This window comes from Phyllobacterium sp. 22229 (assembly GCF_052056495.1).
GTDB lineage: Bacteria > Pseudomonadota > Alphaproteobacteria > Rhizobiales > Rhizobiaceae > Phyllobacterium > Phyllobacterium myrsinacearum.
Genome location: NZ_JBQEPA010000003.1, coordinates 1 through 52,846, shown reverse-complemented (window position 1 = coordinate 52,846; position 52,846 = coordinate 1). Strand labels below are relative to the sequence as shown.

Genomic DNA, 52,846 nt, shown 5'->3' with positions numbered 1-52,846 from the left:
CCACTTTCATTGCGTTTCTCCCGTTCGGGCACGAACCCGGCAGTCTGGAATTTCCAGAGCTAGGCGCCGAGCGCTTCCGGCTTTTTGATCTCGATTTCGACAAAGGCAATCGCATGCGGGGAGCCGTTCATGACATCGTGTTTGATGCCCGACGGGCGCTGGTAGGACTGGCCTGCCGTCAGTGGCACGTCGGTGACGTCGGTTCCGTTGTGAATGCGCAGGATTCCATCCACCAGCATGACAACGAAATAGGGCCATCCGTGCTCATGCCAGCCGGTGACCGCGCCCGGCTGAAAATCCCAGCGGGTAATGCGCACGGCATCATCGTCTTGCTGAACGGTCGGTATGGCAGGCAGATCGCACTGGAAGGCCAATTGTCGTGTTCCCGGTTGCAGTGATGTCTCCGGTTGCCGATCCAATCCTGTCCGCAGCAGGAAAGCAAGTGGCTTCGGCCCGGTGTCAGAGCCCGCGGCTGCAGGTCGCCGCCGCGCGGCCCTGCTGCCATTGCTCGCGCACGGCCGCTGCCGCGTTCAGCGCGGCGAACAGGCACAGGGCCGCGCACAGCAGCGCGACGGCCAGACGAAACGGCTTTTGCGGGGGACTGGCATGCAGCGCAAGGCCGGTGCCGTAAATCAGCAGGGCCGGCACCGCATAGAAAAGCACCTGAAGCGGCCCGTCGCAATCCACGCCGTCGATGCCTTGCGCCTTGTATTCATTGACCGGGAGCCCGCCCGCCAGAATCGCCAGTGGCAATGCCGCGATGAGCAAGAGATACCCCAGCCATTTCAGACGCATGCTTGCCATGAACACGGTGATCTCAGGGAGCGCGAAGGGGATCCTGCAGGGAATGGGGCGGTATCTGCCCGGGACCGGCTTGTTTTTTCGAGAACAGCGCAAGAGCTCCCAGCAGGGCAAACATAAGAACAAGCACGCCGATCACAAGGCATTTGTGTCTCATCAGGCATCTCCATTGTGACGTCGATGTGACTGTGAAACAGTTTTTTGGCAGCAATCGGGTCGCAGGTCAAATTCCGGGTCTGCGGCGTGGGCCGGATGCCTGGTTCGGGCAAGAAAAAACCCGGCAGGACGACCGTGCCGGGTTTTGCTTCGGGTGGGAATCAGCGGCAGACGCGCACTTTTCTGACAATGATTCGGCCATGGACGCGATGCCGTTCCGTGCGCACGAAGCAGTGGCGATTCCACCGGCGATGGTGGCGTCTGTAGCCTGGCCGATAGTCGACATTCTGGATCAGGCTGCCCGTGGTTCCGGCAGGGCTGGCGGTCTGGGCCAGCGGGACGGAGAGCGGGGCTGCTTCGGACGGCGCATTGAACGCCATCAGGGATGTCAGGGCGATCGCTGTAGCAAGTATCAGGCTTTTCATTTTGAACCTCTGAGCTATTGACGCTAACAACAATACACCCGGGTTGCGCCGTGTTCCCATATTACAAAAATTTTAGGTTGGGCGGTGCGGGAAGACACGGTTGCAACCCTATGGCGAATCGTTGGCTTGCCATCCGGGCAGAGCCTGCTGCTCCTCCTCCGTCAGATCAATCGCAAAGGTGCCAATGGTCCTGTTGCCCTTGGCAAAGGCGAGGACCGACAGCAGGCTTGTCACCAGGGCCGGGTCTTCGGCTTTCGGATAGATGTGCAATGCAAGCGTGGCCATATCGACCCACGCCCGTTCATAGGCGTCCATCAGCCATTCCGGGATCGGCGGATTGCGGTCATTGTTGAGGCGGGCGGCTTCAATGGCGGCAACGAGGGCAAAGGCGTTCCAGTCCTTGAGCTTGAGCTGCCAGGCAATCCGCACGATTTCCGGGACGGCGGCATAGGCGGCGGTGTCCACATCGCCCCGGTGGTGCAGGTTTTCCCACAGCTCGTGCCAGGCAAGGGTAAAATCACCCTGCTCAAGCGCCTGCAGCGCATCCGCCGGGTTGTAGAGGTCGCGATAGCCGCTGAGAAGCGTGTACCAGCGCTCATCGGTCCAGGCCAACAAACTCATGACTGCCCCCTGCATGTTCTCACCCGGCCAATCAACCGCGTTGTCACGGGGAAAGCAAGAACGTCTGCTAATCCTGATAAATATAGGATGCGCACATATCGCTGTTGCTGGACGGCGCCTTGCCGCCGGTAAACACGGCCACTTCCGTCAGCCCTTCCCCAGCACCCCAGGTGGCGACATAGGAAACATCGCCGGAACCGCACAGCTTGTTGCCGTTTTCCAGTTCGGGATCCGCAGGGGTTTCGACCTTGTAGACCGATGCGTTGACACTCTTTCCGTCGACAATGAAGTGGTCGCCGAGCAATGACGAAAAAGCCAGAGCCTCGCCATTGGCAAAGGTGATGCTGAAATCATCCATCGTGATGTCGCCTGTGATGCTCTGGGCGGTGTTGCTGTAGGCCGTGTACGTGTCTCCCTCGGCCCATGCTTGGCCGCCCTGGGCGGCGAGAACGAGAAAAGTGGCGGGCACGAGACAACGTAAGGTGTATTTCAAGCGCAGCCCTCCGGTCGAACCTGTTGGGATGGGCGGCGATACTGCCGCACCCGTTCTGGACGATTTTGCAACAATCGTCTTGGCATTGATCTAATAGGCTTTTTCCGGCATCGCGCAAGCTCGAACGGCTGTCGTCGAGCGCTTTAAAATTCCCTTTCGCGTCTTACTGCCCCGGGGCAGGTGGCGCCCGAAGGCACAACGAAAACCGCCATTTGCCGGGTTATCGCTTCGGCAAACGGCTGAAATCGTCAAAGCTGCCCGGTCACGCGCAACCGGCCAGGCAGCGGCTGTCAGCGGCGGATGGCCCGCCCGACACCGACCAGAATGCAGGCACCGATGAATCCGGCGATGAGATAGCCGATCCAGCCGGTCAGAACGATGCCGAACACCGATAGAATGGCATTGGCAAGAACCGCGCCGACGATACCCAGAATGATATTCATGATGATGCCGGTATCGCTCTTCATGAACATCTCGGCCAGCCAGCCGGCCAAGCCGCCGATAATGATGGCTGCAATCCAGCCCACGCCTGCAGTTCCCATATCAATACCCTCCGTTGTGAACATTCACGATCATTCAAACGGCCTCATCCGCCGTTTGTTCCGCGCGGCACGATCTATTTCCATTGTTTGGCCGGACGCCAGCCGTCTTCGTCATCCCGTTCACGCAGCCAGCGCCTGATTTCGCGGCAGCTGCGCGGGCGGCCGTCGCTGACCCTGCCATCGGTGCAGGGATCGTAGCGCTCCCGGCGTTCCCGGTAGCGTTCCCGGTAGCGGTCGCGGCGCTCGAGCATGCGCATGATTTCGCGGCAACTGCGCGGTTTGCCGTCGCTGTAGCGGCCATCCGTGCAGGGGTCGGTGTCATACTGGACGAAGTGGGTCAGTGGCTGAGCGGTACCGCGCAACGGGTTGATGGCTGGCGGTTCAGCCGCCATGGCCGGGGCCATGCTTGCCAGCAGGGCGGCCAAGAGCAGGATATGGCAGAGGCGTCGCATGGTGGTTCTCCAGAACCGATGCGATGGAATGTGGGGAGAAGCACCGGTCCGCAACAGCAATCGGCGCGTACCATTGCCATAGCATTGCAAGATTGTCGCGGAGGCGACTTATTTGCCCGGTTTGCGGCGGGCGGTCCACCCGCACGCCGTTGCGCCTGGAAATGCGGTCAGGGCACCAGATAATGCTGGTCCCATTCGTTCTTGGGGATTTTTTCGCCGATCCGGTATTTGAAGGCGACGATTTCCATATTGTCGTCATTCGTCGTGCATTTGAATGCCAGGTGATACCATTCGCCCCGGCTGCGAAAGGCGGCGCCGCGCGATTTGATCGCATGCGGGTCGACTTTCGGGTCGGCAAAGGCATAGGCCAGCACCTTGTCGGGATTGTAGCCGTTCTGGTCCTTGCGGATGCGCTCCATCGCTTCGACATCGCAGCGCTGTTCCAGCCGGGTCTGCGGATCGAGTTTTTCAAGGCCGGCTTCCATTCTCGTGTCCATAGCAACCGCCGATTGCAGGGACAGGGCAAGAATGGCGAACAGCAGCATTGGCTTTTTCATGGATGGGATCAGCCTTCTCTATCTGCCGTGGGCCAGCCCTTGGCAGCGATGTTGAGGAATCAGGCCGTGCAGCCTGTTTGTCGAATCGCGGGGAGAGGAAATTTGCCCAAAGTGGCGGGAAAGTCAAAACGGGATGGTTCAAGACCGTTGCTGCAACCGGCACACGGGTTGGGTATGGGCGTTTTGCACGGTATCATTGCGCAGTCTGACCAAGGGGAGACACATCAGATGAGCGATGACGAGCAGGCAATACGCACAGTGGTGGATACCTGGCTTGCCGCCAGCCAGGCAGGAGATACCGCGACGGTTCTCAGCCTGATGACGGACGATGTGGTGTTTACGGTTCCCGGCCGGGAACCGTTCGGCAAGGAGATGTTTGCCGCGGCGTCCGAGGGCCTGAAAGAGATGCGCATGGAAGGCACGAGTGAAATTGTCGAGCTTCAGATCCTCGGGCAATGGGCCTTCATCCGCAACCATATCCGCATTGCCATCACGCCTGCGGGTGGAACGGTGCAGCGGCGTTCAGGATACACGCTGACATTGCTGCGCAAGGAAGCGGATGGCAAATGGCGGTTGGCGCGCGATGCCAACATGGTGACGCAAGAGAGCTGACGGCGGTTATGCCCGCCGTGCCGTCACGATCCACGTGCCCGTGCCGATGAAGACGCCGTCCGGTGTGGCATAGGCGGCAAGCTCGCGCCGGATGGCTTCCCAGGCGGCCTCCGCCCTGTCTGGAAACTGCCTGATATGTTCACCGACAAAGCCGATCTTGAGAATGCTCAGCACTTCGTCGATATCGCCGCCGCCGGTCCTCAGATCCAGCGGAGTGGCCTCGATGTCCGAAAAGCCGGCCGCAGTCAGGACCGAGTGAATACGCTCCGGCCTTGCCAGTGAAAATGCACCCGGGCCCTGGCCGGGCAGGTCGGGAGCGGGAAGGTGCCCGCTTGCGACCCGGATCGGCATTTCGAACCATTCCACCTCGCGCCGGTCGCGCCAGCAGGCGAAGGCGAGCCGCCCGCCCGGTTTCAGCGTCTTGGCCAGATTGCTGAAGGCCGCGGCCGGATCGTCAAAGAACATCACGCCGAAGCGCGAGAACAGGCCGTCAAACCGGGCCGGGCCGAAGTCATGCGTCTGCGCGTTGGCCTCGATGAAATGCACATTGCCGAGGCGTTCGGCAGCCGCCTCCGCGCGGCCCGCGGCCAGCATTGACGGGGAGAGGTCGGCACCCCTAACGCTGCCATCCGGCCCCGCGGCACGGGCCAGCGCCAGCGATGTGCGGCCGCAACCGCAGCCGACGTCAAGGAAGGTCTCGCCCTGCCGCGGTGCCAGCGCCTTGATCGCCGCGTCGCCGATCGGGCCGAGCATCCGTTCCAGTGCATCCTGCAGGACGATCCAGTTGTGCGACCGGCTGTCGTCCCAAACGCCGGGGGTTCCTGTCTCCTGCTGGCTCTTATGGGAATCTGACATGGGAATCCTTGCTGTTGCCCGATCATTCATCCGCGCCGAGATCGAGATCGGCAAGTTCCTTTTCGCCAGCGCTGCGGGCTTCCTGTTCGGTCCTGTACGGGCCGATCTGCGGGCCTGCGTCACCGTCGATCACCAGAACATAATACCAGCTTGTATCATTCTTCTGACTGACGGCGACATGGCAGATCTGTTCGTTGCTCATGGGGATTCTCCCGCCTCGGGCGCATTGATCTCGTAAGCCACATGGCGGCGCAGCGGATGCCCTTCGGGCAAACCGGGATGATCGAATTCACCCATCTTGTGCATGCCGAGCCGCTGCATCAGGCCCCAGGAGGCGGTATTGGCTGGTGTTGTGAAGCTGACAATGCGGTCAAGCCGCAACGTCTGGAAGCCGTAGGCGAGCACGGCCTCAGCGGCTTCCCGGGCCAATCCCTTGCCCTGCCACGGCGTGGAAAGCCGCCAGCCGATTTCAACCGCTGGTGTAAAGAATGCCGTCCAAGGAATATGGACAAGCCCGCACATGCCGATCAGCGCCCCGCTCCGGCGGTCTTCCAGCGCCCAGAAGCCCCAGCCGTTTTCGGCAAAATGGGCATCGATGCGGTCAAGCATGGCGTCGGAACCCGTGCGCGTCAGCGGGGTCAGATAGCGCTGGACGGCGGGCTCGCTGTTGAGTGCAAAGAACGGCGCGCGATCTTCCGCCCGCCATTGGCGCAGGTAAAGCCGGGGAGTGTCGGGTTGCATGGCGCAATTATGGGAGTGAAGTCATGAGCCGTCAAGGCAAGGGGAACGCCCGCAGGTTTCGGGTGGCGCGGGGCGGGCGTGAAAGCCATGGATGGCCGCGCTGGCGTGTCTGTCACGCCAGCCCTGTTGAAATCCGAGAGGCGATACAATGAACAGTCTGAATGGAAAAACCGCCATTGTCACCGGCGCAAGCTCCGGCATCGGCTACGAAACGGCCAAGCTCTTCGCGCGGGAAGGCGCCCGCGTGGTCGTGGCTGCCCGGCGCGGGAACGAACTGGACAAATTGGTGGCGGAGATTGCCGGCGAGGGCGGCGAGGCCGTGGCGCTCGCGGGCAGCGTCGGCGATGCCGCCTATGCCAAAGCGCTGGTGGAGCTGGCTGAAGAAAAATTCGGCGGATTGGACATTGCCTTCAACAATGCCGGGATCAATGGCGAGATGGGGCCGACGCCGGATGTTTCGCTCGGCGGCTGGCAGGAGACGATCGATATCAATCTGACATCGGCGTTTCTGGCGGCAAAATATCAATTGCCCGCGATGCAAAGGCGGGGCGGCGGATCGCTGATCTTCACGTCGACCTTTGTCGGTCACACCGCTGGCATGCCCGGCACTGCCGCCTACGCCGCCAGCAAGGCGGGGCTCATCGGCCTGATGCAGACACTGGCGGTGGAATTCGGGCCGCAAGGCATCCGTGTCAATGCGCTGTTGCCCGGCGGCACCGATACGACCATGGCGGAAGCCTGGATCGACACGCCGGAAAAGCGCGCCTTTGTCGAGGGAATGCATGCGCTCAAGCGGCTGGCAAAACCGGCGGAAATCGCCCGTTCCGTGCTTTATCTCGCCTCCGATGCCTCCAGCTTTACCACGGGCACGGCTATGCTGGTGGATGGCGGCGTATCGATCAACCGGACGTGAGGCTGGCCGGGCAGGCGCCGCGCGGCTTGCCGGCGCCTGCATGGCTCACGGACATTTCTGGGTACATTTACCTATTCCATTGACACCCCATCTCGTTCAATAAATGTAAGCATGCTGATGGTGAGTGTGCGATCTGTTGAAACTGGTCCCCCAAAGACGAAGGTGCGCAGACCGCATATGGAACGACTGTTGGCAGAGGCTCGGTGCTCTCCATGGTAGTGACATGCAATGGCCGGTGTCGAGCCTCACAACCTCTCCGTTTGTCTTCCCTTGCCGGGCCGCACCCCGGTGATGGGAGGCGGCCCGTTCTCATTGTATTCAGGACGCGATGGCTTCGGCGGTCTTGTCACCGATCGCCCGTTCCCGTTCCGCAATCATGTTCCGCGCCTTGTCCACGGCAGGGCCGACATAGGCGATGGGATAACAGGCCTTGGCTTCCCGGACCCGGGGCGAAACGAACTGCAGCACGCCCGGCTCAAGAAACGCATTCTTGTTGCCAAGGTCGAGATAGCTCTCGGCCATCGCTCCCTCCGCCCAGAGCACGTCGTGCTTTTCCAATTCGATATGAAAGTAATCGATCGGCGCCTGGGAAAATTTCTGCGTCACGGTGGTATCATTGATCAGGAGTTTGGCCGGGATCAGGACACCGCCGATGAACATGCAGTGGTCCGGTGACACCAGGAGATCCCGGTGCGGCACGTTTTCCGAAATCGCCCCGGCGCAGAAGCGGATGGGCAGGTCGTTGCGCGGCTTGTCGAGGGTTTTCGGATCGATCGTCCGCTTGCCGACCCAGGTGATTTCCGCAACCTCCTTGACGAGGCTGATCACCAGGTCACCGACTTTCAGCTTCTCGACGGGTACCTCGCCTTCCGGAGTTGCGATCATCGTGCCGCGGACGAAGCATGGTGTGATGAAGGTGAGCGTATCGTCTGTATTGTTGAAGGTGTAGGTGGCACCGGCCGGAATGACATAGGTGGCCAGTGTCCCCAGTCCGAGCAGTCCGCCATGGAACGTGACGATGTTTCCGGACTGCGAAACACTGCTGGCCCCGTTTACGGTGACGCGATCACCCGCGCTTGCATTGATGATGGTGGGCGTCGGACTGAGCAGGGACAGCCCGATTCCCGGCGGGGTGTAGACGAAATGGCCTGATCCGGTCGAACCGGCAAAATCCACGGTTGTCGTCTGCAGAACATCGATGCCGATGAGTGCCGAATTGAGATTCAGCGTGCTGCCGGCACCGATGATATAGTGGAACGTCGAGCCCGCGCCGACGGCCGCCAGCTGTGCTTCGACGGTGAGCGTGGCGCCATTGATGACATTGAATGTGGTGTTGGAAAGACCGCTGACACCGGCAAAGGACGTCACGTCAGCATTGACGCCATCAACAATCAGCGTCGCGCTCGACACCAGCCCGAGGGCAACCGTATCACCGGTGTGGAAATTGCTGGAATTGATGGTTGTCGTGGTGTTGTTGATAAGGTTCAGATTGATCAAAGCCATGGAAAACCCTTCTTGAATGCATGACATCCCTAGGATTTCCGGTCGGCCGATTGGGTTGTTCAAAGTATCGGACGCACGTCCAGCAAGAATAACCGTTACCGTTATCTACCGTTTGCAAAGACCGCCTCCCTGCTAACGAAGCCGACGGATACTTTTACCTCTTGATGTAAAACCCATCCCGGCATTCAGCATCGGCTACATTGCGGCTTCATTACTACAAATTGTCTTGGCGTCTTATTGCTCGGACAGGTTGTGACCGCCTTGGCCGGTTAACGTCATTCCATGCAAGAAATCGGCACGGGTGCGAAAGGCAGGCACCTTCGCTCTGGCCGCCGCATCGCATTTACGGGTCGTTAAGCATGCAGGCTTATTCTTGCAGTCTTGGAGGGCGTATATTCCATGTTGGATGTGAAGGCTGATCCGATGATAAGCGACAATGACAACGACAGCATCTGGACGGATTTCGTATGCCGCACCTGTGCCCTGGCAATCTTCATGATTGGCGTTGCGATACCCGTTGCATTCAAGCTGTTCCTGTAGCCGGTCGTTTCATTGCCGATTTGTAATTTGACCCGCGGCACGCCGGGGATCACCATGGCGGCGCTGGTTTGTCGTGGGGCCAGCATGGGGCTCGATGGCTGCCAGTCCTTCGAAATTAGCTGTTGTCGAGCCTCCTCCCATCTCCTGGATATATGGAAGCCGCAGTATGGCGGGCACCCCGTGCCGTTAAGGTTACTCACAATAGAGCTATTCTAAAAACAACCGGAAACACGCATAACGAGCATCGCTCATAAATTGTCATGAGACGCTGTGAGGATAGTATGGCTGTGCGTGCTAAAATTACTTACGTCGATCCGCAAAACTACACGAACAAGATATTTGTCCGGGCGCAGGGGCGCAGTGAAATGGCGCACGCCCATCTTCAGGCCACCATCCGGCGCTTGCGCCGGCGGATGCGGATGAAGATGCTGGTTATCAACAGGTAGCCACCGCATCGAGTGCCGCCCGCAGGCGCGCCGTGGCAGGTTCCGCTTCACCGGATGTCAGCGCCGAAAAACCCAGGAGCAGCCCCTGGCGCGGCGCCGCTGAGATATGCATGGGCGAAACCGGCATCACCTTGATCCCTCGATCGGCACAGGCTGATGCAACCGCCTGATCTGCCTGCCACGTTCCGGTGCTGCGACCGACGAGATGAATGCCCTGATGCGGGACCGTGACCGTCAGATGATCGGCAACCTGCTCCTGCAGCAGGGCTACCAGCAGGTCGCGCGATTTGCGGTAACTCTCCCGCAGCCGCCGCAGATGGCTGGAAAAATAGCCCTCCGCCAGGAAATCAGCCAGAACACTCTGCTGGAACGGGGGCGGGAAGCGGTCCAGGAACGGGCGTATGGCTGCAAAAGCCGGCACGAGGTCATGCGGCACAACCGCATAGCCGACACGGAAACTCGGAAGAAGCGCCTTGCTGAACGTGCCGAGGTAAATGACGCGTTCGTTTTCATCCAGCCCCTGGAGCGAGGCCAGGGGCCGGCCATCATACCGGAATTCGCTGTCGTAATCGTCCTCGATGATCCAGCTGTGATTGTCGCGCGCCCAGTTGAGCAAGGCGAGGCGGCGCGGCAATGACATGGCTGCACCTGCCGGGTATTGATGCGACGGCGTCACGTAGACTGCGCGCACCTGGCCGGATATCGGGGGCAGCAGCGCTGTCTGCAGGCCGTTTTCGTCGACGTCTATACCGGCAAGTTCAGCACCGTGCAGCGCAAACGCGTGACGCGCGCCGGGATAGCACGGGTCTTCCATCAGAACCCGGTCACCCGGCGTGACCAGGGTCCGAGCCACCAGATCGATGGCCTGCTGCGTGCCCGAGGTGATGAAGATCTGGCTGGCGTCGCAGCGGACGCTGCGCGAAGCCGTCAGATAGGCCACGATGGCTTCACGCAGTTCTTCCTGGCCCTGAACATGGCGGTAGTGGTCACGGCTGAAATTCAGATGACGGGCCGCAAGCCTGCGCAGCAGCGCGCTCGTCCGGTCGTCGTGCACCACGCGGCCGGTGACGAACGGCATCTGCGCGCTGGTATCGAAGCTGACTGCCCGGGCGAGGGCACTGCGGGCGGCGGTGGAGACGGCGCGCTCCGCCGGTTCCTCGGTGTGCGGTGCTTTCGGCTTCTGCTGCTGCGCCGGAATGCTGGCCGCAACGAACGTGCCCGCACCGTGCACGCCGCGGGCATACCCCTCGGTGATGAGGATGTCATAGGCTTCTGCAATCACGCCGCGTGAAAGCCCCCATTCCATGCTGGCAAGGCGCGTTGACGGCAGGCGCGATGCGGGGCGGATCTGACCGGTCAGAATTGCCCTGCGCAGCGACAGGTACAACTGGCGCACTACGGGGGAGGCCGCGTCCCTGTCAATGAACGGCTGGAACGAATGCACGGGGCTTTCACGGCGGCGCATTTTGCGGGGATCGGCCATTTTCTCTCCCAAGTGGTCCACGCGGGCAGCGTGAAGTGGACCTGTATTTTATACAGGATTGCAGATTTTATGAAGCCACTTATTCCTCCTCCTGCGAGTCAAGACCATGCGCTTCACCACTGCGATTTTTCTGTTCCTGGGCACCTTGCTGACCTCCGCCGGTTACGGCGCCACGTTCCTGCTCAACGATTATTTCCACACGCTCGGCGGCAATGAGGTCGATACGGGCCTGGCGCTGGCGGCGGCCATGGCCGGCACGTTCGTTGGCGTGCCGCTTGTCGGCTGGTTTTCAGGCCGGGCCGGTGCGGCAAATCTGGCGGCCTGCGGCGCCTTGAGCGTGGCAGCGGGTTTTGGTCTCCTAGCGATGCTGACGTCCATCACGCCATTGACCGCGGTGGGCGGGTTTCTCATCGGCCTGGGCTGGGGGACTTTCTATCTCGCCGCGCCCATGGCGGTCATTGAAAGAACCGATGATGCGGATCGCGCACTCTGGTTCACCCGGTTCGGCGCGTTCCAGATGGCCGGTATCGGCGGCAGTCCGATTCTGGCGGATTTTGCCATAAGCACGCTGCATTTTTCGACAGTCACGACATTCCTCGTTGTCGGCGGCATCGCCCTTGCCGCCGCAGTCCTGCTGGCCGCATTCCAGCAGGCGGCTGTGGCATTGCACCCGGCCAGCGGTTCGCGCCGGTGGCTGCGCGATTTTCCAGCCATCAGCCGCACGGCGGCGATCTATCCCATTATAATGGTGGCCCTTGGCGCCTGCGTCTTCTCCGGCATCCTGACATTTCAGACGGCGCTGGTTGCCGGTACCGCGGCACGGGCAAGCACGTTCTTTGCCATTTATGCGGTTACGGTTGTCCTTTCACGCTGGCTGCTTGCACCGCTGGTCAACCGGGCACCCAGGGAAACCAGCGCGCAAATCCTCCTGTTCATCATGGTTCTTGGCATCCTTGCCATGTTTGCCGTCCCGGCGAGTGCTGTGTTTCACATGCTGGCCGCAGTTCTGCTCGGGATCGGCTACGGGCTTGTCTACTCGATCATTCAGACGCAGGCCGTCAATGACTCGCCTGTCGAACATCGCCCTGCCGCACTGACCTGGTTCGTCCTGTCCTATTTTGTCGGGGTATTCGGCTTCCCGGCGGTCGGCGGCTGGGTGCTGGTCCATGCGGGTAAGAGCGGGCTTTTGCTGCTGATCCTGGCGTGCGGCCTGGCAGAGCTGGCGATTGCCGTGTGGACGGCAAAACGTGCCTACCGGTCCAACCAGGCTTCCATGCCCCGCGCCGCGGCGCGGCCGGTGGCAAAGCAGGCGGTCAGGAGGTAACCGCCGGTCGGGGCCTCCCAGTCCAGCATCTCCCCGGCGGCGAAAACGCCCGGCAGCGCCTTCAGCATGTATCCGTCATCAATGGCGTCCAGGCGAATACCGCCCGCCGAGGAAATGGCTTCGGCAATGGGGCGCGGGCGCAAGACCGTCAGCGGCAGGGATTTGATCTGCCGCGCCAGCTTTTCCGGATCGGCGAGAGCTGCGGGCGGTGCGAATGCGCGCAGCAGGGCGATTTTGACGCCGTCAATGCCCGCGCCCTTGCGCAGGCGATTGGCGAAGCTGGCCTTGCCGTCCTGCCGCGCCAGGTCCCTTGCCAGTCTTTCCACACTCCGGCCCGGCGCAAGGTCGAGCATGAGGGCAGCCCTGCCTTGGCTTTCGAGCCGGTCGCGCAGACTGGCCGCATGGGTATAGACCAGACTGCCTTCGATCCCGTTCCGGGTGATGACGAACTCGCCGGGAAATGTACCCGCGCCTGACGTCGCCGTGACCGATTTCACCGGCTGACCGGCAAAGCGCTCCTTGAACCCATCGTCCCACGCGACGTCAAAACCGCAATTGGCCGGACGAAAAGCAGCGATGTCCACGCCTTTCCCGCTCAGCCATGCCGTCCATCCGCCGTCGGAGCCCAGCCGGGGCCAGCTTGCACCGCCGAGCGCCAGCAAGGCAGCATCGCAGTCGATGATCTTGGGGCCGTCTGGCGTGTCGAAGACAAAGCCGTTTTCGGCAAAGCCCGCCCAGCGGTGCCGGGTCAGAATACGCACACCGCGTGCCTCCAGCCGCCGCAGCCAGGCCCGCAGCAGCGGCGAGGCTTTCATGGTCGTCGGGAAAACCCGGCCCGATGATCCGGTGAATGTTTCCGTGCCAAGATCTGCCGCCCAGCGCTGCACATCCGCCGGCGTGAACGCATCCAGCGCCGGGCGCAGCCGTGCCGTTGCGGTGCCGTAACGGGTGACAAAGCGGTCATAGTCTTCCGAATGGGTGATGTTGAGGCCAGATTTTCCCGCCAGCAGGAATTTTCGGCTGACGGTCGGCATGGCGTCATAGACGGTCACGGCATGCCCGGTGCCGGACAGCGCGTCCGCCGCCATGAGGCCTGCGGGGCCGCCGCCGATAATCGCTATTGTCTTACCCTGCATGTGTCTATCCGGCACCCGAAACGCTGCGCCCACTCATGGCCTGCGCGCGCCGCAAGTGCAAGGCCATCCGCTCCGGGAACCCGGCTCTGTCGCGCCATTGTAATAAAACAGTTGCAAGTCACGTTAACACTTTCACGCATATGGGCTTTACGGCTTCCATAAAAAATCGCTACAAGGGTGCGTCGTGCGCTATGCGCGGCACTCGATACATCTGCCCTACGGAGGTTCATTATGGCCACAGGCACAGTTAAATGGTTCAATTCTACAAAGGGCTTCGGCTTCATTCAGCCTGAAGATGGCGGCGCAGATGTATTCGTACATATCTCTGCAGTTGAGCGCGCAGGTCTGCGTGATCTCAACGACGGCCAGAAAATCAATTACGAACTGGTGCGCGACAAGAAGTCGGGCAAGATGTCGGCTGATCAGCTGAGCGCTGCTTAAGGCATCGCCAGCGGGAGCCCGTGACGGCACTCCGCAATGACAGACCAGAATGAAACAGGCCGGACGAAAGTCCGGCCTGTTTTCGTTTAGAGCGCCGGAAAAGAGCCGGCAAACCAAGAAAAACAACCGCACTCTGGCGCTTTTGGCCATGTTGAGGCATCCTGTCAGGCGAGACTTTGATCGTAGCAGGGGAGGACGCGAATGCGCTGCTTTACGGTACTTGGACCCTCGCAGACCGGAAAATCCACGCTCGTGGAAAAACTCGGCGCGCTGGAGGGCGCGCCAAAAAAGTCGGTCTCGCCCTACGGGCTCAATCTGACGGAATTCACCTTCGGCAAAGAAACATGGTGCGCGCTGGACACGCCGGGCGGCAATGAAGCCGTGGCCCATGCGCAAGATGCATTGATGGCAAGCGATGCCTGTATCCTGTGCGTATCGCCCGTGCCGGAAGAGGCGGTGCTCGCCGCCCCGTACCTCAGGGTCATAGAGGCGTCGGCAACACCCTGCATCGTCTTTGTCAACCGCATCGATGAACCGCGAGGGCGGATACGCGATGTCATTGCCTCGCTGCAGGGCTATTGCAGCCATTCCCTTGTCCTACGGCAGATTCCGATCCGCGAAGGCGACAAGATCGTCGGGACATGCGACCTGATTTCGGAACGGGCCTGGCGCTATCGCGAAGGCCAGACATCGGCTCTGATCGCCATACCGGAAAGCGAGCGTGAACGGGAACACGAGGCGCGCGCCGAACTGCTTGAACATCTCTCAGAATTCGACGACTGGCTGCTGGAAGAGCTGATCGAAGACCGCGAGCCGCCCAGTGACGCCGTCTTCGCCATCTCGTCGCGCGTGTTGCGGGAAAACAAGATCATTCCGGTCCTGCTGGGCGCCGCCAGCCACAGCAACGGCATGCTGCGGCTGATGAAAGCCCTGCGCCATGAAGCGCCGCCCGTCGATGCCCTGCGCAAGCGTCTTGCCGCGTCCAACAGCACGCCGGAAAACGCGCTGGCAGCCGTCGGCTTTCATGCCTATCACCGCCAGAACATCGGCAAGACAGTGCTGGTGCGCGCGCTGAAGGAGGGTCTCAAGCAGGGTGCGCTTCTGGGCGGCGGGCGTCTTGGCCCGGTGCAGGACCCCGGAACCGGGCGCCCCACGGCGTCGGGAACCGCAGCGCCGGGCGATGTGTTCAGCACCGTCAAGTCGGATCACCTGCCAGTGCCGTCGCTGCTGACGGTGGATGCAGCCATGGCGGCGCCGGAGTGGACGACACCGCCCACGCCCATGCTGGAGCGCATCCTCGTGCCCGAAAGCGAGCGGGACGAAACAAAGCTTTCCGAAACCCTGGCGAAACTGGTGGAAACGGATCGCGGGCTCAGGGTGGCGCAGGAAGAGGGCACCGGTGCCCAGCTTGTCAGCGTGCAGGGGCCGGTGCATCTGCGCGACCTGTGCAAAACCCTGGCGGAGGTCTTCCACGTCAATGTCACCGACCGCATGCCAAGTCCGGTCTACCGGGAGACGATCTCCAAACCCGCCGATGTTCACTACCGCCACCGCAAGCAGACCGGCGGTGCGGGGCAGTTCGCCGACGTGAAACTGAGCGTGCATCCCAACGGGCGCGGCGAGGGCTTTTCCTTCGGCGAAACGGTAAAAGGTGGAGCAGTGCCGCGCAATTACATCCCCGCGGTGGAAGCGGGCTCGCGCGAGGCCATGGAACGGGGGCCCTTGGGCCTTCCCGTCATCGATGTCGGCGTGATGCTGACCGATGGCCAGCACCATTCGGTCGACAGTTCGGAATTTGCCTTCCGCGCGGCGGCAAAAATGGGTGTCCGGCAGGCGTTGTCGGAAGCCTCGGCCGTGCTCATGCAGCCGGTCTTCCGCATCGAGATTCACATACCGTCGGTCTACTCGGGCAATCTCGTGCCCATTGTATCCGCCTTCAAGGGGCAGGTTCTGGGCTTTGACCGGGACGACAACAGCAAGGGCTGGGATGTTTTTCGGGCGATGATCCCCGGCAGTTCGCTGGACGAGCTGGGGCGGGCCTTGCGCTCGGCCACGCAGGGCATCGGCAGCTTTTCCAAGACCTTTGATCATTTCGAGGAGCTTTACGGCAAGGAGGCCGACGCCATCGTCACCGCGCAGGCTGCGCACGCCCATTGAGCGGGCGCCGGGCCGTCCCGATGGGACAGCCCGGTACCCCTTTCAGGATGGGGTGCCGCTGACGGAAGCGAAGAACGCTTCCGGGCTTTCCACTTCGACGAGACGCCGTTTCTCGATCAGCCAGAACCGGTTGCCGACAGCCCGAACAAAGCTGCGGTCATGCGAGACCAGCAGGCAGCTGGCCTCATGCGCCATCAGTTCGGACTCCAGCGCTTCCTGCCCGTCAATATCCAGATGGTTGGTCGGTTCATCCAGCAGGAAGAAGTTCGGATTGGCCAGCCGCAGCACCAGCATGCCCAGCCGCGCCTTCTGCCCGCCCGACAGCACGCTGTTGGGCTTGTTCTGGATATCGATGCCAAGTCCGGCCCCGGCCAGAAGGGTGCGCGTGCGCTGGTCGCCGATATCGAACCGCCGGCTGATCGTGTCGAACGGCGTGTCACGGTCCGGCAGGTCGGCCAGCGCCTGGTCGCCATAGCCAAGCACCAGCGAGGGTGTCGCCTTGACGGTGTCCGGCGATGCCAGCGGATCGGTGATGGCACGCCGGATCATGCCGACGAGACGCGACTTGCCCGTGCCGTTGGCACCCAGAAGCACGATGCGGTCGCCCTGGCATATCCATTTCCTGCCGGTTTTGAACAGCGGCGTACCATCCGGCGTCTCGACGGACGCATCATCGAGCGTCACCAGCACCTTGGCGTGCGTGCCGCTGTTGGCAAGGCGGATCGCCCCGGCCGACCGTTCCTGATGGGCAGGCCGCGCGGCGTCCTCCAGCTTTTCCGCCCGCTGTTTCAACTGCTTCGTTTTCACAACCAGGAGGTCGCTGCCGGAATTAATGCCGATATTGTTGAGCTTGGCCGCCTGCTGGCGCAGCTGTTGCGCCACCTTCATATCCCGCTCGTAACGCCGCGCTTCCGCCGCGTCGATCTCGTCCAGCGCCACCCGGGCCCGCGTGTAGGGCAGGGCGAAGGCATGCGAATTCTCCGGCCGCAGGAACAGGGTTCTGTTGGTCGTCGCGTCAAGAAAAGCCCGGTCGTGGCTGCAGATCACCACCGGCACGTCCCGGGGAAGATTGTTCAGCCAGTCTTCCAGCTGCGCGATCTTGGCAAGGTCGAGATGGTTGGTCGGCTCGTCCAGCAGCAGCACGTCGGGGTCGGTCACCCAGACACGGGCAATCAGCGCAAGCCGCTGCCAGCCGCCGCTGAGCTGGCCGACGGTGCGCTCGCGCAAGACATCCGGTACATCGAGCGAGGCGAGCACGACATCGACGCGCCAGCTTTCGGTCTCCTGCTGTTCGGCGGACAAGGCCTGCAGGACCATGTCGTAGAAGGTGGTACCCAGAAGAGCATCCGGTATGGCCTGCTCGACATAGCCGATGCGCAGGCCGCGCGTGCGGGTGATGTCACCGGTGGTGGAATCGAGCGTTCCCGCGAGACAGCGCAACAGGGTGGACTTGCCGCGGCCGTTGGCGGCAACGATGCCGAGGCGGTCGCCCGCGCCCACGACAAAACTCAGCTTGGTGAAAAGTGGGGCTCCAAGGGTAATGCCAAGGTTTCTTACATTGATCAGTGCCATTTTATTCTCTGGTCTGCCGGGCCATGTGCTGCGACGCAGTTCTCTGCTGCTGTCGTCCGGTGCACGTAACGGTGGGATAACCGCGTTGGCTCGGTGGGTTGTGAAGAGACGCAAGGCCGCTCAAAAAGCGAGCAGACGCTGCGTGACCACGAAGGGCAGACCTGGAATGGGTATGGAAGATGTTTCCGGTCAGCCCTGCAAACGTATCTGCAGGGCGTTGACGGGGCCACGCTGGCGATGATGCCGGAAGAACGTATTCATGCGCAGCCCTCCTTTCCTGAATTGAGCTGCGTGCTCAATAACACCAGCCGCAATAAATGTCTATTGCCTTGGCATAAAACATTAGCGCGTGGCGATGCGCGATGATGATGGCAGGTGTTCCACCACGACGAGACGTGAGACTTCGCCGCGCTGGAACGCCTTGAGGAAGCGGCGATAATCCTTGAAAACCACGCATCCGTTCGAATCGCCGCGCGGTCCCAACATGTAGGTATGGGCGAGCAGGCCGTTGCGGCCGAAGGCATTGCGGCCGTCGACCGGTGTCAGGCGGATGGCTGCGACACCGTGGAAAAGCTGTTCGCGCATGGTCAGATTATAGGTGTGCGGCGGTGTCGGCCCGCGGTTCGATTCGCGCGTGTAGCGGGGATTGTCCAGCATGTGGCCCATGCCCGAATGCGCTTCAAGCCGCTCGCCATTGGGCAGATAAACCGTGCGCGCCGAGATATCATAGACAGCGACGCCATTGCGCGAGCCGCCGAATAGCGATCCGAACAGGCTTTTCGATTTGGGCATGGCTTCGACGGCCGCATCATCCGGGCGGATGGAAGCCATCTTCACGTCAGGCCGCTGTTTTGCCGGAGCGGTAGGGGCTGGCGGAAAGGTTCCGGCAGCCACCTTCGGCCGTTTCGAAGGCAGGGGAACATCAACTGTGTCCTGCGCATCATCGGAAGAAGCCGCGTCGTCCGGTGCCACGCTGGCGGTCTTTCTGTCCGGTGCATCTTCCGGCACGGGTACGGCGACTTCCAGGTCCGGCGCGAGCGGCCCCATCATCGGGTTGCTTTCGGTTGCCGAGGGCGCGTAGCTGGCGAGGATCGGTATTTCCGGTTCGTGGCGGCGCTTGTCCACGAGATCGGGCTGGGCGTTGAACGGATTGTCCGAGGCCGTGGCCAGGGCGGCGCCCGCAGCGGCGATCTCCAGTTTTTCCCGGTCGGGGGCAATGGCAGGCAGCGGTATGGAACCAACCGGCTTGCTGTCGAGCGTGGACCGGCCGTTTGCCGCCAGCGCCAGGGCGCTGTTGGCCATTGCGGCGCGGATTGCGTTCTGCACCTCGGCGTCGACCGGGCCGGACGGCGTATTGAGAAGCGCGGTGACGTCGGATTCGGACAATGGCGCCGTGTCGAGCATCACGAGAGCGGAGGCGGGTTCTGCGAAGGCTTCGTCATGGCTGACGACGACGCGGTCCGCCGTATCGGCATTTTTTGCCTCCGCCAGTGCGCCGTGGGGAATGCGGTGCCGCAATTCGGGATTGAGCGCCGCCAGTGCGGCGCTGTTCGGCCTGCGGACCTTCAGGGTGCCGGGATCGACAAGCGCAATCGTGTCGAGCGCGTGGGAGCCGTGGTGCAGCACCGCCGGGCTTGCGGCGAAGGAAGCCACCATTTTTTGCGTCGTGCTGATGGTCGCCAGAACCCATACAGTGGCGGCTATGCCGACGCCGATGGCCAGCGCGCTGACAAGCCCGCCGCGCGGTTTGCCCACGCGAAAGGCTGAAGGGTTAAAGGAACCAGCCTGCCTGAATGTATCGGTCGCGAACGCCATCGTACTCTTTTTCCAAACGCTTACTCAAACCTGCGACTTGCCCCGAAGGGGTTCGCCACGGCCAATACCAACCATCAGGCACGGAACACGCGTGTCTGGCGTCAATTGCCGACTGCCTGGGAGCATGAAGAATCTTGGTTACTAATTTCTTTATGTATCGGGGTCTTGTTGATCACGAATTGCCACAGTGCCGAAAAGAACATTGTTGATAATGCGCGTTCGGAACCATATCCGCGCGCTGCCCGCATCGATCGCGTCTTGCGCAAATGATGGCGGAGCCTATTAATGAAACCCTCGGGTTTCATCTTTCCTCAAAAGTTAATTTCGAGAGGACATATCCATGGAAAAAGGTTCAAAAAGGGCCATATTGTGGCTACTTGCGATTCCCTACATCGGACTTCTCTGGGTTCCCTTCTATAATTCCCGCGAACCGGAACTGCTCGGCTTCCCCTTTTTCTACTGGTATCAGCTGGCTTTCGTGCCGTTGACCGCCCTTGTCACCTGGATTGTCTACCGGAGTGTACGCTATGACGACTAATCTTGATCCGGTTGCCGTTTCGGTTTTTGTCTTCTTTTTCGCCCTTGTCACGGTGCTCGGGTTCGTTGCTTCCCGCTGGCGCGCGCCCAAGACCATGGCGCACATCGACGAGTGGGGGCTGGGCGGGCGCAATTTCGGCACATGGATCACCTGGTTTCTCGTCGGCGGCGATTTCTACACCGCCTATACGGTGATCGCGGTTCCGGCGCTGGTCTATGCGGTCGGCGCCTACGGTTTCTTCGCGCTGCCCTACACGATCATCGTCTATCCCTTCGTCTTCATGGTCATGCCGCTCCTGTGGAAACGGGCCAAGGACAATGGCTATGTGACTGCCGGTGACGTGGTTTTCGGGCAGTACGGCTCGCGCGGGCTGGAGCTTGCGGTGGCACTCACCGGCGTCATCGCGACGATGCCCTATATCGCCCTGCAGCTGGTCGGCATGGCCGCCGTGCTGCAGGCTCTGGGCTTGACCGGCGAGCTGCCGCTCGCGGTCGCCTTCGTCATCCTCGCGCTTTACACCTATTCGGCAGGTCTGCGCGCGCCCGCGCTCATCGCTTTCGTCAAGGACATCATGATCTACATCGCTGTCATTGCCGCGGTGGCGCTCATCCCGGCGAAACTCGGCGGTTATGCCAACGTATTCGCATCGGCGGATGCGGCCTTCAAAGCCAAGGGCTCGGGCAGTCTGCTGCTCGGCGGCAATCAGTATGTGGCCTATGCAACCCTCGCGCTCGGCTCGGCGCTGGCGGCCTTCATGTATCCGCATACGCTGACCGGCATCTTTGCCTCCAACAGCGGCAACACCATCCGCAAGAACGCGGTGATGCTGCCGGCCTATACGCTGCTTCTCGGCCTGCTTGCTCTCCTGGGCTATATGGGCCACGCCGCCCATCTCAATGTCTCCAGCCCGAACCAGGTGGTTCCGGCGCTGTTCCAGACCCTGTTCCCCAGCTGGTTTGCCGGCTTTGCCTTCGCCGCCATCGCCATCGGCGCGCTGGTTCCCGCCGCGGTCATGAGCATCGGCGCGTCCAACCTCTTCACCCGCAATTTCTGGAAGGCCTATGTCAATCCGCAGGTGACGGATGCGGGGGAGGCGAAGGTCGCCAAGGTGACGTCGCTGATCATCAAGATCGGTGCGCTGCTGGTCATTGCCTTCCTGCCGACGCAGTTTGCGTTGGACCTGCAGCTGCTCGGCGGCATCTGGATCCTGCAGACCCTTCCGGCGCTGGTGTTCGGGCTCTATTCAAACTGGTTCCGCGCACCGGGCCTGCTGGCCGGATGGCTCGTCGGCTTTGGCGGCGGCACCTATCTGGTGTGGATCAATGGCTTGAAACCGCTGCAGGCCATCAGCCTCGGCGGCGCGCCATTCACGGTCTATATCGGGCTGCTGGCGCTGGCCGCCAATATTGCCGTGGCGGTGCTGGTCAATCTCGTCACGGTTCCGGCGAGAAAGCCGGCGTGAGCCATGCGCTCACGGAATTGCCAAATAAAACGCGCGCCGAAAGGCGCGCGTTTGACATGCTGTTGTGATCGGCTGAGCCGCCCGTTTCAGACGAACTGGCTGAGGCCCGGGATCGAGTTGACAACCTCGTCAACCACGTCACTGCCTGCCTTTTCACGGGCAAAGGCAATGGTTTCCTTGGAAATGCCGGAGATTTCGCTCATGCCGAGGCCAGCGCCCATCAGCTTGGAGCCGAGGCCCATGACGCCGGGCATCAGACCGGACAGGAAGCCGCCGCCGGAATTGGCATCGGCAATGGCCGCATCCGCGCCGGGGATGCTGCTGATCAGGTCGGTTGCCTTGGCCGGACCTTCCTTCTGCAGGAAAGCAAGGATGAGGCCGACGGCCTTCTTTGCGGTTTCCGGATCGGTGCCGACATTGGCGGTAATGCGCGCGATAAGTTCGTCCATGAGCCTAATCTCCCGTCTGTCATGAATTACGTTTACGTAATATGCGGATATCATCGGCCTTGCAAGCCACTGCGTCAATCTGGATCAGCCGGCATGACATTCCTTGCGCGGCGAAATGCAGTTGTGGCACGCGAAGATGACACAAAAACGTCAGCAATTTCAGCGCCGCCCTGCAATCTTATGCATGAGTCCCGGCTGCAAGGCATTGTCCCCCGGGCATCCGGCCTTTATATCGGATGGCAGAAACACCACAGTGAAGAGGATCACCCCCCATGGCCGCTGACGACAGTATCTTCCTTGGTGCGAGCCGCAAACCGGATGACAGCTATCAGCAGGCCGAAGCGCTGCTGCTGAAATATGGCAACCGCCACGGGCTCATCACCGGCGCGACAGGGACGGGCAAGACCGTCTCGCTGCAGGTCCTGGCGGAAGGTTTTTCGCGCGCGGGCGTTCCGGTCTTCTGTGCCGACATCAAAGGCGATCTGTCGGGTATCGGCGCGAAGGGCGAGGAAAAGGATTTTCTCGTCAAGCGGGCGGCGGAGGTCAGGCTCGACCCCTATGCGCTTGAGGCGTCGCCGGTCATTTTCTGGGATATTTTCGGCGAACAGGGCCATCCGATCCGCGCCACCATTTCCGAAATGGGGCCGCTGCTGCTCTCGCGCCTGATGAATCTCACCGAGGCGCAGGAAGGCGTGATGAACATTGCCTTCAAGATTGCCGACGAAGAGGGGCTGCTGCTGCTCGACATGAAGGACCTGCAGGCTCTGCTGGTCAATATCGCCGAGCGTGCCGAGGAAATTTCCGCGCGCTACGGCAATGTCACCAAGCCGTCCGTTGGCGCCATCCAGCGTTCCCTCCTGGTGCTTGAGCAGCAGGGCGGCACGAAATTCTTTGGCGAGCCGGCCCTGCGCATCGCCGATATCATGCGCACGAGCACCAATGGCCGTGGCGTGGTCAGCGTGCTGGCCGCCGACAAGCTGATGATGAATCCGCGGCTTTATTCCACCTTCCTGCTCTGGCTATTGTCGGAGCTGTTCGAGGAACTGCCCGAAATCGGCGATCCGGAAAAGCCGCGCCTCGTCTTCTTCTTCGACGAAGCGCATCTTCTGTTCAATGAGGCGCCGAAAGCCCTGCTCAACCGGGTGGAGCAGGTGGTGCGCCTCATCCGTTCCAAAGGTGTCGGGGTCTATTTCATCTCGCAGAATCCGCTTGATGTGCCGGAAACCGTGCTGGCGCAGCTCGGCAACCGCGTCCAGCATGCGCTGCGCGCCTATACGCCGCGCGAGCAGAATGCGGTAAAGACGGCGGCCGATACCTTCCGCCCCAATCCGGATTTCAACACCTTCGCCGCGATCACCAACCTGTCCACCGGCGAAGCGCTGGTGTCGACCCTGGCGGAAAAAGGTGTGCCGTCCGTCGTGCAGCGCACGCTGATCCGCCCGCCGGCGGGGCGCATCGGCCCGTTGACCGTGGACGAGCGGCAGAAGCTGATCAACGCCAGCCCGGTCGCCGGCCAGTATGACCAGATGATCGATCGCGAATCCGCCTATGAGGTGCTGCAGAAAAAGGCCGCACAGGGACAGGCCGAGGCCGGTGCCGCGAAGGAAGAGGAAGCCGACAGCACCAGCGGCTGGCGCCTGCCGGATATTCTGGGCGGCGGCAGCAGCACGCCGGGCCCGCGCGGCGGTCAGCCCCGTGCCCGCCAGACGGTGGCGGAAGCGGCGATGAAATCGGTGGTCCGTTCAGTAGGCAGCTCGCTCGGCCGCGCGCTGGTGCGCGGCATTCTGGGAAGCCTGAGCAAGCGCTAGAGCGGGAGCATGCAGACAAGGCGGCGTGTGATGAACACCACAGGCAAACCTTTGACGCCGCCGGGCCGCATGCGGCGACTGATCGCCGCCTTTCTCGCTGCCGTGCTGGCCATGGCCGGAACCGCCTTTGCCAAGGACAGCGAAGCGGTGATCGGCGGCGTGCCGGTCCATGTCTGGGAACCGGACCAGCGGACAATTGCCCGCCAGCCGGTCATTTTCTTCTCGCACGGGTTCCACGGCTGTTCGACCCAATCCAAATTCCTGATGCGTGCTTTCGCCAAGGCGGGCTACATCGTCTTTGCCCCCAATCATCACGACGCGACCTGCAACAATGGCGACCAGAGTATTCTCGACAAGCCGCAGGTCTCCTTGCGCAAACCGCTGCGCTGGACGGAGGCGACGTTCAGGAACCGCGCCGAGGATTTCAGGAAGGTGATGACAGCCCTGAAGGGCGACCGGCAATGGAACAGCCGGATCAACTGGAATGAAATGGGGCTCGCGGGCCATTCCCTCGGCGGCTATACCGTGCTGGGCATGAGCGGCGCCTGGCCCGGCTGGCGTATCGATGGCGTCAAGGCAACGCTTGCCCTGTCCCCCTATGTCGGCCCCTATCTGCACCGGGTTTCGCTGCGGCATCTCGAAGCCCCGGTCATGTACCAGGGCGGGACGCGTGATATTTTTGTGACCCCGAAGGTGCGCCGGCCCGGCGGTGGCTACGACCTGTCGAGGGGCCCGAAATATTACGTGGAATTCCTGGGCGCGGGTCATCTGACCTGGACCGACCTCGGCCTGTTCACCCGCACGCGCATCAGCGAAGCCAGTGTCGCCTTCATGGACCGCTATGTCAGGGGCAAGACAGGCGATGCACCGCTCAGCAGCCTTGCCGGGCGGTTCGGCGTGTCGGATTTTCGCTATGAACCCCGGTGATTCGGCGATCGGAAGACGGGTTCTGCGGTCTCACGAATTGTTTATCGCCCGGTGAACGGTGAAGGCATGGCGCGGGCCGCGTTTCTGTTGCGGGAGGGCAACAGTTCGCTGCCCGCCTTGTTTGTGCCATATTGCCAACGGTCCGCTGCCACATTTTATGTGCGTTTAGAGCTGGTAAACCCGATCCATGCTATCTCACAACCCATCTCCCACCGCTAAATTGGTTCAATGATGCAAAACACGATTTCCCGCCGCGGTTTCCTGACTGCATTGACCGCAACAGCGGCCGCCGGCCTCGCCGGTTGCGCCGCAATCCCGGATATGCCGGTTATCAAGGTCGACGATAACGGCCAGCCGCTTGCACCGCAGGCGGATGTCGATTCGGCTTTCGGCTCCTACGAAGCCATGTATGCGGCGCGCGAGGATGACGGCTATCAGCTGCCCGCGATTCCGATCAAGAGGATGAACAAGCGCTATCTGCGTCAGATCGTGCAGGATCCGACCGGCGAACAGCCCGGCACCATCGTCGTCGATACCCAGAACAAGTTCCTCTATCTGGTGCGCGAAGGCGGTCAGGCGATCCGCTACGGTGTCGGCATCGGCCGCGAAGGCTTTGCCTGGTCCGGCCGCGCGGTCATCCAGTGGAAGCGCCACTGGCCGACCTGGACTCCGCCGGATGAGATGGTTGCCCGCCAGCCGGAGCTGGTGCAGTACAGCGCCCGCAATGGCGGCATGCAGCCCGGCCTGACCAATCCGCTCGGCGCCCGCGCCCTCTATATCTTCCAGAACGGCCAGGACACGCTCTACCGTCTGCATGGCTCACCGGAATGGTGGTCCATCGGCAAGGCGGTTTCGTCGGGCTGCGTGCGCCTGATCAACCAGGACATTATCGATCTCTATGATCGCGTGCCGAACAAGACGCCGATCCTGGTGATGTAATCCATCGCCTTTATCCGCATGGGAAGGCCGGCAACCATGGGGTTGCCGGCCTTTTCTATGCGTCCAAAGAAAAGCAGACCCGGCAAGGGGTCCGCCAAGGAGCCGTATCCTGAGGGGAGCGGGGGGAAATGATACGGTGCGTTTTCTCACAACATTTGAAGTCCGGAACTGACAAACGGCCCAATGCTGCCGTGTCATAGTGGACCGGCGATATTCCGATGTGCAATTCATCAAAAGTATGAGAAGCCTTGGTTTGATGCGGAAAAGGACCGGTTGCGCGGTCCCTTTGTCGCAATTTGCCTTCCGCAGCGTCTGAACCATTGACCTTGCGGTCGAATAATCCTTCGATAGGCGACCTATTCTCAGCGACGGAATCACTCTCATGGCAGTCAATACAGCAGCGCAATCAACCACCTGGACCTATGTCGACGGTGACTGGCACGAGGGCAACGTGCCCCTGATCGGGCCGCGCAGCCACGCCATGTGGCTTGGCTCGACGGTTTTTGACGGCGGCCGCTGGTTCGAAGGGGTCTCGCCCGATCTTGACCGCCATTGCGCCCGGGTGAATGCTTCCGCCGCCGCGCTTGGTCTCCAGCCGACCATGAGCGCGGAAAACATCGCCGGGCTTGCCCGCGACGGGTTGAAAAAATTCGATGGCCGGATCGCCGTCTATATCCGGCCGATGTACTGGGCCGAGCACGGCGGCTATATGGGTGTGCCTGCCGATCCCGATTCAACCCGCTTCTGTCTCAGCCTGTACGAATCGCCGATGCAGGAGCCCACGGGCTTCTCCGTCACCGTTTCACCCTTCCGCCGCCCGAGCTTCGAGACCATGCCGACCAACGCCAAGGCCGGTTGCCTCTACCCCAATAATGGCCGCGCCATTCTCGAGGCCAAATCCCGCGGTTTCGACAATGCGCTGGTGCTTGATATGCTGGGCAATGTCGCCGAAACCGGCAGCTCGAACATTTTCATGGTCAAGGACGGGCACATTTTCACGCCCGCGCCCAATGGCACGTTCCTGTCCGGCATCACCCGCGCCCGCACGATCGACGTGCTGGCCGACTACGGTTTCCGCACGACGCAGGCGACGCTGACGGTGCAGGATTTCCTCAACGCCGACGAGATTTTCTCCACGGGGAACCATTCGAAGGTCGTGCCCGTTACCCGTATTGAAGGCCGCGACCTTCAGCCGGGTCCGATCACCAAGAAGGCGAGGGAGCTCTACTGGGAATTCGCCCACTCCACGCCGAAAATTTAACGCTGAAACCGGATCAAACCGAAATATTGATCCGTTCCGCATTGCCCCCGGGGAAATACGGACCGAGAGCCTTTCTCGCCTAAATAGAAACAGTTCTGTTTCTCGGATGGCGAGACAATCCACGCGGAAGGTAGCGAGGCCGATGTTTACCCATCGGACGACGCTGCCTGACAAAGTGGGTGTCCGCCAGCCGGAAACCCAGCCGTTGGTTTGCTGCGCAAACCAACAAGCTTTCATACTTGCCGGTCGAATTATCCGCATTTCGGCAGAAATGCGGTTCGACCGGAGGGCCGGATGAATTTGGTTCAAATCCATCGGGGTTTGACTTCGCCCGATGGGTAAACATCGGTCTCGTCAACCCCCTCGACCTTGAACCAAATTCTTTCCGGCAGAACTATTCTATTTAGGTGAGAAAGGCTCTATGTAAACAGCGCAGGTTTTGTCAGGATTGGCCATCACCCCGCAACGGGGAACACCCGGTGCCAATCCCGATCACAGATTGAATCGAAGAGGAGACTTCCATGGCTTTCGAACTGCCCGCACTGCCGTATGATTACGACGCGCTCGCCCCCTTCATGTCGCGCGAGACGTTGGAATATCATCATGACAAGCACCACAAGGCTTATGTTGACAACGGCAACAAACTGGCTGCCGAAGCCGGTCTTGAAAATCTCTCGCTTGAAGAGATCGTCAAGCAGTCCTATGGCAAGAATGCCGGCCTTTTCAACAATGCCGGCCAGCATTACAACCACCTGCATTTCTGGCATTGGCTGAAAAAGAACGGCGGCGGCAAGAAGCTTCCGGGCGCTCTGGAAAAGGCTATTGACTCGGATCTCGGCGGCTACGACAAGTTCCGCACGGATTTCATCGCTGCCGGTACCACGCAGTTCGGCTCCGGCTGGGCATGGCTCTCCGTCAAGAACGGCAAGCTTGAAATTTCCAAGACACCAAACGGCGAAAACCCGCTGGTTCATGGCGCAACGCCGATCCTCGGCGTCGACGTATGGGAACACTCCTATTACATTGACTACCGCAATGCCCGCCCAAAATACCTCGAAGCTTTCGTCGACAGTCTCATCAACTGGGATTATGTCCTCGAGCTCTACGAAAAAGCCAAATAAGCTTTTTCCCGCGTGATATCGATGGAAAGGCCCCGTCATGGATGGGGCCTTTTTATATTGTCCGCCGGCCAACCGGAGCCAGTGTCCCCACAAGCACCATCACAGAATACGAATAATCCGGCTGCCGTCAAGTCTTATTGCAAATGATTTTCATTTGCATATTGCAGATATAGCCCGGGCGGACACCGCAAGGAGGTGTCCGCCAAGGCGAGGGCAGGAAAATCTAGTGTCCGACAACCACCGTATCGTCTGGCCCGAGCAGGCGCCCGTCATCGGAGCGCAGCTCCAGCCGCCGCACCGGTTTACCCGTTTCGCGGTCGACCAGTTGAACCTTCGCCTGATAGCTGTCGGAGTAGTATTCTTCACCCCATTGCCGCAGGGCGACAAGCAGCGGGAAGAGATCGCGGCCTTTCTCGGTCAGCACATATTCATTGTAGGCGCTGCCGTCGGCGCAGGGTGCGATTGTGAAAATGTCGTGGGCAACGAGATTGCGCAGCCGCGTCGACAAAATATTCTTGGCCAGGCCAAGACTTCTCTGGAATTCCCCGAAACGCCGCGATCCCTCAAACGCGTCGCGTATTATCAGCAGTGACCACCAGTCCCCGATCGCATCCAGTGGCCTTGCCACCGGGCATGGATCATCCTTGTGGCTCGTTCGCTTGACCATTGTAGTCCCCCTTTTTTTGGTCGCAGAGCAGTGCTCATCTTATCGTTCCCTCTGCGAAGGGTGGTTGCAATGTAAAACCAATGGAGCTATGACGCAACAGGTTTTAATTTGCAACCACATTCGCAGAGGGACGCGATGAAGCTTGAACAGGACGATAATCTGGTCATTGGCGGTGGACAAGCGGTCTATGCAGATGAAATTGCTGAAAAAACGCCTTTCAGCGGGTTGCAGGCCATAGAATTCTCCCGATCGCTGGCACTTTTGTTTGCCGTTGCCTGCGGACTGGCCGTGGCGAACGTCTATTTTGCCCCGCCGCTGCTCGATGCCATGGCCGATAGTTTTGGCATGAGCCATGCCACCATCGGCATGATCGTCTCGATTTCACAGGTCGGTTACGGGCTTGGCCTGCTGCTGATCGTGCCGCTGGGCGATCTGATCGACCGCCGCCGGCTGATTGCCGGCCAGTCAATCCTCTCCGCACTGGCGCTGTTGGCGGTTTGCTTCGCCCCGACATCCCTGGCCTTGCTGGTGGCGATGGCCGCCATCGGCCTGTTTGCCGTTGTCACGCAGGCGCTCGTTGCCTATGCCGCCAGCCTGGCGAAGCCGCATGAGCGCGGGCAGGTGGTTGGGATCGTCACCAGCGGCATCGTCATCGGTATTCTGCTTGCCCGCACCATTGCCGGCGGCATGGCCGATCTGGCGGGCTGGCGCTCGGTCTATGCCGTCTCCGCCGTGCTGACGCTGATCATTGCGGCGCTGCTGTTCCACTTCCTGCCGCGCAACGAAGTGCGGCGGACGAAAATCGCCTATCCGAAGCTGATCGGATCGGTTTTCCGCCTGTTCGTCGAAGAGCCGGTGCTGCGCATCCGCGCCATCATTGCCATGTTCATCTTCGCCGACATCACCATGCTGCTGACGCCGCTGGTGCTGCCGCTGAGCGCGCCGCCCTTTTCGCTGTCGCATACCGAAATCGGGCTGTTCGGTCTTGCCGGTGCTGCCGGAGCCCTGGCGGCCTCGCGGGCAGGGCACTGGGCCGACCGGGGTCATGCGCAGCGTACCACGGGCATTGCCCTGGCCATCATGCTCTTGTCGTGGATACCGGTCGCCTTCATGCATGTGTCGCTGTGGTTTCTGATCATCGGCGTTGTCACCATCGATTTCGCCCTGCAGGCCGTGCATGTCTCCAACCAGAGCCTGATCTACCGCGTGCGCCCGGAAGCACAGAGCCGCCTGACGGCGGGCTATATGATCTTCTATTCGATCGGCAGTGCGGTGGGGTCGCTCGGTTCCACGCTGATTTATGCCTATGCGGGATGGGTGGGCGTCACTCTGGCCGGTGCCGGCATCAGCGCCATGGCCCTGATATTCTGGGCGCTGACCCGCCGCCTGACGCCGGCCGGTGCGATGGATCAGCATTGACGATCAGGCCATATGCGGCACGCGGGCATGCATGGCCCCGGCGATGACATCAAAATCCTCCGGACTGATGGCAAGCACGCCGAAGCGGAACTGGTAGCCCCAGTTCTGCCTGCCGCTGGTGAAGCTGAGCCTGTCGAGCAATGGACGGATCTCCGCTTCCGTCGCATCGAACCAGCCGATGTTGCGGCGCCATGGCACGAATCCTTCCCCCATGTCGAAGCGGTAAGCATCTTCCGCCTGCACCATGCCGATGGCGGTGAAGGCCTGCAACCGGTCCTTGCCGCCAAAAATCTCGGTCGGTGAATAATAGATCACACCGTCGCCGGGCTTGATGCGCTTCAGCGGGCCTTCCTTGCCATGGCACACCTGCATGAAGCCGTCCTGCAGGCCGCGGCGGACATGTTCCGCCGATGCAACCGCGATCCAGTGGCCGCTCATTGCGCTGTTCCCTGCTCCGGGGTAGCGGCAAACATCCGCAACCGGTGGCCGTCCGGATCGAGGGCGACAAAGGTGTAGCCGAAATCCATGTGCACCGGCGCCTGAACAATCGGCAGGCCGCGTGCCGCCCAGTCCTTATGGGTTGCTTCGACCTCGCTGTCCGTATCCACGCTGAATACGAGTTCACTGCCCGAACCAATGCTGGTCACAGCCGGTTGAACCTTATCGTGCGCCCAGATGCCGAGCAGCAGGCCGGAATCGAGCGCAAACATGGCGAAATTGACTGTTTCTTCAAGCGGTTCGCGCTTGAGCAGGCCCGCATAGAAAGCACGGCTGGCGGGGGCATTGGCAACATAAAGAATCATGAGATTAGGGTTGGCCATAATGTGTCTCCTCTGGTTGTGACGGGAGCAGCATAGAACGGCATACTGCCAGTTTCTGGCAGTAGCGGTCAGCTTGGCTGGGCTATGCCTTGCGTCTCGCGCCATTCCTTCAAAAGGACCTGCCGCCGCCTGGGATAACGAATGTCCGTTGCGTCGAGCCGCGACAGCCTGTCGGTGCGGAAATGCCGGAAATCCTGGCGCAATTCGCACCAGGCGACGATGACGCGTACCTTGTCGAAAAAGCCCAGCGCAAAGGGCCAGATCAGACGGCTGGATGGGCTGCCATTGCCGTCACGGTACGTGATATCGAGCTTGCGCTCGCTGCGGATCGCCTTGCGCACGCTGGCAAGGTCGATGCCATCGCTTGCCGGTCCCTCGGCGGGACCCACGAGCAGGGCAGAGGTATCGACGCTGTCGCGCAGATCATCCGGCAGCACCGCTGCGATCTTGTTGAGGGCATCGCGCGCCGCCGTGGAAAGCCGGTTGTCCGGCTGTTTGGCCACCCAGCGCGAGCCGAGCACCAGCGCTTCGATCTCCTCCTCGGTGAACATCAGGGGCGGCAGCATGAAACCGGGGCGCAGCACATAGCCGATGCCGGGCTCACCCTCGATATGGGCGCCCTGCGCCTGCAGGGTGGCGATGTCACGATAGAGCGTGCGGATGCTGATGCCGGTCTCCTCCGCCAGCACCTTGCCGCTGACCGGACGGCGATAGCGGCGCATGGTCTGGATCAGGTCGAGAAGGCGCTGGGATCGGGACACGGTTGCTCACCTGCGGGGTTGCATTGTCACATCATGCCATATTTTGGCAGTGGTTGCGAATTCAGAGTCTCGGCCGTTCGTTGATGACGTTCTGCAATCTGGACAGTTGTTTTGAAAGCCAGAAGGTGTTGGCGCATACAAGGCCGGTGATGTGGATCATGTTCTGAAATTCTTTTTGCGGAGAACGGTCGAAAATTGCCGCGTGATGGGCAATGTCATTGCGGAAGCGCCGCATGCTATCCAGACGGGCACGGATATATTCACGGTTTTCTCGTGGACCCGCATGCGGAAATGCAGCCTTGACCCCATGTGCCCACAACTGCTTGTCGTAGGCGGCGGTCATGAGAGAGACCCAAAAGCCGAGTGACAAACCGGCGACAATGTGGTCCTGGCTGAGTATTGCGGCATGCTTCTTTCTCTCCCTTCGCACGGTATCGATCAACTCATTCTTCATTCGCGCCGGAAGAAGATGGATGAACCGGGGATTCTCGTACCAGCGGCTATGAAATCGTCCGACGACCGGCTTTTGAATGGCGTTACGCGCAGCAACTTCCGCGAATTGCATCGGTAGGTACAAGGATTCGCAAAGACGTGCGTTCCAGATATAGAGTCTGAGTGCCAGATGCCGGTCACCGCCGGCGGCTGGTATATAACGAGTAAGACGGGCCGGAGACAGGGTGCTTTCGATATCGGAATGGACGGCTGGCAGGCACGAAAACGGATATTGCATTCCTTTCCACCCTATCTTAAATTTCGAGTGTGGGCTGCGGATGTGATCACTGCGCCGAGCGTAAATCTGCTGCAGACAAAAAGGAGGGCGGGCCGGAAGGCGCCGCCTTCATCTTTTCAGGCCTTTCAAATCTGCATATTGAACGCCGGGAAGCTATAGGATTTTGGTCGTAGCCACGTTAGGCCTTGTTGGCTTCCAGATAGGGCGCATAGAGGCTGCCGTCGCTGGCCGAACGCCGGAATTCCAGCACCCGCTGGCAAAAGGCGTCGAGTTCCGGATCGTCGGTCAGCATATTCAGGATGAAACCGGTTTCGTCCCGCGCCGCGCTGCCGCCGTGGTGACCGGTGCGCTCGATCCAGAAGCTGGGGAAATTCTGCTGCGGGCGGCATGAATTGGATGAACTGACGGCATATTGGTAAAGCCAGGCATAGCCCTGGATCAGCGGCTGGATCGTGTGAGCCTCGATCCGGTCGCGCGATACATTGTCCGTGTAGCAGGAATGGAAAACCAGTTCGACCTTGCCGGCATGTTCCTGCCAGAGTTCGGGAAAGGCCCAGTCAAGGCAAATGAGAAAGCCGCAGCGCACGCCCTTGATATCAAGGCTGAGCGGTGTGTCGCCCGGGGCAAAGGCGCGCAGATCGTTGATCGAGCAGCGCCGCTTGTCATAGCGCCCGGCAATCGCGCCCGTATCGTCAAACACGAACAGCGCATTGGTGGGCCGGGTGTGCGCATGATCCCAATGCACCGAACCCGTAACGATCCAGATCGCGTGGGCGCGGGCCGCCCCGGCAATCCTGTCCATGGCGGCGTTGAGCGTTGCCCATTCGAACTCATCCCAGGATGGCCATGTCGCCGCGCCATAGCCGGAGAGGGCGCATTCGGGAAAATGCACGACGTCAGCACCGGCAGAGGCGGTGCGGGCGATGAGATCGAGCATGTGGGTCAGATTGGCGTTGATGTCATGCGAAACGGGGAACTGGCAGGTGGCAACAGTCAGCCGGGCAGGCCTGCCGCGCGCGGAAGGCGGGACATCCCAGACGTGGTCGGCGCGTTTTTTCTTCACGGGCTCTTCCTTCGACTCACCAGCACCATGGAGTTTACCCGATTGCCGCCAATGCAAGAACCGGCGCAATGGGCGCGGAGCGGACATTTCGGGTGGCAAAATGGTTAAGTCATCAATTAAGTATTGGTTGCATCGCCGGCAATCGCATGATACTTAAGTATTCACTTAATGAAACGATACAACGGAGGAAGCCATGACTGTACGTTCCGTCAACCATGCGACCATCAGGGTCGAGCGCACCTATGATGCCTCGCCGGAGCGCGTCTTTGCCGCCTGGTCCAGCGTCGAGGCGCTTTTGCGCTGGAACGCCATGGGTGATGACTGGCACATGGCCTATGATCACTTCGATTTTCGTGTCGGCGGCGGTGAAGTCTTCCGTTTCGGCAAGACCGGTGGTGAAACCTATATCAGCACCGGTTCCTATCAGGATATCGTGCCGAACGAACGGATCATTTCGTCAGGCACGATGAGACGCGAAACGACACCCATTTCCAGCAGCATCGTGACCGTCGACCTTACGCCAGCGGGCAAAGGCTGCCGCCTTGTCCTCACCGAACAGGCGGCCTTTCTTGATGATGAAGACAAGCCGGAATACCGCCAGGCCGGCTGGAGCGCCATGCTCGACAATCTTGGCGAGGCATTGAAAAACCAGGGCGCACCGGTCTGATCAGGGCGCTGAAACGATCCATTCGGCAAAGGCGGTCATGGCTGGCGTCGGCGTGCGCGATTGCAGCCGCGTCAGCCAGTAGCTTCCCAGCGAGATCGAGGTCTGGAACGGCTGTTCAATGGCGCCTGCGGCCAGGTGGCGTGAAAACATCATCGGCGGTGCGAGTGCAACGCCGATCCCCTGCAGGGCGGCTTCCATCATGGCCAGGGACGAGTCAAACACGATCGCTTTGTTCAATTGCGGCGAGGCGGGAACGTTGGCCGCGGCGAACCAGTTGTTCCACTCATCCATGCGGTAGCTTCTGAGCAGAGTGTGACTGGCGAGATCGGCGGGCTCCAGCAGCGTCTCGGCCAGCTGCGGCACGCACAGCGGCGAAAGCGGCGCTTCGAACAGGCGGTTCGCATCCGTGCCGTGCCAGGCGCCGTTGCCAAACCGGATGGCAAAATCCAGCCCTTCCGCCGCCATGTCGACGCGATTGTTGTTGGTCGACAGCCGGACCTCGATAAAGGGAAATTGCCGCTGGAAGTCCGGCAGTCTTGGCAGGAGCCAGCCGACGGCGAATGTGCCGACCGCCCCCAGAAGCAGCAGCTCGCGGACCTGCCCGCCTTCGATCCGGTCGAGCGTATCGGCCATCCGGTCGAAGGAGCCTGTCACCACGGGCAACAGCGCTTCGCCTTCCGCCGTTATCTTCAGGCCGCGCGGAAGGCGCAGGAAAAGCGGCACGCCGAGGCGCATTTCCAGGCTTTTCACCTGTTGGCTGACCGCAGCCTGCGTCACGCACAATTCGATGGCCGCGCGAGTGAAACTCAAATGCCGCGCGGAAGCTTCAAAGGCTCTGAGGCCGTTGAGGGGGAGAAATGGCCGAACCATGGACACCCTAATTTTTCTTATGTCTGCCCCGAGATATCATGTTTTGACAGGGCTTCCCAGCCGGTTAGATAGATGCGGCTCAGCAGGTCTGCGGCGCGGAGCGGAAGCCGGTCTTATGGCTGGCAATCTTCCTGACCAGCACCTGCGGGGTTTCGAACCGGCACGCAATTCCCGCCGGTCGCAAACCCGTCCGCAATGCCGAACCAGCAAAGGAAGTCAAAGAAATGCTACCGAAAGCCACCAGAGTTCTGGTCTCCATTCTGCTTGCCGCCTGTGCACCAGCCGCCATCGGTCACGCGGCCGGCAAACCGGCGGCGACAGTCAGGGCCGTCGTGGATGCGGCAATCCGGCCGGTCATGGAAAAATACAGTATTCCCGGAATGGCCGTCGCCGTCACGATCAAGGGAAAGCCCTATCTGTTTGACTACGGCGTTTCTTCCCGGGAGACCGGCAAGCCGGTTAATCCGCAGACGCTGTTCGAGATCGGGTCGATCAGCAAGACATTCGTGGTCACGCTGGCGGCCTATGCGCAGGCGGGCGGCCAGCTTTCCCTGTCCGACAAGACCAGCAAATATCTGCCGTCCATGCGGGATACGGCGTTCGGCAATGTCAGCCTGATGCACCTTGGCACCCATACGCCGGGCGGCTTTCCCATACAGGTTTCCGCGGAGGTGAAGAATGACGGCCAGCTGATGACCTATCTGCAGAACTGGAAGCCGGCCTATGCCGCCGGGACCTACCGGACCTATGCCAATCCCAGCATTGGCATGCTGGGTTACATCACGGCAAAGGCAATGAACCGGGATTTCGCCGCATTGATGGAAGGCCAGCTGTTTCCGGCCCTTGGCCTGAAGAGCACGTATATCGACGTACCGGGCACCAAAATGGCGGATTACGCCCAGGGCTATACGGCGAAGGATGCCCCGGTCCGGGTAAGCAAGGCGGTTCTTTCCGCGGAAGCCTATGGCGTGAAAACCACGAGCACCGACCTTATCCGTTTCATCGAAGCGAACATGAAACTGGCCAAGCTGGAAGGCAAGCTGCAGCGGGCGATCGCCGATACGCATACGGGCTACTTCAAGGCCGGCGCGATGACGCAGGACCTGATCTGGGAACAATATGCCTATCCGGTTGATCTGAACACGCTGCTGCGCGGCAACTCTCCCGACATGCTCAAGCCGACGCCGGTGAGCGCACTGACGCCGCCGCAACCGGCCCGCGACGATGTTTTGATCAACAAGACGGGTTCCACCAACGGGTTCGGCGGCTATGTCGCCTTTGTGCCGGAGAAGCAGTTCGGCATCGTCATTCTGGCGAACAAATACTATCCCAACGCCGAGCGCATCCGCATGGCCTATCAGATACTGACACGGCTGGACGCAAACGACGGCGCGAGCGAATAGAGGACCCCGCGTCAGGCCGTGCGAAGCGTGCTTTCACATATTCGCACGGCCGGTTTCCATATGTGATCGGCCGCGCCCCCCGTGCCATTGCTGCGCCATATTGATTATTCATCTCTGGTTCATGGGATTAGACTTAAGTCTATTCTCTAGGGACTTAATATGTCGAAATGCACGTTCACTCAGGGCGCATTTCACTGGAGGCACTATGAAAAAGTTGATGTCAGCTCTTTTTGCCGTCGTGATGTCGATCGGAGCCATCGGAGCAGCCGGACCGGTGTCCGCCGCCCCGCTGACTGTCGAAAAGCCCATCACCGCAACAGGGCCAGCGGCTGCAAACAGCAATGTGCAGCGCGTTCAGTATTATCGTGACTATTATGATCGCCGCTACGACCGCCGCTGGCATCGGTACGATCGCCGCTGGGATCGCCCGCATTGGCGTCACCGCTATGATCGCCGTTGGGACCGTCGTTGGGATCGCCGCTACTATCATCGCTATGACCGCCGCTGGGATCGCCCGTACTGGCATCATCGCCATGATCGCAGATGGCGCCGTATCTGACGCACAGACAAAACCCCGGCCGAAAGCCGGGGTTTTTCGCATGCGACCCAATCTCTGTCATACGAAAATGTGATCGTATGACGCGGGTGCAATCGGGAAGGTTTACTCTAGAGTGCCCGTGAAAACCCTTGAAGCCACAGAGTCTTGAAGCCACGAGAGTTGGAGACATCCATGAAACGACTGATTGCATTCGCTGCGGCGCCCGTGCTCGCCATTGCAGTGTTCTCGGCTGCCGCAGGCGCCGATCCGATTGCGGACCGGCAGGCGCTGATGAAGGATCAGGGCAAGGCCGTCGGCAGTCTCGCCCCCATTGCAAAGGGCGAAAAGCCGTTTGATGCGGCTGCGGTGCTGGCGGCGCTCAGCAAGCTGAACGAGGACGCGCAGAAGATCGATCCAGCAGCCCTGTTCCCGGCCGGCACTGAAACCGGCGGCGAGACCACCGCTTCGCCGAAAATCTGGGAAGACAATGCGGGCTTCACCGCCGCTGTCAACAAGTACAAGGCCGATGCCGCAGCAGCGGCCGCCGCCAAGCCGCAGGATCTTGCCAGCTTCAAGCTCGCCTTTGCGCAGGTCTCGCAGAATTGCGGCGCCTGCCACCAGACCTACCGCATCAAGAAGAACTGACCGGACAGGCCGGGGGAGCCAATGATCCGCAAGCTGTTGCTGCTCGTCATTGTGGCTGCCCTGGCCGGGGCGGCCGGATTCTGGTTCCTGTCGGCGCCGTCGCGGGTTGATCCGGCACGGCTTGCCGCGGCGGCTCCCGGCGATGCCGGGCGCGGTGAACGGGTATTCTGGGCGGGGGGCTGCGCCTCCTGCCATGCCGCGCCGGGTGCCAGCGGCGATGCACGCCTGGTGCTGGCAGGCGGCCACGAGCTGGTCACGCCGTTCGGCACCTTCGTGACCCCCAACATTTCCCCCTCCGCCAAGGGCATCGGCTCATGGTCGTTCGAGGACCTGGCCAATGCCATGCTTGCCGGGGTATCGCCGGATGGCAGGCACTATTATCCCGCCTTTCCCTATACCTCCTATGCGCGCATGCAGGTGCAGGATATCGCCGATCTCTATGCCTATCTGAAAACGCTGCCGCCATCGGACAATGTGGCGGCGGATCACCGGCTGCGTTTCCCCTACAGCGTGCGCCGGGGATTGGGGTTGTGGAAACGGCTCTATCTGTCATCGGATCCGGTTCTGACCGTTGCCGGGGCGAGCGACGCAATCAAACGCGGCCAGTATCTGGTGGAAGGCCCCGGCCATTGCGGCGAATGCCATACGCCGCGCAACGCCATCGGCGGGGTGGACAAGAACCGCTGGCTGGCGGGCGCAAAGGCGCCCGAAGGCAAGGGCGTCGTCCCCAACATCACCGGCGGCGAGGGCGGTATCGGTAGCTGGTCTGAGAAAGATATCGCCTACGCGCTGGAAAGCGGGTTCACACCGGATTTCGACTCGCTCGGCGGGTCCATGACCGACGTTGTGCTGAACATGGCGCATCTGGAGCCAGCCGACCGGGCGGCGATCGCCGCTTACCTGAAAGCCATTCCTGCCCATCCAAGGGGTTTTGCCGCGCCCTGAAGCCGCGCCCTGCGCTATCTCCGGCCAAACGATTCCGTTTCATCCGGCTTGGTGGAGCACGATTTTCCCGATCCGGCCCATTGTTCAATATTTATGACGTCGATCGGGTTTCCCGTTTACCCCATCCTTGCCTGTGAGGTGCTTGCCAGCGGCAGCCCCACGAGATGGAAAGGACAGCATTGATGGTTACCCGCAGACAGACTCTTTCGTTGATGGGGGCGGCAGCTATGACCGCGCTCGTGCCGCTCTCCGGCCGCGCGGCCACGCCGCCGCTCAAAGCACTGCGCATCGGCTGGCAGAAGAACGGTGTCCTGGCCCTGGCCAAAGGGACGGGCGCGCTGGAGAAACGCTTTGAAGCGCGCGGCATTGCCGTGAGCTGGGCCGAATTCTCCTCCGGGCCGCCGCTGCTTGAGGCGCTGGGTGCCGGCGCGGTTGACTTCGGCCCGACCGGCGATGTGCCGCCGCTCTTTGCGCAAGCCGCCGGCGGCAATCTGCTCTACGCCGGCACCTACAGGGGATCGCCGGACGGATCGGCCATTCTCGTGCGCAAGGATTCGCCGGTCAATAGCCTTGCCGATCTCAAGGGCAAACGCATTGCCTTCAAGCGTGGCTCGAGCGCGCACAATTTTACGGTCAAGGCCTTGCGCAGCGTCGGCCTGTCGGTAAACGACATCACGGCGTCGGACCTGTCGCCGCCGGATGCGGCGGCGGCCTTTTCCTCCGGCCAGATCGATGCGTGGTCGATCTGGGACCCCTATCTGGCGGTGGCCGAAAAACGCCCCGAAACCCGGATTCTGGCGACAGGCCGGGGAATCGTCGACAGCTGGTCCTATTTTCTCAGCAATGGCGATTTTGCCGCCGCGCATGGCGATATCCTCAGCGACGTGCTGGACGAACTGGCGCGGGTTGGCCGGGCGGCACAGGACAATCTCGATGAAACGGTCATTGCCCTGTCGAAGATCACCGGCGTGCCCGAGGATATCCAGAGGATCACGCTGACACGCGAGGGTGTCCGTCTGGGCGATGTGACGACAGTCACACCCGAGGCCGTTGCCTATCAGCAGGCGCTGGCGGATGAGTTTTATGCGCTGAAGATCATTCCCAGAAAACTCAATGTCAGCGATATCGTCTGGAAGGGCAGGCCCTCCTGAGCTTTCCAGACGGGGAGATCAGGGCTGGCTATCCCCATTGCGCAGATTGGCATTGACGCGATTGAGAAAGGCCACGAACTGCGCCGCCTCGTTGGTGGAAAAACCCGTCATGGCCAGAATATTGCCCTCGTTCAGGGCCGCATAGGCCTGCGGCAGGCGCTCGAAGGCGAGCGCGGTCAGCTCGATGATCTGGCTTCGCCGATGCGCCGGATCGGCCTTGCGCTGAATGAACCCGTCGCGTTCCATCCGGGCCAGCGCCTGGGCCATGGACGGCTGTTCCACCTGCAGCAGCCGGGCCAGATCGGCCTGTGTCGATGCTTCGCCATTCTTCACCGCGACCAGTACCGGCAGATAGGCCGCACCGAGGCCGAGCGGCCGCAGCTTTTCCTCGCCCCGGCGCATCAATTCGCGGGCCGCCTGCTTGATGAGGAAAGACGGGGTTTGTCTCGGGTCTGGACCGGGCATGGCAATTCTCCTTGCATAGGACCCTATGATATAATAATAGGGTCCTATGCAACCTATCAGTGGGACCTTGAAAATGTCAAAGAAATCATCTGTCGCCATTGTCGGCGGCGGGCCCGGCGGGCTGTTGCTGGCGCGTATGTTGTATTTGAAGGGCGTCGCCTTCACCGTTTATGAGCGGGATGAATCGCCCGTGCATCGCGGGCAGGGCGGCATGCTCGATCTGCACCCCGGAACCGGGCAATATGCCATGAAGCGGGCCGGGCTGTTTGCCGAGTTCCAGCATTTTGCACGCTACGAAGACCAGGGCACCCGGCTTTATGACAAGCACGGCCTGCTTGTGTATCAGGACGATGCCTCCGATGGAGACCGCCCGGAGATTGACCGCAGCCAATTGAGGGACCTGCTTTTGCAGTCCATTCCTGCAGACAGTGTTCGCTGGGGCTGCCGTTTGACGCAAGCCGTGCCACGCGATGATGGCACGTTCGAGCTGTGTTTTGAAAACGGGTCCGTCGCCCGGCATGATTTTGTCGCCGGAGCGGATGGGGCGTGGTCAAAGGTGCGGCTTCTGGTCTCGGATGCAAAGCCCAGGCATATCGGACTGACCCTCTATGAACTCGCGATCGACGATGCCGATACCCGGCATCCCGGCATCGCGGCGCTGGTCGGGCGCGGCACAATGATTGCCAAGGGCGATGGCAAGTCGATCTTTGCGCAGCGCAACGCCAATGCGCATATCCGGGTCTATGCGGCGCTGCCGGGCGAGGAGAGGCCGGGGTTCGAGGCGACGAAGGAAAGCCTCGCCGCGCAGTTCGCCGGCTGGGACGGGAGCCTGCTGCAGCTCTTTGACGCGGCAAAGGATACGGTGCGGCCCTGGCCGATTTGCGCGCTGCCCGTCGGGCATCGCTGGCAGAGCCGCGCGGGTGTTACACTCATCGGCGATGCGGCTCATGTCATGCCGCCGGCGGGCGTGGGCGGCAATCTGGCGCTGCGCGATGCCGCCGATCTCGCCGACGCCTTGACGGGAGATGAGGACCGGACCATCGCCGTGCGGGCGTACGAAGCCTTGATGTGGGAACGGGCCGCGACGGCCGCGGGCGAGGCGATGCAGGCGATGGCGGCCGGTTTTGCCGAGGACAGTCTGGAAGCAACGATGAAGCGGATCAGCGGCGTGGCCTGAACTCAGCGCCTGTCGCATCCGATCAGCACGGAGTTGCCGTCGACATATTTGCTGCGCATGGTGTAGAGCCAGCCGCGGCATTCTTCCATGGTGCGGAAGCAGCGAAAATCGGACACCGGCACATTGTCGCCGCCCATGGAAATGATCGGATTGTCGGTCGTGCCGGAATAGCGGCCGACAATCACACCCGACCCGCGCGGCGGGTTGTTGCAGCGCTGCCCGGCAAATTCGCTGACATTCTTGCGAACGGCCGCCTGGGCCCCGGTCATATCCCCACCCGGAAACAGGGGTAGGGCTGTCAGGGCAGCACCGAGCATCAGGACAAGAACACTTCGTTTCATCGTAAACCTCCGCAGTGAATCAGGTCTGACATTGCTTCGCCACACGTGCTTCCTGCCTTTATAGCCGAAACCGTGGCGGCTGTAACCGTGACCCCACGCAGCGGCAAACACATCTGCGCGACTAAAGTCGAATTGACGGCGGGACTGGCTAATAGGAATATTATCCCTTTAGGTCATTCATGAGGAATTAAAGCTGCCGCAGTTGCTGAGACCGTTTTGAGGACTTGTTCGATGCCAACGCGATTTTTTGACGATGCGCCCCACGCTTGGGAGTTTGCCGGGCCGGGCTCAGTTCGGGTTTCCACCCGGGCCTTGCAATTGGCACGCGACTTTGCTGGGGAAATCGAGCGAACGCGGCCGGGCGAAGGCTGGATCGTTTCCTTCGATTGGGCCGATGCCCGCAGCTATCGCCAAGCCAATCCGCCGGGACCATGGCGGCATATCGGCCCTGGCATCCATCTGACGGCCTATGAAAGGCACAAACTGCCGGTGCAGGCCCTGGCAGTTTTGGACAATGTGGAAATTGTCTTCAAGATTCCCGCCTATATTCTGGCGGTAAAGACGGAGCGCCTTATCGATACCGACCCGGATGACAGATCAAAACTGATCTTGCGATAGGGGCATCCGCGGAAAATGCAATCAATGAACCGCTGCCGTTGGCCTCAACAACATTGGGCGATGAACACGTTTCATGAGGGCGCGATGACCTCCGGTATTTCGAAAAATATCAAATTGAGCGACGCTGCCGCCGCGCTTTTCACGCCGCTGTGCGCGAATGCCAATGCGGGTTTGCTGCCCTATGTCTTGTGGTCCCTTGGGGGGCGAAAACTTGGTGCTGGCGACCAGATTCTTGAGACTTATCCTGCGGGCTATATCATCGGTTTCCTGCCGGAAAAGGATATCAGCGACACTCTCGAGAAGGTCGAGGTCAAGGGCGGGCGATATTTTCTCCTCAATCCGCAGTTTCCACTGTCAAAATCGAAGACCTATCTGATTGATGTGCAGGGGCGCATCATATCGGTGTGCGACGTATGATTTGACCAGTTGCCATGGAGCCGCGGTCCAAAACGCCGGAGACGGTCCTTTTTGGCCGCCCGCTGGTGTCAACGGGCGGCGGGGACGACGGTGCGTCATGCAGTCAGGCGGCGGTCTTGTCCACGAGCTTGAGGGCATAGGCGTAGACATAGGCGACTTCCTCCAGATGGGAGAAGCGGCCGGAGGCGCCCGCATGCCCGGCATCCATGTTGATGCGGAACAGCACGGGATGGGCGTCGGTCTTGAGCTCGCGCAGTTTGGCCACCCATTTGGCCGGCTCCCAGTAGGTGACGCGCGGATCGGTCAGCCCGGCAACCGCCAGGATTGGCGGATAGGCCTGCGCCCGGACATTGTCATAGGGCGAATAGGACGCCATGTAGGCATAGTCCGTCGGCGAGGTGATCGGATTGCCCCATTCGGTCCATTCCGGCGGGGTGAGCGGCAAGGTATCGTCCAGCATCGTGTTGATGACATCGACGAACGGCACTTCGGCGATGATCCCGCCAAAGGCCTCCGGCGCCATGTTGGCAACGGCGCCCATCAGCAGCCCCCCGGCCGAACCGCCATGGGCAATGGTGCCTTGCGGGCTGGTAAAACCTTCTGCCGCAAGATGGCGGGCGACCGCAATGAAGTCGCCAAACGTGTTCTTCTTGTGCAGGCGCTTGCCATTCTCATACCAGGCATAGCCCTTGTCCTTGCCGCCGCGAATATGGGCGAGGGCATAGATGAAACCGCGATCGACAAGCGACAGGCGGGTGGTGCTGAAACTTGCCGACATGGTCGAGCCGTAGGAGCCATAGCCATAGAGCAGGCAGGGCGCAGACCCGTCGAGCTTCGTGTCGCGGTGATAGACGATGGAAACCGGCACCGTCTCGCCGTCCGCCGCCGGAGCCAGCAGCCGCCGTGTGACATAGTCATCGGGATTGTGGCCGGAGGGCACTTCCTGGGTTTTCAGCAGCGTGCGCTCGCGCGTGCGCATATTGTAGTCATAGAGCTGCGACGGCGTGGTCATCGACGAATAGGAGAAGCGGATGACCTCGCTGTCATATTCGGGACTTCCCTGCAGGCCAAGGGAATAGGCCTCTTCGTCAAAGGCGATGGCGTGTTCCTCGCCCGTATGGCGGTCGTGGATCATGATGCGCGGCAGGCCGTTTTCCCGTTCCAGCCAGACCAGATAATCCCTGTAGGCGCCATGGCCGAGCAGCAGGCGGCCCGGCTTGTGTGCCACCACCTCGGTCCAGTTGGCCGGTTCCGGCGCAGTGACCGGCGTGCTCATGATCTTGAAATCCTTGGCACCATCGATGTTGGTGAGGATGTAAAAGACATCGCCGCCTTCGGTCATGCTGTATTCCACGCCGGACTGGCGCGCCGCAACAAGTCTTGGCGCGGATGCGGCATCCCTGGCATCGAGCAGCCAGACTTCCGACGTCTCGTGATCGTGGCAGTCGATGAAGATGAAGTCATCGAGTGAACTGCCGCTGACCCCCATGAAAAAGCCGGGATCCGTTTCCTCCTTGATCAGGCGGTCTGCGCTCTCCGGCTGGCCAAGCACGTGGTAGAACAGGCGCGACGGGCGATGGTTGGCATCCACCTTCGTGTAGTAAAAGCCGGTTGACTGGGCATTCCATACGCCATCGCCCGATGTTTCAGTGACCACGTCGGCCGCATCGGCCAGCGTCGCCAGATCGCGCACCCGCAGCGTGTAGAACTCGGAGCCCATGTCATCGAAACCCCAGATCATCTTGGCGTGATCCGGCGAATGATCGGCAGAACCCAGGCTGAAATAGGCCTTGCCTTCGCCCTCGAGGTCGCCGTCCAGCAGCATCGTCTCCGCGCCGCCGTCACGCGGTATGCGGAAGAAGCGCGGATGCTGGCCGCCGGTCTTGTAGGATGTGCCATAGGCATAGGGTCCGTCCTTCGACGGCACGGACGAATCGTCTTCCTTGATCCGCCCCTTCATCTCGTCGAACAGAGTGCTCTGCAGCGCCTTCGTGTCGGCCATCAGCGCCGTCTGATAGGTGTTTTCCGCTTCAAGGTGGCTGCGGATGGCCGGATCGAGCACGGCCGGATCCCTGAACACCTCCTGCCAGTTATCGGCCCGCATCCAGGCGTAGTTGTCGACACGGGTGATGCCGTGGCGCGTGTCCGATACCGGATGTTTGGCCGATTGCGGAGCGGGGAGAGTGGCGAAACGCGATGTTTTGGTCATGAAATACTCTCAGTACAGTGGATGGAAAGGCTCTAACGTCTTTGCGACGGAACAATGTCAGACTTTGCCGGAGACACTGATGACAATCACATCTGTGCGGGATTCGTCAATCCTGCGCCTCTCCGCAAAGGGCCTTGCACGGGACGCGCCGATAGAGCAAATCCATCGGTTCATCTGTGAATACTATGGCGCGGCGTCTGCAACAATATTGCCGGTCATTGGCCGCGCGTTGCCAACCCGGTGACAAAAGCCGCGCTTGCAGCCGATTTTTGCGTTTTTGGCCCTCAATCCGTGTTTCCGGGCAGGATTCTTCGCGGGCAATTGCGCGTAATTTGTCTTTTTGATCAAAAACAGAAATACTTATTATTGTCTCATGTTGCACTAAAGTAGGTCTGGCACTGCACTGAGTAACCTCCGTTGTTATAGAATGCTTGTGAAATGCGGATTGGTTCCTCATTTTTGCCATTTTTCGTCTTAGTGGTGTTGTACGGATGTTCACGTGTGAACATTTATGTTATCACATGTGTAACGGGATTTTGGCTTTCTTGGCCCAACCGGCGCCAGGTCCTCAGTAAATTCAATATCAAGGAAAAATTACAAATATTTCTTTTTTTGGTGAAGTATTGATTTGACAATTAGAGCTCCATCCTGAATACAGTGTCGTCATCAGTGTCAGGGTTTCTGATATTTGCAGATTTATACTGCTTGCTTTCCCGTGTAATACCAACTTTTCAAATTAGATGAAGGATTTGGACTTTGATGACAACATTCGACAATTCAAACACAGCTGCTGGAGACGTTCTCCTGGAACTGACCGCTGAATTGGTTGCTGCTTATGTAAGCAACAATTCAGTGCCATCTGGCGATCTTCCTGCGCTTATTGCTGATGTCCACGCTGCTCTTGGTCGGGTCGGCAGTGGTGCAGAAGCAGTCGTCACGATTCAGGAAAAGCCAAAGCCTGCAATCAATCCGAAGAAATCCGTTGCGGATGACTACATTGTCTGCCTCGAAGACGGCAAGAAGTTCAAGTCTTTGAAGCGGCACCTGATGACCCATTATGGTCTGACGCCTGAGCAGTACCGCGAAAAGTGGGATCTGGATGCTTCCTATCCCATGGTTGCACCCAATTACGCTGCCGCACGCTCGCGTCTTGCCAAGAACATGGGTCTCGGCCGCAAGCGCAAAAAGGCTGCCTGAGAACAGGCAGTCGAGAATCTTTGCAAGACGGCGCCTTCGGGCGCCGTTTTGTTGTCTGCACCTCTTCCATGCGCGCCGGCATGAACTTCAGCCCGGCATGGATTTCAACAAAGTATCCAGGGCCTGTTTGAGACCGATATGACGATTGAGGTCATAGCTCCAGTGCCCCTTGCCACCCTTGATCCTTTCCCTTTCAATCAAACGTTTGAGCCGCCGGCAGTAGGTCTGCTTTTCGGCGGCGCCAAGCGCGATCGCCGCATCCAGATCTTCGCCGCACAGAATCTGCAGCGCCAGCCTTTGCCGCGCCCTGCTGTGCTCCGCATCCCTTGCAGCCAGGAATGCCGCCCTCTGCTTCGTCCATTCTCTCTCAGCCATGTTTCCGTCCTCGATGGTGGATGGACACACTTTGCTCCGGCTTGAGGGATGTAGGACAAAAGTCCTAGATTAAAGAGGGGCTGCAAAAAAGAATCCACGAAAACAATGGCATGATGGCTGCGCACCGGAAAACTTATCCACGGTCTTGCTGGGACTAATATAAGAAGATATTCCTATAAGCGAAGTGGAGCGAGCATGTCCGAGAATTTCCCCCATCTGATCCGCTCTGCCGCCGAGGCGCGGGCGATGATTGAGATCCTCCGTCGAGCGCGTCCGAAACCGAAGACAGTGAAACCCGCTGTGCCCGATGGGGGTGAACCGCCGGATGGCCGTCTCTTTCATGTCTGCGACGGTGTCATCGACATTCTCGCCAGCTTTTTCAATGTCAGTGGCCGCGAGCTGCGCGCCCATTCCCGCTGCGAGCGGTCGGTGGCCCGCGTCCGGCAGATCGGCATGTATGTGGCGCATGTGACGCTGTCGCTGAGCATGACGGAGGTTGGGCGTGCCTTCGGGCGCGACCGCAGCACGGTCAACCATGCCTGTCATCTGATTGAGGATATGCGCGACGAGCCGGAGTTCGACCGGGTTGTGCAGACGCTTGAAAACATTCTCCGGGCAGCATTCCTGCGCAGCGGCATGGTGCGCCAATGAGCATCCAGGGCAAGAACAATACCGGCGTGCGCAGGCTGCTGTGCTTTCTGGCCAAGGCGCCGGCGGAGCCGGCAATCGCGGGCAATGGCAAGGTGATGCTGGAAAGCACGGCGGGCGGCGCGATTTCCATCGGGACAGCGGTGCTGGACCACGCCGTACGGGAAGGACTGGCACGGCCAGTAGGCGGGATCGTCGGCATCACCGATACGGGCAGGGCATTCCTGCGCCGGGTGGACGGCGGAGCAGACGCCTATGCCGCCCAGCATCGCCTTGAAACGCTGGCGGCGCCGCACAACCGGCATGGGGCGGTACGGCGCAACGAAGCCGAATCGCCGCTTGCCCTGTTGCGCCGCCGCAGGGATTCATCCGGTGTCCCGCTGATCAGCGAAGCTGCGTTCAAGGCGGGGGAGCAATTGCGCAACGACTATACCCTTGGCAACTTCATGCCGCCGCTTGGCGCCAACTGGAGTGCCGTGGGAAGCGGCACAAGCCATCGCTCCGGCAATGGCACCTTGGAAATCACCGATGCCGCATTGGCCGCAAGGCAGCGGGTCGAGCGGGCGCTGGATGCGGTCGGACCGGAACTCTCCGGCGTGCTGGTGGATGTCTGCTGCTTTCTCAAGGGCCTTGAGACTGTCGAGCGGGAAAGGCAGTGGCCGGTCCGCTCTGCCAAGCTCATCCTCAAAACAGCGCTCGCGGCGCTGGACCGGCATTACTGCCCGCCATCGCCCGCCCGGCGCACTGCGCGCATCATTCACTGGGGAACCGCGGATTACCGCCCGCGGCTGGCGCGGTAGCAGCGCGCTCAGTGCTGCGTGGCACCCGGGGTTGCCAGCACCGCCTGCGCCTCGTTGCGGATGCGGGCGACCATCGAGCGCAGGCCGTTGGAGCGCTGCGGCGTCAGATTTTCATTCAGGCCCAGTTTCTTCAGGATGGCTTCCGGATCGATGGCGAGGATTTCCGACGCCTTCCTGCCGGAATAAAGCACCATCATGATGGCGACGAGGCCGCGCACGATATGCGCGTCGGAATCGCCGAGGAAATCGATGACCGGATCGGCGCCGTCGCTCGGCGTGCTCTTCAGCCAGACCTGGCTGACGCAGCCATTGACCTTGTGCTGCGCATCGCGGGCATCATCCGGATAGGGCTTCAGTTCCCGGCCGAGGTCGATGACATAGCGGTAGCGGTCTTCCCAGTCGTCCAGGAAATCGAAATCCGCGATGATATCGTCAATTGTCTGTGCCATAGGTCCAGTCTCGAACGGTGATGAGGCACATATAGTGACGCGAAAGCCGGACGTCACCGTCTTTCCTGTCGCAGCCGCTACTTCTTTGCGATCGTGCCCGTTGTCTTGCCGTCGACGGCATTGGACTGTTCGCGCTGGCGGATGGCCGCTTCCAGAATTTCGCGCATCGCCATCTCGCGCAGCTTGGCCTTGATCAGGTCGCTCTTGTCGGTTGCGGAGGCGGCAACGGCTCCCGCGTCGTCATGGGCGGCGGCAACGGCCGCATCGGCGCCGTTGGTCTTGGCGCCCAGCTGCGTGTCGAGATATTGATAGCCGACCTTGGCCACTTCGCTGGCGCGAACGCCCGCATTGTTCAGGGCTGCCTTGCCGGTTTCGCAGGCATTGGGATTGCGTGTGCAGAACTGGCTGAGATCGCTGATCGTCTCGCGCGCGGCAAAGAAAGCCTCGAGCGGGCCGGGTTGCGGCACGCCTTGCGGATTGTCCTTCGAATCCACTGGAATGAACAGCGAAATCAAAAACATCCAGAAGCAGAACTTGATCGCAAACCTGATCAGGAAGAACATTTCAGATATCCTCTGCCAACACCGGACCTGCTTCCCAGGAGCAGCCCATGCCGGGACATTGCCACAGACAAGGCAAAAACCGGTTGAGACGCGGTTTTGCATTTGAGCGATCATAGAAACCAAGGATTAAGAAATCTTGGAGCCCGAAATGCCGGTTTTGCGATTCGGCGGGCAAATCGGCGGCAACCCGAAACCCTTCATTTACCATGCATTGAAAAGCCCCCGCACATTCGGCCGAAACCGGTTGTGCGGGACATCTGCGTCCCCGGTTTTATCCTTTCCTTAAAGCCTCGTCTGCAAAAGTTAACGGCGACATTGAAATGACCGTGATGCATCCGGCCCCGGCCGGACCGTCCGGATAGCAGGAAAAAACTGGTGCCGATTCATTCCGTCACACTGCCCAGAATTGCTGATGCCTACCGGCGCCACTGCAAACGCTGGGTGAGCACATCTGTTGCCGGCGCCGCCGAACGCGACAGGGACGCCCGCATGGCCGGTGCCTTCCTCGTCATGCCGTTCCTGCTGGCCGTTGCGCTGGCCGCCAGCCACTCCCTGTTCAGTGAAGCGGGCGGCATGCTCAGCCTCGGCGTCGGTGTCTTTGCCCTGCCGATGATTTTCTGCGGGACGCTCTCGCTGGTTCGCAACGCCGCGCGGTTGGGGCTGGCAGCCCTGGCATCCTACGGCGCCGCCATTGCGCTGATCGCCGTCATGGCGCCATCCGCCAATCTCCTGCTCTGGATCATGGGCGCGGCAATCCCGCTCGAAGCCTGGTTCGTCATGCGCTCGCAAAAGGCGCTTGCCCTTTCCGGCGGCATTGCCGCGGCGGTGCTTGCCGTCCTTCTTGGCGTGTCGGTGTGGATGGGCGGCAACGTCACCCTGACGGCATTCTCCCTGCTGGCGTCGCTCGCCTATGGGGCAACGCTGCTGGTCCGTTCAGCCGGTGCGCTGGTGGCGCGCGGTCAGGAAGCGCGCCGCGACGACCGGGTCGCCGATCTGGAGAGCGCCGTTGACGGCGTGGTGATCGGGCTTGGCCGCGACGGCATGATCACCGCACTGTCCTGCAAGGCGCAGGAGCATTTCGGCGTGGCCCGCGGCCTGCTGATCGGCACGGCGCTGGTCGAGCGCGTGCACGTATCGGACCGCGTGCATTTCCTGGCCTTCCTGTCGGATCTGCGCAGCGGTACGGCCGCCACGGCGGCGGAGATAAAGCTGCGCTGCGTTGCACCGGGCGATGCGGCGAAACCGGCGCATACGGTGCGCTTTGCCACCTATCGCCTTTCCGGCGTGCCGCAGAGCCGGGACAATGGCCTTGTCGTCGTGGCAACGGACATTTCCAATGCGGTTGCCGACCGCTTTGCGCTGGATGCCGCCCGCACCCAGGTCGAGGCGGCCGAGGTGACCAAGGGCCGCTTCCTTGCGTCGGTCAGCCATGAGCTGCGCACCCCGCTCAACTCCATCATCGGCTTCTCCGACGTGCTGCTGCAGGAAATCTGCGGCAAGCTGCCGGATGCGCGCCAGCGCGAATATGTCGAGCTGGTGCACCAGTCCGGCACGCACCTGCTTTCGGTGGTCAATGCCATTCTCGACGTGTCTAAGATCGAGGCCGGAACCTATCCGATCATGGCGGAAAGCTTCGCCTTCAAGGATGCGGTGACCATGGTGCATGACATGATGGCGCATCAGGCCTCGCAGAAGAACGTAACGCTGTGCGACCGCGTCAGCCGCAACATCGGCACCGTCGTTGCCGACCAGCGCGCCATCCAGCAGGTGCTGATCAACCTGGTGTCCAACGCAGTCAAGTTCACCGAGAGCGGCGGCGTGGTCACCATCGACGCCGGACTGCATGGCGACATGCTGGCCTTCTCCGTCAGCGATACCGGCATCGGCATTGCCGAAGCGGATCTGCAAACGCTGGGCCAGCCGTTCCGCCAGGTGCAGAACGATTACACGCGCCGGCACGAAGGCACCGGCCTTGGCCTTGCCACCGTCAAGGGCCTGATCGGCCTGCATGGCGGCCAGATGGACATCCGCAGCCGTCCCAGCGAGGGCACGGTGGTGAATGTTCTCATTCCACTCGCCGGTCCGCGGATCGAGCCGGTTCCGGCGGAACCGGTCAATATCGTCGAATTCCGGGCCGACGGCGACAGTGAGGGAGGTTCGCATGCGCAAGCCCGCAAATCGGCCTGACAGCAGGAAGCGCCGCGCGCCCAAGCGCGGCCACATGGCCCGTATCGCCATCGGGACAGGCGGGCTGATTGCCCGCAATCCGACGATCACCGGCGGCGCGACCGCCTTTCTGGTGACCCTCGGCTTCATCTCCGCCAATGCGCTGTGGTACCAGCCGCAGGTGCATGACGGCGTGTTCTTCCGCACCCGGCCGGAGCTGGTGTTCAAACCGGTCAAGCATGATGGCGGCGTGCTCGGCGCGCCGCAGAAGCAGAGCGCCGCCGATGCGCCCGTGCGCCGGGTCAATTCCGTGCCGGTGCCGCAGGGCAATCCCGATCCGGTCGCTGCCGCCATCAACAATGCCGCCGGCAATGGCGGCACGCCCGTGCTGGCGCCCGGCGGCGATCCGGAAGTGGCCAAGATGCAGCAGAAACTCCTGTCGCTCGGCTTCTACAACGGCGCCGTCGACGGCCTTGCCGGCAAGGGCACCCGCGCCGCCATCGAGGCCTATCGCAAGGCCTCGGCCGACATGGGCATCGAGACGGCGCAGCCTGCCGTTGGCAGCGCCAGCGACACCACCGCCAGCATTGCGATCCCGGCGATCAAGCCCGGCCACGACGCCGAGAAAGCCACCGTCCAGACCGTATCGGCCACCCCGGCCGACAAGCTGACGGCGGCCAGCAGCCTTGCGCCGGCGGAAATCGTCCGCATCCAGGCGGGCCTGCGCGCCTTCGGCAATGACAAGGTGGAGATCGACGGCAAGGTCGGTGCCAGCACCAAGACCGCCATCCGCGAATTCCAGAACCTGTTCAAGCTGCCGGTCACCGGCGAGCCCGATGCGAAACTGCTGGCCAAGATGCAGGAAATCGGCCTGATCAACTGATCACTGGCGGGGACTCAACATGCGTCTGACATCGGAATTCTGGGTTTCCGCGCTGGTGCGCCGCATCAATGGCAGCGGCGCCTTTGCCGCGCTTGGCCACAAGGGCGCGGCGGAAGCCGGGGCGATCTTCATCAAGTTCCGCAATGCCGATGGCAGCTACGACCTGTTCGGCCCGGCGCCGCAGATGGTCTATGACGAGACGAAGCCGGACGAGCGGCAGTTTACCCTGCTGCAATCGGCCGTGGCCGAAGCCGAGGCGGATGCGGCGCTGGACAAGCAGAAACGCTGGGACCGCGATCTGTGGATCGTCGAGATCGAGGAATACCGCGGCGAGCGCAGCGCGCTGTTTCCGCTCGCCCGCGACTGATCACCGGCGGGTGGGGGTTACGACACCCGGCGCTTGGCTGGGCCGGGCGCCGTGCCGCCGCGTTCGAAATCGGCCGCCATTTCGCGCAGTTTCTGCCGCAGCTTCTGTGAGTTTTCCTCGGTCTTCCAGCGCTGGACGGTGGCCTGCGCCTTGTCCTGATCGATCTGGCGGTAGGACTGCACGAACAGGCGCAGCGAATGCAGGTCCTTGTGCACGAGGCCGAACAGGCCCGTCAGCACCAGATGCGCCGCCTCCGCCGAAAGGCCGAGCGCGGCAAGCGCGATGGTCAGTTCCGCATTGAGCCCGTGGCCGATGATGCGTTCGGTCCACTTGGGTGAACGATGCCGGATGCCATGAAATGGCAATATCGACATCATCGAAAGCCCCTGCACGCACCATGA

Annotated in this window: 61 protein-coding genes and 1 pseudogene (1 of these 62 cut by a window edge); 30 read left to right on the top strand and 32 right to left on the bottom strand. The window is 61.1% G+C overall.

Annotated elements, in window-relative coordinates; all coding sequences use genetic code 11:
* From ACTJJ7_RS04255 to ACTJJ7_RS04215, 9 genes are all read right to left on the bottom strand, one after another.
* A protein-coding gene (locus ACTJJ7_RS04255) for a GFA family protein (RefSeq protein ID WP_105737198.1) crosses the window boundary here: on the bottom strand, positions 1 to 10 show its start. 401 nt of this gene lie to the left of the window's left edge; 10 of the gene's 411 nt are visible here — the first part of the coding sequence; its start codon is at positions 8 to 10; the stop codon falls past the left edge of the window.
* A gap of 49 nt (positions 11 to 59) precedes the next feature.
* Positions 60 to 374, bottom strand: a complete 315-nt coding sequence (locus ACTJJ7_RS04250; protein WP_105737200.1) for a cupin domain-containing protein — start codon at positions 372 to 374, stop codon at positions 60 to 62.
* An 85-nt stretch (positions 375 to 459) separates the two neighbouring features.
* The gene (locus ACTJJ7_RS04245) at positions 460 to 804 is read right to left on the bottom strand and encodes a hypothetical protein (RefSeq protein WP_440965874.1); all 345 of its coding nucleotides are present in this window, start codon (positions 802 to 804) and stop codon (positions 460 to 462) included.
* A 314-nt stretch (positions 805 to 1,118) separates the two neighbouring features.
* On the bottom strand, positions 1,119 to 1,382 hold the full coding sequence (locus tag ACTJJ7_RS04240) for a hypothetical protein (protein WP_130268923.1): 264 nt from the start codon (positions 1,380 to 1,382) through the stop codon (positions 1,119 to 1,121).
* 108 nt (positions 1,383 to 1,490) lie between these two features.
* Positions 1,491 to 2,003, bottom strand: coding sequence for a hypothetical protein (locus ACTJJ7_RS04235; RefSeq protein ID WP_440965571.1), 513 nt, complete (start codon positions 2,001 to 2,003; stop codon positions 1,491 to 1,493).
* A 67-nt stretch (positions 2,004 to 2,070) separates the two neighbouring features.
* The gene (locus tag ACTJJ7_RS04230) at positions 2,071 to 2,496 is read right to left on the bottom strand and encodes a hypothetical protein (protein ID WP_440965569.1); all 426 of its coding nucleotides are present in this window, start codon (positions 2,494 to 2,496) and stop codon (positions 2,071 to 2,073) included.
* 290 nt (positions 2,497 to 2,786) lie between these two features.
* Positions 2,787 to 3,038, bottom strand: coding sequence for a GlsB/YeaQ/YmgE family stress response membrane protein (locus tag ACTJJ7_RS04225; RefSeq protein WP_105737370.1), 252 nt, complete (start codon positions 3,036 to 3,038; stop codon positions 2,787 to 2,789).
* 74 nt (positions 3,039 to 3,112) lie between these two features.
* A complete protein-coding gene (locus tag ACTJJ7_RS04220) occupies positions 3,113 to 3,490 on the bottom strand; it encodes a hypothetical protein (protein ID WP_440965567.1) in 378 nt (125 codons plus the stop codon).
* Between the two features lie 167 nt (positions 3,491 to 3,657).
* Positions 3,658 to 4,047, bottom strand: coding sequence for a DUF930 domain-containing protein (locus ACTJJ7_RS04215; protein WP_105737210.1), 390 nt, complete (start codon positions 4,045 to 4,047; stop codon positions 3,658 to 3,660).
* 228 nt (positions 4,048 to 4,275) lie between these two features.
* Between ACTJJ7_RS04215 and ACTJJ7_RS04210 the strand changes: the two genes are divergently transcribed.
* Positions 4,276 to 4,659, top strand: coding sequence for an SgcJ/EcaC family oxidoreductase (locus ACTJJ7_RS04210; protein ID WP_440965565.1), 384 nt, complete (start codon positions 4,276 to 4,278; stop codon positions 4,657 to 4,659).
* A gap of 6 nt (positions 4,660 to 4,665) precedes the next feature.
* Here ACTJJ7_RS04210 and ACTJJ7_RS04205 read toward each other — a convergent pair whose 3' ends face one another.
* Genes ACTJJ7_RS04205 through ACTJJ7_RS04195 form a run of 3 tightly spaced genes read right to left on the bottom strand, consistent with a single transcriptional unit; the run spans position 4,666 to position 6,255 of the window.
* Entirely contained in the window at positions 4,666 to 5,514 is an 849-nt protein-coding gene (locus ACTJJ7_RS04205) for a class I SAM-dependent methyltransferase (protein ID WP_440965563.1), read from the bottom strand.
* Positions 5,515 to 5,536: 22 nt separating this feature from the next.
* Positions 5,537 to 5,716: a hypothetical protein gene (locus ACTJJ7_RS04200; RefSeq protein WP_105737216.1), complete on the bottom strand. Its 180-nt coding sequence runs from the start codon at positions 5,714 to 5,716 to the stop codon at positions 5,537 to 5,539.
* A complete protein-coding gene (locus ACTJJ7_RS04195) occupies positions 5,713 to 6,255 on the bottom strand; it encodes a GNAT family N-acetyltransferase (protein WP_440965561.1) in 543 nt (180 codons plus the stop codon). Before ACTJJ7_RS04195 ends, ACTJJ7_RS04200 begins: the two co-directional genes overlap by 4 nt.
* Before the next feature lie 148 nt (positions 6,256 to 6,403).
* Between ACTJJ7_RS04195 and ACTJJ7_RS04190 the strand changes: the two genes are divergently transcribed.
* Entirely contained in the window at positions 6,404 to 7,168 is a 765-nt protein-coding gene (locus ACTJJ7_RS04190; RefSeq protein ID WP_105737220.1) for an SDR family oxidoreductase, read from the top strand.
* 318 nt (positions 7,169 to 7,486) lie between these two features.
* Here the strand turns inward: ACTJJ7_RS04190 and ACTJJ7_RS04185 are convergent, their stop codons facing one another.
* A complete protein-coding gene (locus ACTJJ7_RS04185; RefSeq protein ID WP_440965559.1) occupies positions 7,487 to 8,671 on the bottom strand; it encodes a Hint domain-containing protein in 1,185 nt (394 codons plus the stop codon).
* 399 nt (positions 8,672 to 9,070) lie between these two features.
* Between ACTJJ7_RS04185 and ACTJJ7_RS04180 the strand changes: the two genes are divergently transcribed.
* Positions 9,071 to 9,211 carry a hypothetical protein gene (locus tag ACTJJ7_RS04180; RefSeq protein ID WP_158531294.1) on the top strand — a complete coding sequence of 47 codons (141 nt, stop codon included), beginning with the start codon at positions 9,071 to 9,073 and terminating at the stop codon, positions 9,209 to 9,211.
* Positions 9,212 to 9,492: 281 nt separating this feature from the next.
* Positions 9,493 to 9,657, top strand: coding sequence for a hypothetical protein (locus tag ACTJJ7_RS04175; RefSeq protein ID WP_165401782.1), 165 nt, complete (start codon positions 9,493 to 9,495; stop codon positions 9,655 to 9,657).
* Here the strand turns inward: ACTJJ7_RS04175 and pdxR are convergent.
* Positions 9,647 to 11,140, bottom strand: a complete 1,494-nt coding sequence (pdxR, locus tag ACTJJ7_RS04170) for a MocR-like pyridoxine biosynthesis transcription factor PdxR (RefSeq protein WP_440965557.1) — start codon at positions 11,138 to 11,140, stop codon at positions 9,647 to 9,649. The two genes, ACTJJ7_RS04175 and pdxR, sit on opposite strands and share 11 nt — an antisense overlap.
* Positions 11,141 to 11,246: 106 nt before the next feature.
* Here pdxR and ACTJJ7_RS04165 point away from each other — a divergent pair, with 106 nt between their 5' ends.
* Entirely contained in the window at positions 11,247 to 12,464 is a 1,218-nt protein-coding gene (locus tag ACTJJ7_RS04165) for an MFS transporter (protein WP_440965556.1), read from the top strand.
* Here the strand turns inward: ACTJJ7_RS04165 and ACTJJ7_RS04160 are convergent.
* Positions 12,392 to 13,600, bottom strand: coding sequence for a TIGR03862 family flavoprotein (locus ACTJJ7_RS04160; protein WP_440965554.1), 1,209 nt, complete (start codon positions 13,598 to 13,600; stop codon positions 12,392 to 12,394). The genes ACTJJ7_RS04165 and ACTJJ7_RS04160 overlap by 73 nt on opposite strands.
* A gap of 231 nt (positions 13,601 to 13,831) precedes the next feature.
* Here ACTJJ7_RS04160 and ACTJJ7_RS04155 point away from each other — a divergent pair, with 231 nt between their 5' ends.
* Both ACTJJ7_RS04155 and ACTJJ7_RS04150 read left to right on the top strand, forming a co-directional pair.
* On the top strand, positions 13,832 to 14,041 hold the full coding sequence (locus ACTJJ7_RS04155; protein WP_162700345.1) for a cold-shock protein: 210 nt from the start codon (positions 13,832 to 13,834) through the stop codon (positions 14,039 to 14,041).
* A 201-nt stretch (positions 14,042 to 14,242) separates the two neighbouring features.
* The gene (locus ACTJJ7_RS04150) at positions 14,243 to 16,198 is read left to right on the top strand and encodes an elongation factor G (protein WP_440965552.1); all 1,956 of its coding nucleotides are present in this window, start codon (positions 14,243 to 14,245) and stop codon (positions 16,196 to 16,198) included.
* A 42-nt stretch (positions 16,199 to 16,240) separates the two neighbouring features.
* Here the strand turns inward: ACTJJ7_RS04150 and ACTJJ7_RS04145 are convergent, their stop codons facing one another.
* Positions 16,241 to 17,770: an ABC-F family ATP-binding cassette domain-containing protein gene (locus tag ACTJJ7_RS04145; RefSeq protein WP_440965550.1), complete on the bottom strand. Its 1,530-nt coding sequence runs from the start codon at positions 17,768 to 17,770 to the stop codon at positions 16,241 to 16,243.
* Between the two features lie 342 nt (positions 17,771 to 18,112).
* Positions 18,113 to 19,585, bottom strand: a complete 1,473-nt coding sequence (locus ACTJJ7_RS04140; RefSeq protein WP_245421219.1) for a tlde1 domain-containing protein — start codon at positions 19,583 to 19,585, stop codon at positions 18,113 to 18,115.
* Positions 19,586 to 19,925: 340 nt separating this feature from the next.
* Between ACTJJ7_RS04140 and ACTJJ7_RS04135 the strand changes: the two genes are divergently transcribed.
* Positions 19,926 to 20,123 carry a DUF3311 domain-containing protein gene (locus ACTJJ7_RS04135; protein ID WP_105737234.1) on the top strand — a complete coding sequence of 66 codons (198 nt, stop codon included), beginning with the start codon at positions 19,926 to 19,928 and terminating at the stop codon, positions 20,121 to 20,123.
* On the top strand, positions 20,113 to 21,585 hold the full coding sequence (gene mctP / locus ACTJJ7_RS04130; RefSeq protein ID WP_130268934.1) for a monocarboxylate uptake permease MctP: 1,473 nt from the start codon (positions 20,113 to 20,115) through the stop codon (positions 21,583 to 21,585). Before ACTJJ7_RS04135 ends, mctP begins: the two co-directional genes overlap by 11 nt.
* 86 nt (positions 21,586 to 21,671) lie before the next feature.
* On the opposite strand, the gene ACTJJ7_RS04125 is transcribed toward mctP, so the two are convergent.
* On the bottom strand, positions 21,672 to 22,034 hold the full coding sequence (locus ACTJJ7_RS04125; RefSeq protein WP_105737238.1) for a hypothetical protein: 363 nt from the start codon (positions 22,032 to 22,034) through the stop codon (positions 21,672 to 21,674).
* Positions 22,035 to 22,306: 272 nt separating this feature from the next.
* On the opposite strand from ACTJJ7_RS04125, the gene ACTJJ7_RS04120 reads away from it, so the two are divergent.
* The 5 genes from ACTJJ7_RS04120 to ACTJJ7_RS04100 all read left to right on the top strand — a co-directional run bounded on the left by ACTJJ7_RS04120 (position 22,307) and on the right by ACTJJ7_RS04100 (position 28,090).
* Positions 22,307 to 23,842: a helicase HerA-like C-terminal domain-containing protein gene (locus ACTJJ7_RS04120; RefSeq protein ID WP_440965546.1), complete on the top strand. Its 1,536-nt coding sequence runs from the start codon at positions 22,307 to 22,309 to the stop codon at positions 23,840 to 23,842.
* A gap of 30 nt (positions 23,843 to 23,872) precedes the next feature.
* Entirely contained in the window at positions 23,873 to 24,769 is an 897-nt protein-coding gene (locus ACTJJ7_RS04115; RefSeq protein WP_440965544.1) for an alpha/beta hydrolase family protein, read from the top strand.
* Positions 24,770 to 25,000: 231 nt separating this feature from the next.
* Entirely contained in the window at positions 25,001 to 25,708 is a 708-nt protein-coding gene (locus ACTJJ7_RS04110) for a L,D-transpeptidase (RefSeq protein ID WP_105737374.1), read from the top strand.
* Positions 25,709 to 26,090: 382 nt separating this feature from the next.
* Positions 26,091 to 26,969, top strand: a complete 879-nt coding sequence (locus tag ACTJJ7_RS04105; protein ID WP_440965542.1) for a branched-chain amino acid aminotransferase — start codon at positions 26,091 to 26,093, stop codon at positions 26,967 to 26,969.
* A 521-nt stretch (positions 26,970 to 27,490) separates the two neighbouring features.
* On the top strand, positions 27,491 to 28,090 hold the full coding sequence (locus ACTJJ7_RS04100) for a superoxide dismutase (protein WP_105737248.1): 600 nt from the start codon (positions 27,491 to 27,493) through the stop codon (positions 28,088 to 28,090).
* Positions 28,091 to 28,313: 223 nt separating this feature from the next.
* On the opposite strand, the gene ACTJJ7_RS04095 is transcribed toward ACTJJ7_RS04100, so the two are convergent.
* The gene (locus ACTJJ7_RS04095) at positions 28,314 to 28,757 is read right to left on the bottom strand and encodes a winged helix-turn-helix transcriptional regulator (RefSeq protein WP_105737250.1); all 444 of its coding nucleotides are present in this window, start codon (positions 28,755 to 28,757) and stop codon (positions 28,314 to 28,316) included.
* Between the two features lie 135 nt (positions 28,758 to 28,892).
* On the opposite strand from ACTJJ7_RS04095, the gene ACTJJ7_RS04090 reads away from it, so the two are divergent.
* Positions 28,893 to 30,176, top strand: a complete 1,284-nt coding sequence (locus ACTJJ7_RS04090; RefSeq protein WP_440965540.1) for an MFS transporter — start codon at positions 28,893 to 28,895, stop codon at positions 30,174 to 30,176.
* 3 nt (positions 30,177 to 30,179) lie between these two features.
* On the opposite strand, the gene ACTJJ7_RS04085 is transcribed toward ACTJJ7_RS04090, so the two are convergent.
* The 5 genes from ACTJJ7_RS04085 to ACTJJ7_RS04065 all read right to left on the bottom strand — a co-directional run bounded on the left by ACTJJ7_RS04085 (position 30,180) and on the right by ACTJJ7_RS04065 (position 33,551).
* Positions 30,180 to 30,614, bottom strand: a complete 435-nt coding sequence (locus ACTJJ7_RS04085) for an EVE domain-containing protein (protein ID WP_440965538.1) — start codon at positions 30,612 to 30,614, stop codon at positions 30,180 to 30,182.
* Positions 30,611 to 30,997 (bottom strand): VOC family protein, encoded by a 387-nt coding sequence (locus ACTJJ7_RS04080; RefSeq protein WP_440965536.1) that lies wholly within the window; start codon positions 30,995 to 30,997, stop codon positions 30,611 to 30,613. The genes ACTJJ7_RS04085 and ACTJJ7_RS04080 overlap by 4 nt, the downstream gene beginning before the upstream one ends.
* Positions 30,998 to 31,065: 68 nt before the next feature.
* Positions 31,066 to 31,758: a helix-turn-helix transcriptional regulator gene (locus tag ACTJJ7_RS04075; RefSeq protein ID WP_440965534.1), complete on the bottom strand. Its 693-nt coding sequence runs from the start codon at positions 31,756 to 31,758 to the stop codon at positions 31,066 to 31,068.
* A 61-nt stretch (positions 31,759 to 31,819) separates the two neighbouring features.
* The gene (locus ACTJJ7_RS04070) at positions 31,820 to 32,488 is read right to left on the bottom strand and encodes a hypothetical protein (protein ID WP_440965533.1); all 669 of its coding nucleotides are present in this window, start codon (positions 32,486 to 32,488) and stop codon (positions 31,820 to 31,822) included.
* 178 nt (positions 32,489 to 32,666) lie between these two features.
* Complete coding sequence (locus ACTJJ7_RS04065; RefSeq protein WP_158531292.1) at positions 32,667 to 33,551, bottom strand: carbon-nitrogen hydrolase family protein; 885 nt, start codon at positions 33,549 to 33,551, stop codon at positions 32,667 to 32,669.
* A 193-nt stretch (positions 33,552 to 33,744) separates the two neighbouring features.
* Here ACTJJ7_RS04065 and ACTJJ7_RS04060 point away from each other — a divergent pair, with 193 nt between their 5' ends.
* Positions 33,745 to 34,218 carry an SRPBCC family protein gene (locus tag ACTJJ7_RS04060; protein ID WP_440965531.1) on the top strand — a complete coding sequence of 158 codons (474 nt, stop codon included), beginning with the start codon at positions 33,745 to 33,747 and terminating at the stop codon, positions 34,216 to 34,218.
* Here ACTJJ7_RS04060 and ACTJJ7_RS04055 read toward each other — a convergent pair whose 3' ends face one another.
* Positions 34,219 to 35,088, bottom strand: coding sequence for a LysR family transcriptional regulator (locus tag ACTJJ7_RS04055; RefSeq protein ID WP_440965529.1), 870 nt, complete (start codon positions 35,086 to 35,088; stop codon positions 34,219 to 34,221).
* 224 nt (positions 35,089 to 35,312) lie between these two features.
* Between ACTJJ7_RS04055 and ampC the strand changes: the two genes are divergently transcribed.
* The 5 genes from ampC to ACTJJ7_RS04030 all read left to right on the top strand — a co-directional run bounded on the left by ampC (position 35,313) and on the right by ACTJJ7_RS04030 (position 39,770).
* Positions 35,313 to 36,491 carry a class C beta-lactamase gene (ampC, locus tag ACTJJ7_RS04050; protein ID WP_440965527.1) on the top strand — a complete coding sequence of 393 codons (1,179 nt, stop codon included), beginning with the start codon at positions 35,313 to 35,315 and terminating at the stop codon, positions 36,489 to 36,491.
* A gap of 217 nt (positions 36,492 to 36,708) precedes the next feature.
* The gene (locus tag ACTJJ7_RS04045; RefSeq protein ID WP_130502127.1) at positions 36,709 to 37,050 is read left to right on the top strand and encodes a hypothetical protein; all 342 of its coding nucleotides are present in this window, start codon (positions 36,709 to 36,711) and stop codon (positions 37,048 to 37,050) included.
* A 171-nt stretch (positions 37,051 to 37,221) separates the two neighbouring features.
* On the top strand, positions 37,222 to 37,674 hold the full coding sequence (locus tag ACTJJ7_RS04040; RefSeq protein WP_105737274.1) for a c-type cytochrome: 453 nt from the start codon (positions 37,222 to 37,224) through the stop codon (positions 37,672 to 37,674).
* A gap of 21 nt (positions 37,675 to 37,695) precedes the next feature.
* Complete coding sequence (locus tag ACTJJ7_RS04035; protein WP_440965525.1) at positions 37,696 to 38,619, top strand: c-type cytochrome; 924 nt, start codon at positions 37,696 to 37,698, stop codon at positions 38,617 to 38,619.
* A 182-nt stretch (positions 38,620 to 38,801) separates the two neighbouring features.
* Entirely contained in the window at positions 38,802 to 39,770 is a 969-nt protein-coding gene (locus ACTJJ7_RS04030) for an aliphatic sulfonate ABC transporter substrate-binding protein (protein WP_440965523.1), read from the top strand.
* A gap of 18 nt (positions 39,771 to 39,788) precedes the next feature.
* Here the strand turns inward: ACTJJ7_RS04030 and ACTJJ7_RS04025 are convergent, their stop codons facing one another.
* Positions 39,789 to 40,235 carry a MarR family winged helix-turn-helix transcriptional regulator gene (locus tag ACTJJ7_RS04025; protein ID WP_130268949.1) on the bottom strand — a complete coding sequence of 149 codons (447 nt, stop codon included), beginning with the start codon at positions 40,233 to 40,235 and terminating at the stop codon, positions 39,789 to 39,791.
* A 73-nt stretch (positions 40,236 to 40,308) separates the two neighbouring features.
* On the opposite strand from ACTJJ7_RS04025, the gene ACTJJ7_RS04020 reads away from it, so the two are divergent.
* Positions 40,309 to 41,412 carry an FAD-dependent oxidoreductase gene (locus tag ACTJJ7_RS04020; RefSeq protein ID WP_440965521.1) on the top strand — a complete coding sequence of 368 codons (1,104 nt, stop codon included), beginning with the start codon at positions 40,309 to 40,311 and terminating at the stop codon, positions 41,410 to 41,412.
* A gap of 2 nt (positions 41,413 to 41,414) precedes the next feature.
* Here the strand turns inward: ACTJJ7_RS04020 and ACTJJ7_RS04015 are convergent, their stop codons facing one another.
* Entirely contained in the window at positions 41,415 to 41,753 is a 339-nt protein-coding gene (locus tag ACTJJ7_RS04015; protein WP_440965519.1) for a metallophosphoesterase, read from the bottom strand.
* A 231-nt stretch (positions 41,754 to 41,984) separates the two neighbouring features.
* Here ACTJJ7_RS04015 and ACTJJ7_RS04010 point away from each other — a divergent pair, with 231 nt between their 5' ends.
* Together ACTJJ7_RS04010 and ACTJJ7_RS04005 are read left to right on the top strand one after the other, a co-directional pair.
* Entirely contained in the window at positions 41,985 to 42,371 is a 387-nt protein-coding gene (locus tag ACTJJ7_RS04010; protein ID WP_130268952.1) for a hypothetical protein, read from the top strand.
* 84 nt (positions 42,372 to 42,455) lie between these two features.
* Complete coding sequence (locus ACTJJ7_RS04005; RefSeq protein ID WP_105737288.1) at positions 42,456 to 42,788, top strand: hypothetical protein; 333 nt, start codon at positions 42,456 to 42,458, stop codon at positions 42,786 to 42,788.
* Between the two features lie 103 nt (positions 42,789 to 42,891).
* Here ACTJJ7_RS04005 and ACTJJ7_RS04000 read toward each other — a convergent pair whose 3' ends face one another.
* Complete coding sequence (locus tag ACTJJ7_RS04000) at positions 42,892 to 44,997, bottom strand: S9 family peptidase (RefSeq protein ID WP_440965516.1); 2,106 nt, start codon at positions 44,995 to 44,997, stop codon at positions 42,892 to 42,894.
* 759 nt (positions 44,998 to 45,756) lie between these two features.
* On the opposite strand from ACTJJ7_RS04000, the gene ACTJJ7_RS03995 reads away from it, so the two are divergent.
* The gene (locus tag ACTJJ7_RS03995; RefSeq protein WP_105737291.1) at positions 45,757 to 46,194 is read left to right on the top strand and encodes a MucR family transcriptional regulator; all 438 of its coding nucleotides are present in this window, start codon (positions 45,757 to 45,759) and stop codon (positions 46,192 to 46,194) included.
* Positions 46,195 to 46,281: 87 nt separating this feature from the next.
* Here the strand turns inward: ACTJJ7_RS03995 and ACTJJ7_RS03990 are convergent, their stop codons facing one another.
* The gene (locus ACTJJ7_RS03990; RefSeq protein ID WP_105737293.1) at positions 46,282 to 46,569 is read right to left on the bottom strand and encodes a cytoplasmic protein; all 288 of its coding nucleotides are present in this window, start codon (positions 46,567 to 46,569) and stop codon (positions 46,282 to 46,284) included.
* Between the two features lie 195 nt (positions 46,570 to 46,764).
* Between ACTJJ7_RS03990 and ACTJJ7_RS03985 the strand changes: the two genes are divergently transcribed.
* Together ACTJJ7_RS03985 and ACTJJ7_RS03980 are read left to right on the top strand one after the other, a co-directional pair.
* Positions 46,765 to 47,220, top strand: a complete 456-nt coding sequence (locus ACTJJ7_RS03985) for a helix-turn-helix domain-containing protein (protein WP_440965513.1) — start codon at positions 46,765 to 46,767, stop codon at positions 47,218 to 47,220.
* On the top strand, positions 47,217 to 48,017 hold the full coding sequence (locus ACTJJ7_RS03980) for a DUF6456 domain-containing protein (RefSeq protein WP_440965512.1): 801 nt from the start codon (positions 47,217 to 47,219) through the stop codon (positions 48,015 to 48,017). Before ACTJJ7_RS03985 ends, ACTJJ7_RS03980 begins: the two co-directional genes overlap by 4 nt.
* Positions 48,018 to 48,025: 8 nt before the next feature.
* Here ACTJJ7_RS03980 and ACTJJ7_RS03975 read toward each other — a convergent pair whose 3' ends face one another.
* The gene (locus ACTJJ7_RS03975) at positions 48,026 to 48,466 is read right to left on the bottom strand and encodes a SufE family protein (protein ID WP_105737297.1); all 441 of its coding nucleotides are present in this window, start codon (positions 48,464 to 48,466) and stop codon (positions 48,026 to 48,028) included.
* Between the two features lie 77 nt (positions 48,467 to 48,543).
* Entirely contained in the window at positions 48,544 to 49,029 is a 486-nt protein-coding gene (locus tag ACTJJ7_RS03970) for a DUF5330 domain-containing protein (protein WP_105737299.1), read from the bottom strand.
* 375 nt (positions 49,030 to 49,404) lie between these two features.
* Between ACTJJ7_RS03970 and ACTJJ7_RS03965 the strand changes: the two genes are divergently transcribed.
* Genes ACTJJ7_RS03965 through ACTJJ7_RS03955 form a run of 3 tightly spaced genes read left to right on the top strand, consistent with a single transcriptional unit; the run spans position 49,405 to position 52,445 of the window.
* Entirely contained in the window at positions 49,405 to 51,216 is a 1,812-nt protein-coding gene (locus ACTJJ7_RS03965) for a sensor histidine kinase (protein WP_440965510.1), read from the top strand.
* Entirely contained in the window at positions 51,191 to 52,078 is an 888-nt protein-coding gene (locus ACTJJ7_RS03960; protein ID WP_165401786.1) for a peptidoglycan-binding domain-containing protein, read from the top strand. The genes ACTJJ7_RS03965 and ACTJJ7_RS03960 overlap by 26 nt, the downstream gene beginning before the upstream one ends.
* 19 nt (positions 52,079 to 52,097) lie before the next feature.
* Positions 52,098 to 52,445, top strand: a complete 348-nt coding sequence (locus ACTJJ7_RS03955; RefSeq protein ID WP_440965508.1) for a DUF1491 family protein — start codon at positions 52,098 to 52,100, stop codon at positions 52,443 to 52,445.
* A 17-nt stretch (positions 52,446 to 52,462) separates the two neighbouring features.
* On the opposite strand, the pseudogene ACTJJ7_RS03950 reads toward ACTJJ7_RS03955, so the two are convergent.
* Positions 52,463 to 52,846: pseudogene (locus ACTJJ7_RS03950) on the bottom strand (hypothetical protein); the annotation flags it as partial.

What these genes read in the sequence shown, in the direction of transcription:
- ACTJJ7_RS04060 (WP_440965531.1), top strand. Translation starts at nt 33,745, where the DNA reads ATGACTGTACGTTCCGTCAACCATGCGACCATCAGGGTCGAGCGCACC.
- ACTJJ7_RS03955 (WP_440965508.1), top strand. Translation starts at nt 52,098, where the DNA reads ATGCGTCTGACATCGGAATTCTGGGTTTCCGCGCTGGTGCGCCGCATC.
- ACTJJ7_RS04020 (WP_440965521.1), top strand. Translation starts at nt 40,309, where the DNA reads ATGTCAAAGAAATCATCTGTCGCCATTGTCGGCGGCGGGCCCGGCGGG.
- ampC (WP_440965527.1), top strand. Translation starts at nt 35,313, where the DNA reads ATGCTACCGAAAGCCACCAGAGTTCTGGTCTCCATTCTGCTTGCCGCC.
- ACTJJ7_RS04165 (WP_440965556.1), top strand. Translation starts at nt 11,247, where the DNA reads ATGCGCTTCACCACTGCGATTTTTCTGTTCCTGGGCACCTTGCTGACC.
- ACTJJ7_RS04030 (WP_440965523.1), top strand. Translation starts at nt 38,802, where the DNA reads ATGGTTACCCGCAGACAGACTCTTTCGTTGATGGGGGCGGCAGCTATG.
- ACTJJ7_RS04070 (WP_440965533.1), bottom strand. Translation starts at nt 32,488, where the DNA reads ATGCAATATCCGTTTTCGTGCCTGCCAGCCGTCCATTCCGATATCGAA.
- ACTJJ7_RS04215 (WP_105737210.1), bottom strand. Translation starts at nt 4,047, where the DNA reads ATGAAAAAGCCAATGCTGCTGTTCGCCATTCTTGCCCTGTCCCTGCAA.
- ACTJJ7_RS04125 (WP_105737238.1), bottom strand. Translation starts at nt 22,034, where the DNA reads ATGGACGAACTTATCGCGCGCATTACCGCCAATGTCGGCACCGATCCG.
- ACTJJ7_RS04115 (WP_440965544.1), top strand. Translation starts at nt 23,873, where the DNA reads ATGAACACCACAGGCAAACCTTTGACGCCGCCGGGCCGCATGCGGCGA.
- ACTJJ7_RS04225 (WP_105737370.1), bottom strand. Translation starts at nt 3,038, where the DNA reads ATGGGAACTGCAGGCGTGGGCTGGATTGCAGCCATCATTATCGGCGGC.
- ACTJJ7_RS04120 (WP_440965546.1), top strand. Translation starts at nt 22,307, where the DNA reads ATGGCCGCTGACGACAGTATCTTCCTTGGTGCGAGCCGCAAACCGGAT.
- ACTJJ7_RS04000 (WP_440965516.1), bottom strand. Translation starts at nt 44,997, where the DNA reads ATGACCAAAACATCGCGTTTCGCCACTCTCCCCGCTCCGCAATCGGCC.
- ACTJJ7_RS04235 (WP_440965571.1), bottom strand. Translation starts at nt 2,003, where the DNA reads ATGAGTTTGTTGGCCTGGACCGATGAGCGCTGGTACACGCTTCTCAGC.
- ACTJJ7_RS04105 (WP_440965542.1), top strand. Translation starts at nt 26,091, where the DNA reads ATGGCAGTCAATACAGCAGCGCAATCAACCACCTGGACCTATGTCGAC.
- ACTJJ7_RS04035 (WP_440965525.1), top strand. Translation starts at nt 37,696, where the DNA reads ATGATCCGCAAGCTGTTGCTGCTCGTCATTGTGGCTGCCCTGGCCGGG.
- ACTJJ7_RS04090 (WP_440965540.1), top strand. Translation starts at nt 28,893, where the DNA reads ATGAAGCTTGAACAGGACGATAATCTGGTCATTGGCGGTGGACAAGCG.
- ACTJJ7_RS04190 (WP_105737220.1), top strand. Translation starts at nt 6,404, where the DNA reads ATGAACAGTCTGAATGGAAAAACCGCCATTGTCACCGGCGCAAGCTCC.
- ACTJJ7_RS04240 (WP_130268923.1), bottom strand. Translation starts at nt 1,382, where the DNA reads ATGAAAAGCCTGATACTTGCTACAGCGATCGCCCTGACATCCCTGATG.
- ACTJJ7_RS04100 (WP_105737248.1), top strand. Translation starts at nt 27,491, where the DNA reads ATGGCTTTCGAACTGCCCGCACTGCCGTATGATTACGACGCGCTCGCC.
- pdxR (WP_440965557.1), bottom strand. Translation starts at nt 11,140, where the DNA reads ATGGCCGATCCCCGCAAAATGCGCCGCCGTGAAAGCCCCGTGCATTCG.
- ACTJJ7_RS04040 (WP_105737274.1), top strand. Translation starts at nt 37,222, where the DNA reads ATGAAACGACTGATTGCATTCGCTGCGGCGCCCGTGCTCGCCATTGCA.
- ACTJJ7_RS04135 (WP_105737234.1), top strand. Translation starts at nt 19,926, where the DNA reads ATGGAAAAAGGTTCAAAAAGGGCCATATTGTGGCTACTTGCGATTCCC.
- ACTJJ7_RS04045 (WP_130502127.1), top strand. Translation starts at nt 36,709, where the DNA reads ATGTCAGCTCTTTTTGCCGTCGTGATGTCGATCGGAGCCATCGGAGCA.
- ACTJJ7_RS04055 (WP_440965529.1), bottom strand. Translation starts at nt 35,088, where the DNA reads ATGGTTCGGCCATTTCTCCCCCTCAACGGCCTCAGAGCCTTTGAAGCT.
- ACTJJ7_RS04160 (WP_440965554.1), bottom strand. Translation starts at nt 13,600, where the DNA reads ATGCAGGGTAAGACAATAGCGATTATCGGCGGCGGCCCCGCAGGCCTC.
- mctP (WP_130268934.1), top strand. Translation starts at nt 20,113, where the DNA reads ATGACGACTAATCTTGATCCGGTTGCCGTTTCGGTTTTTGTCTTCTTT.
- ACTJJ7_RS03960 (WP_165401786.1), top strand. Translation starts at nt 51,191, where the DNA reads ATGCGCAAGCCCGCAAATCGGCCTGACAGCAGGAAGCGCCGCGCGCCC.
- ACTJJ7_RS04180 (WP_158531294.1), top strand. Translation starts at nt 9,071, where the DNA reads ATGTTGGATGTGAAGGCTGATCCGATGATAAGCGACAATGACAACGAC.
- ACTJJ7_RS03995 (WP_105737291.1), top strand. Translation starts at nt 45,757, where the DNA reads ATGACAACATTCGACAATTCAAACACAGCTGCTGGAGACGTTCTCCTG.
- ACTJJ7_RS04015 (WP_440965519.1), bottom strand. Translation starts at nt 41,753, where the DNA reads ATGAAACGAAGTGTTCTTGTCCTGATGCTCGGTGCTGCCCTGACAGCC.
- ACTJJ7_RS03975 (WP_105737297.1), bottom strand. Translation starts at nt 48,466, where the DNA reads ATGGCACAGACAATTGACGATATCATCGCGGATTTCGATTTCCTGGAC.
- ACTJJ7_RS04150 (WP_440965552.1), top strand. Translation starts at nt 14,243, where the DNA reads ATGCGCTGCTTTACGGTACTTGGACCCTCGCAGACCGGAAAATCCACG.
- ACTJJ7_RS04155 (WP_162700345.1), top strand. Translation starts at nt 13,832, where the DNA reads ATGGCCACAGGCACAGTTAAATGGTTCAATTCTACAAAGGGCTTCGGC.
- ACTJJ7_RS04005 (WP_105737288.1), top strand. Translation starts at nt 42,456, where the DNA reads ATGACCTCCGGTATTTCGAAAAATATCAAATTGAGCGACGCTGCCGCC.
- ACTJJ7_RS03990 (WP_105737293.1), bottom strand. Translation starts at nt 46,569, where the DNA reads ATGGCTGAGAGAGAATGGACGAAGCAGAGGGCGGCATTCCTGGCTGCA.
- ACTJJ7_RS04220 (WP_440965567.1), bottom strand. Translation starts at nt 3,490, where the DNA reads ATGCGACGCCTCTGCCATATCCTGCTCTTGGCCGCCCTGCTGGCAAGC.
- ACTJJ7_RS04200 (WP_105737216.1), bottom strand. Translation starts at nt 5,716, where the DNA reads ATGAGCAACGAACAGATCTGCCATGTCGCCGTCAGTCAGAAGAATGAT.
- ACTJJ7_RS04145 (WP_440965550.1), bottom strand. Translation starts at nt 17,770, where the DNA reads ATGGCACTGATCAATGTAAGAAACCTTGGCATTACCCTTGGAGCCCCA.
- ACTJJ7_RS04085 (WP_440965538.1), bottom strand. Translation starts at nt 30,614, where the DNA reads ATGAGCGGCCACTGGATCGCGGTTGCATCGGCGGAACATGTCCGCCGC.
- ACTJJ7_RS04205 (WP_440965563.1), bottom strand. Translation starts at nt 5,514, where the DNA reads ATGTCAGATTCCCATAAGAGCCAGCAGGAGACAGGAACCCCCGGCGTT.
- ACTJJ7_RS04175 (WP_165401782.1), top strand. Translation starts at nt 9,493, where the DNA reads ATGGCTGTGCGTGCTAAAATTACTTACGTCGATCCGCAAAACTACACG.
- ACTJJ7_RS04080 (WP_440965536.1), bottom strand. Translation starts at nt 30,997, where the DNA reads ATGGCCAACCCTAATCTCATGATTCTTTATGTTGCCAATGCCCCCGCC.
- ACTJJ7_RS04185 (WP_440965559.1), bottom strand. Translation starts at nt 8,671, where the DNA reads ATGGCTTTGATCAATCTGAACCTTATCAACAACACCACGACAACCATC.
- ACTJJ7_RS03980 (WP_440965512.1), top strand. Translation starts at nt 47,217, where the DNA reads ATGAGCATCCAGGGCAAGAACAATACCGGCGTGCGCAGGCTGCTGTGC.
- ACTJJ7_RS03970 (WP_105737299.1), bottom strand. Translation starts at nt 49,029, where the DNA reads ATGTTCTTCCTGATCAGGTTTGCGATCAAGTTCTGCTTCTGGATGTTT.
- ACTJJ7_RS04110 (WP_105737374.1), top strand. Translation starts at nt 25,001, where the DNA reads ATGCAAAACACGATTTCCCGCCGCGGTTTCCTGACTGCATTGACCGCA.
- ACTJJ7_RS03985 (WP_440965513.1), top strand. Translation starts at nt 46,765, where the DNA reads ATGTCCGAGAATTTCCCCCATCTGATCCGCTCTGCCGCCGAGGCGCGG.
- ACTJJ7_RS04010 (WP_130268952.1), top strand. Translation starts at nt 41,985, where the DNA reads ATGCCAACGCGATTTTTTGACGATGCGCCCCACGCTTGGGAGTTTGCC.
- ACTJJ7_RS04140 (WP_245421219.1), bottom strand. Translation starts at nt 19,585, where the DNA reads ATGGCGTTCGCGACCGATACATTCAGGCAGGCTGGTTCCTTTAACCCT.
- ACTJJ7_RS04095 (WP_105737250.1), bottom strand. Translation starts at nt 28,757, where the DNA reads ATGGTCAAGCGAACGAGCCACAAGGATGATCCATGCCCGGTGGCAAGG.
- ACTJJ7_RS04195 (WP_440965561.1), bottom strand. Translation starts at nt 6,255, where the DNA reads ATGCAACCCGACACTCCCCGGCTTTACCTGCGCCAATGGCGGGCGGAA.
- ACTJJ7_RS04210 (WP_440965565.1), top strand. Translation starts at nt 4,276, where the DNA reads ATGAGCGATGACGAGCAGGCAATACGCACAGTGGTGGATACCTGGCTT.
- ACTJJ7_RS04245 (WP_440965874.1), bottom strand. Translation starts at nt 804, where the DNA reads ATGGCAAGCATGCGTCTGAAATGGCTGGGGTATCTCTTGCTCATCGCG.
- ACTJJ7_RS04025 (WP_130268949.1), bottom strand. Translation starts at nt 40,235, where the DNA reads ATGCCCGGTCCAGACCCGAGACAAACCCCGTCTTTCCTCATCAAGCAG.